Genomic DNA, 57,671 nt, shown 5'->3' with positions numbered 1-57,671 from the left:
ATCCCAAACCAATTTATATCCTTCTTCTCCATTTATAAAAAATGCCTCATTCTCAAAGCTGATAGTTCCTGCCACTGTATCAAACGAAGTCAAATATGTTACTTTTTTATCTTCCTCCACATACTCGACATTTTTTATCGACATGTTTTGCATTTCAATTCCCTCATAAATAGTGGAATTTCTCTTCAGAAAATCTTCCTTACTGATATATCCAGATGACTCCAAATCAATCATTGCATACATTTCTTCGTATTCTTGTTTTGGAATATGCATCATATACTCTACTAAGGTAGTATCTGGTGTTTTACACGCATTTTTTCTTTTATATAATACTGTTGCACTCACAACTACTCCAATCAAAGTAATTGTTAACATCAACACTATAATGCCCAACATTTTTCTATATCTTTGTATTCTTTTGGTTCTATGTTTTGCCTTCATCGTTACCTCCATTTCTTATTCATATCAATGTACTACGCTTATATATTACAAGTGTAAGATTTTAAAGTAAAAAAATTTACTCCCTTTCGCTATAAATATTACACCCGTAATATTTATCAGTCAAGTTCTTATTCAAAAAGACAGAACACAGCCACCAAAAGCCATGTTCTGCCTTACGTTTGATGTTACTCTGCCGCTACAAACTCCATCTTCATAAATTCATGATCCGTCAATTCCTTTAATTTTGCAAGGACACATAATGACAATTCAACCATCTCATCATCCTCCAGATGTTTCAGAGTCTTATTGATACCATTTATGACATTTTTTCTGCCTCCCACATCTAAATCTATACCTTCTTCCATAAAAATACTGATTAAATTACTCTCTTCTACGGTAAATCTCTTATTCATCACTTACATCTCCCTCTGACTTTTCTTTTCATTTTCTTGAACATCATGTTCTTTCGATTGCCCTTCTACCTGTGACTTTTTCTCCGCAAGACGGGATTTTAAGGAAATCCTTACTGTAGGCTTCTCCTCCATTCTCTTATTTTCTTCCCTTTGGGCTTTCTCCCCAACACCATTATTCAGCACATTATCAATCATATTATAATTCTGTTCTTCTGCCTCCTCAATCTTGGCAAGCGGCTTATACTCTGTCAGTTTTTCCAGAAGCTCCGTTGCTCGTTTTATTTCCTCTGGTACAGCTCCCTCCGAAATAATGTCTGCAAGCCACGTTGTTAAATGTCCGGTATCGCCCTGTTTTATGGATTCTGCAAGCTCTGATACATTCTCGGTCATATTTCTTGTACTATCGTGATACAGTACAGTATCATAATCGTAGCAAAGTCGGTCAAGTTCTACTGCAAGCTGTTCCTCCTGTGGCAAGTCCGGCATACGCAGTTCCCACACTCTTGCTTCCATTTCTTCACTCATCACGCCATCTATCTCCATATCGGGCAATTTAGCCACCAGTTCCGTAATGACTTCCATTGCCTGCGGATTGTTTTTAATATCAGGAACATAGTCCAAAACCCCAAGGTCAATCCTCTTTCCAGATAAAACATCAATCTCGTAATCCTCGAAGGGTTCCGCCCCTCTCTCTATGATATTGATTCCAATTGCCGGAATACCATTCATCCTCTCCGATGGTATCTGCTTCCAGATTGCTATGGCTTCATCCACCGTAGGAATATTCTCATAGCATTCACCAAGATTATGAAATTCGCCACATTCCGAAACAGTTAAAGTTACTTCTACCTTCTCCTTTTCCTGCTCTCTTGCCTGTCTGACACCCTCCAAATATTCCTCCACCTGTGGCAGATAGGTTTCCAGTGTACCTGTTCGCTGTGCTGTAATAGGGTTGATGTCAACTTTTACTTCTCCGATATGAAGTCCGCCCTCATTAAAGGCATTAAACAAATCGTCCTCCCGTTCCGCCGTGGAAAGTTCCACAACCACATCAAGGTCAGAACTTTCATGCTCCAATCCCCTGCACCTGCTTCCGGTCACAGCAACATCCACAATCGTTGCATCAATGTTATACTCATCAATCTTTGCCTGCACATGGCATTTCACAGTTTCCTCGATTTCTTCCGGATTCATTTCACTAATATCATGGAATAATTCCCCGGTCTTTGCCCTAAAATCAGCCACCACACTGCTTGGTGTACTCTCCGGAATAATACGATTTGCTTCCTCTGCTTTTTCCATCAGTCCATCATAATCCATCGGTATCAGTTCATCTTCTCTTTGGATATTTCCTTTTGCACCATTGTAATCCGGCTGTGACTTCAAATCCTCTAAAATATCATGTAAGGCTTCCCTTATCGTCACATCAGGATTATCATAAATTCCTCCGTCAATCTCCTTATAATCAGCTCCCATAATGGAATAGTCATAACCGCCCTCTACTTCCTGAATGCTGATAAAACGGTCTGCAATAGAAAATGCCAGTTCTGTTTCCTGTTCACTTTCCAAAGTTTTTTTCATTTCCGCAAGCACCTGTTCCGTTTCATCGCCAAGATCAATGATTTCATCTCCATCTATTTCCGGTTCTGTCTTTTGGACATTGTGTCCAGAAGTGTCCTGCATTTCTTCCTTTTCCGGTGTCTGCTCCCGTAAAAAATCCGGTATTTCCGTATATCCAAAAGAATCCACAAAATGAGCCGTATTCTGTCCGTTCTGATGAAGCACCACTATATCGCTGACAGATAGCGAATGTCCTCTGAAATCTTCTGGGTGGTCAAGGTTGAATTTTTCAAAGATTGCCTCTAAAGTTGCCCCCTGCGTCTCTTTTTGCAGTTCAGATAATTCGCCCACATATAAAAGTGTATAATTCTCTGGTTTAATTGCATCAAAATTATCTTTTGTAATGCCCATACGCTTTAAGGATTCCGTCCCCTCAAAACGTAAGGAATCTAATTCCAGATTAGGCTTTAATTGATAAATTCCATATTTATCAGTACTAGCATATAGGAGCTGCTCTTTTCTTGCCATTTCAGGTGTAATAACAGATCCGTCCTCATAGTTAATAGATTCCACCCATGTGATACCTAATTCTTTTTCTATTTCAAATTCCAAATCAGTTCCATAAAAAGCATTATGAATTTCTGCCACATCAGTATCTGAAATAGGCTCTGAGGTCTTGAATACCGCAGTTCTATCCCCACCCATTTCTTCTATATCGACAGCCACAACTGGATACGGGTATGTATATTCTCGCTCCTGTTCGTCCATTAAGATAAGTGTAATCTTAGTCTGCTGTTTCAATGCTTTATTCCATGTTTCCTTTTCAACCCCAAAGATACCTTCATGCTCTTCTATACGCTCCCTGCTTTCTGCCAATGATTCCGTACCGTCAGTATGAAGCAAATATACATGCAAATCATGTCCAAATAATTCCAATGCTTTCTCTTGTGTTAATGGCAGCATTTCATTCCATTGATAGCCATATTCCCTCATTTCCGACAAACCAATCATCGGATCAGGCAGGGCATCAATCTCCGCCTTTGCATCAATTATGGTCAATGCCACATCCTGTTGGACATACTGCTCCCTATATGCCAGTTTCTCTGCAAGTTCCCTTGTTTTATTCATATCATCAAGTTTATAGGCATAATTTACAATCAGATTTCGCTCCTCAGACGTGAAAATATTTTTTTCTGCCTCCAACTGATTGATAAGTTGTTCTGCCTGCCCCATGACAGATAAATTGGTATCAATGGGTTGTTCCACTCTTTCCTTTACATCAATAAGCTCGTCTGTATCCATGTTATAGCGGACATCAATATGATATTCCTCCGCTTCTTCCGTCTGCTCGTCAGCAAGTTCGGTAGTCCATGCTCCTTTGCTTTCAAGATAAGATGATATATTCGATTTATCCTCTTCATTCATGGTAGAAAGAGCGGATATAAGTTCTGCACTGTCCATTCCACGGACACTGACAAGATTGTATTCTGAAAAATCCTCGTTATGTACCAGCAGAATGCTTTCCTTTCCATGTTCCTGCTCCATCTCCCGGTTAAGCTGAAGCTCCTGCATTGCCCCCTCAATGCCTGTAATCAGTTCTGAAGCTGTCTTTCGGATTGTATCAAGGGAAGATTTCAGCTCTTTCATATTCCTACCGCTGCTCCAGCCTGCGATATATCCAAAGGAATAATCGGATGTATCTATACCGAAATGCTGGCACACTGTAAAAGCCACACTCTCCGCTTCCACTTCCTTTGTATTCCTGTCCTTTACCGGAATATCCATGCTCTGATTAACTTCTTTATCATGCAGCATGGAATGAGCCACCTCATGCACCATTGTTTTCAAAGTCTGGCTTTCGCTCATATTTTCCTGAACAGCAATCCGTTTTTCTGCTGTACTGAAATACCCTTTGGAATCGCCGGGAATATCTTCAAATGCAATCGGAACAGGAGAAATATTCATAAGCGCCTGGACAAAATCCTCATATCCCTCCACCGTAGATAACAGCTCATTCACTTCCAGTTCCGGAATAGGCTTGCCATCCGTCTGCGATACATCAAAAACAGATACCGCACGAAAGGCAGGAATGGTAACCTCTGTTTCCTCTTTCTGCGGCATACCGTTTTCATCAAACATCATTTCTCCCGTTACAGGGTCTAACTTATCACGTTCCTCTTTGATTTTATAAGGAGCTGGTGCAAGAATACGGATTGCCTTTTCTCCTTTATTGACGTGCCGCTCAAAGTTCTTCTGCCACGCCTGATAGCCTGCCACCAGCGTAGCTTCCGGCTTCTGCATGGCAATCAGCAGCGTATTGTTAAAACTGTAATTATGAAATTTTGACATGGTGCTGAGATAGCTTTTATATTTTTCACTTTCAAAAAGCTCTTTCAAGCCAGCTTCCAGCTTATCCGTGATCTCTTTGACTTTTTGTTTTTCACTCATGTAAACTGTATTTTTATCTGCCATAATTCGATTATCCTTTCTTTTTTCCACGCAAAAAAGACAACCATCTCTGATTGTCTTTTTCGATATGCCTATTCAATTTGCATCTTTTTTAGATTGCTTTTTTATTACTCTTCTTTCTTTTCTGTATCCTTCTCTAAAATATTGTTCACTAATTTTTGGAGTTCATTGCGATTTGGCAGATACAATTCATATTTTGAAACAAATAAATTGCTGTCCATACCGTAAGTTGCATATTCTACAAGCAGTTCATCTTTGTTATGACTCAGGATAATGCCAATCGGTGGGTTATCATCTGCCATATTTTCTTCTTTTGCGAAATACCCCATATACATATTCATCTGACCGATGTCTATATGCTGGACGGAATTTTTCTTTAAATCAATCAGCACAAAGCATTTCAAAATTCTGTGGTAAAATACCAAGTCCACATGGTAATGAATATTGTTTACAGTTAAGGGATACTGCCTGCCCACAAAGGTAAATCCTTTTCCTAATTCCAACAAGAATTTTTGGAGATTATCTATTATTTTCTGCTCCAAGTCTTCCTCACTATAACGCTCTTTCTCCGGAAGTCCCAAAAATTCTAATGTGTAAGTATCCTTGATAACATCCTCTGGCTTGTCATAAGTAATTCCCTCTCTGGCAAGTGCCAGAATTCCTTCTTTATCTCTGCTTGTAGCTAATCTAAGAAACAAAGCGGAATCCATCTGTCGCCTGAGTGTTCTTACATCCCACTTTTCCTTATAACATTCTTTTTCGTAAAAACTTCTTTCTAATTCATCATCAATCTTTATCAGCTCACAAATATGCGACCATGTCAATTTGTCAGACACCGTCTGACAATTCTCATAACAAAGATAAAACTTCCGCATATTGTTGAGGTTTGGGCGGCTGTATCCTCGTCCCAATCGCAAAGTTAATTGATGCGAGAGTGTTGTTAATAATTTTGAACCGTATGCTGCTTTAACATTTCCATCCTGCTCAAACTCAACAATATATTTTCCGATTTTCCAATACGTCTCTGTAATTACACTGTTTACTTTTTCAGCTATCTCTTTTTTGGCATTTGAAACTGCTGTTTCAATCTCATCCACCAATGGCTGAAGCATATTTGTCTGCTCTAAATCATTCATAATATATCCTTTCCGAATTTGTCAGACAGTGTCTGACAAATTCAATTTCCATTTTTATGTATTACGTTGTCTCCATTTCTCTTTAGCTTTTTCCAAATCGCTCTATCACTATATTTCCCTTGAACTAATATTATATTTCATATTTGCATAAAAAGAAATATAATAATTACAAATACTCCTCCTTCCCCTTATCTCTTTGCACGGAATTTTCTATATTATTCCCCGCAGCCTTTACTTTCATAGTCTCAAGCTTTTCTTTCAAGGATACCCTCTGTGCCGGCTTATCCGCCATCGCTGCTGTGAGCCTCATTCCCTGCGGATTTCCATTCTCCACAGCATAATTATGTCGGGTATTTTCTATGGGATACGGTTTTCTGGTATCTGCCACCTGCTCAGTACCCAGTTCCGATTTATCATCTTCCATACCTATTCCGTCATCTCCCTTTTCGTCCATATTGAGCAGGGCATTTAAGGCAGAAAGGCGGTCTAACTTCTCTGAAAGCTCTGCTTCCTGTGCAAATGGCTTTGTAACCTCTACCTTCGCTGTTTCAAGCTGACGCTCCACATTCTCCAGCTTTGTGGATGCTTCTGCCAGTTCCTTTGTCATGGCTTCCAACGCATGGTTGATACGGGAAATGTTACCCAGCGGGTCAACACCAATCTCCAGATTATGACTGAGCTGTCCTTTGATGTTCATAACGAATTTATGGTTAAAGGAATCAAAGGACACCGCCATTTTAAAGCCTGCATACTCTCCAATGACTGCCGGAGCATTAACGCTCTTGATTTCTTTGCACATCTCCACAAGTGCAGTTCCGGCTTCTTTTTTATCCGTATAGACCTTATTCCCGACCCTCATAGAGAAAAACTCCTTATCTGCTGGGAGATTGGTTTTTGCAGTCTGAATATCTGCCTGCAAGCCACTGATACGCTCCTTCAGAATGGTTATCTGCTGTGGATAATGCTTTGCAATGTTGTCCTCCAGACGGTATTTCTGACTGGTGTGGTTGGCTTTCATCAGTTTCAGCTTGCTGACCTGAATATCCAAATCCATCTTTTCTTTTATATAGGGATTCCCCGTTGCCAGAGCCTTAACCTCTGCATAAGAAAGTGCTGCTTCGTCCACATCCTCACAACTTCGCACCGGAGATTTGCTTGTCATAATCTGACCGATAAATTTCTGCTTATTCTCGATAAGCTGCCATGAGTAGCTGTCAAATGTTCCCTCTGTCACATACCGGAAAATCTTAACCTTTGGATTCCTGTTGCCCTGCCGCAAAATACGCCCCTCCTGCTGTTCAATATCAGACGGACGCCACGGTACATCGAGGTGGTGCAGAGCAATCAGTCTGTCCTGCACGTTTGTCCCGGCTCCCATTTTTGCAGTAGAACCCAATAAAAAACGAACCTGTCCGCTTCTTACCTTACTGAACAGCTCCGCTTTCCTAAGCTCCGTATTTGCCTGATGTATAAAGGCGATTTCTTCTGCGGGAACACCTTTTTCCATCAGTTTATTTCTTATATCCTCATAGACATTAAATGTACCATCTCCTTTCGGTGTCGATAAATCACAGAAAATAAGCTGTGCTGATTTCTCCCCTTTGGTATCTTCCCAAATCTCAAATGCCTTATCCACACAGGTTTTTGCTTTGGAATGTTCCTCATCGGGGAGCATATCGTTGATCAGACGCTGGTCGAGTGCCAGTTTTCTTCCATCGTTGGTAATCTTGAGCATATTATCCTGATGCGGCTCTACCAGTCTGTTACGCACTGCCTCCGCCCGATCTGCCAGCGATGTTACCATCTCTTTCTGATATTCGCTGGGTTTCAGCACCACGTTCTCATATTCTGCTTCCGGCACAGGCAGCTTTAACATATCCGGTGTCTGGATATCCGCACTCTCCTTGAAAAGTGCAATCAGCTCCGGCAGATTGAAGAATTTTGCAAATCTTGTCTTTGCCCGGTATCCTGTTCCCTCCGGTGCCAGCTCAATGGCGGTCTGTGTTTCTCCAAAAGAAGCTGCCCAACTGTCAAAATGCCCTAATCCCATCTTCTGAAGCGTACCATACTGAAGATACCGCATATTGGTGTAAAGCTCCGTCATACTGTTGCTGATCGGCGTACCCGTAGCAAACGTAATGCCCTTTCCGCCAGTCAGCTCATCAAGGTACTGGCACTTAGCAAACATATCGGAGGACTTCTGTGCTTCCGTCTGTGCAATGCCCGCCACATTCCGCATTTTCGTGTATAGAAAAAGGTTCTTATAATTGTGACTTTCATCTACAAACAGCCTGTCCACACCTAACTGCTCAAAGGTTACAACATTATCTTTCCGGGAAGTATCGTTGAGTTTTTCCAGTCTTGTCATAAGGGATTTTCTGGACTTTTCCATCTGCTTAATGGTGTAACGCTCCCCGTTATCTGCTTTCGCCTGCTCTATGGCAAGCTCAATCTCATCAATCTGTCTTTCGATAATGCCTATCTGTCTTTCCTGCGACAACGGGATTTTTTCAAACTGGCTATGCCCGATAATGACAGCATCATAATCTCCGGTGGCGATTCTGGAACAGAATTTCTTCCGGTTGGCTGGCTCAAAATCTTTCTTCGTTGCCGCTAAAATATTTGCTCCGGGATATAACCGCAAAAAGTCACTCGCCCACTGTTCCGTCAAATGATTGGGAACAACGAACAGGCTCTTTTGGCATAACCCTAACCGCTTGCTTTCCATTGCTGCAGCAATCATTTCAAAAGTCTTTCCTGCTCCCACACAATGAGCAAGCAGGGTATTGTCCCCGTAAAGCTGGTGTGCCACCGCATTTAACTGGTGCGGTCTAAGGTCGATGTCCGGTGTCATGCCAGGGAATTTCAAATGGGAACCGTCATATTCTCTTGGTCTGGTAGAATTAAAGAGCTTGTTATATTTCGCCACCAAGTCCTGTCTACGTTCCTGATCTTCAAATACCCAGTTCTTAAAGGCTTCCCGGACTGCCTCCTGTTTCTGACTGGCAATCATGGTTTCCTTTTTATTCAGGACTCTCGTTTCCTTTCCGTCCTCTATCACGGTATCGTACACCCGGCTGTCCTTTAAATTCAGAGAATCCTCTAAAATCTGATAAGCATTTCTCCGGTTTGTACCATAAGTCATATTTACAAGACTGTTTCCGTAATCCGCACTTTTTCCTTTTACATTCCACTGTCCTGTCACATCGGAATACTGAATCCCCATTGTATTCCGGTTGAAGAGATGCTGCGGTGTTTCAAAAACATCACGCATGAAATCTTCAATATATTTCGGTTCAACCCATGTGGCACCGATACGCACCTCAATCTCGCTGGCATCCAGTTCTGTGGGCTGCACCTGTGTAAGTGCCTGCACATTTATGTTGTATTCCGGGTGGTTTTCGGCGTAAATCTTCGCTGTTTGCAACTTATCCCGGACATTGCCGCTTAAATACTCGTCCGCTGCTTCCCACCTGTCTGTGACCGGATTCTGAAAGATAATGCCCGTCAGTTCTTCTTTGATTGTATCAATCTCTTTTCCGGTCAGCTCCGCCATATAAGAAAGGTCAACTTTTGCTTTTTCTGATAAAGATACTGCCAGAGCTTCCGTTGCTGTATCCACGCTTGTAACCACTTCCGCTTTCTTAATGGTACGTTTCGTGAACATATCCGCTTTGCCTTTGAAATTTCCCTCGTCATCCAGCTTTTCCAGAGAACATAACAGACAATAGCTGCTGTCCTGATTAAAGGCTCTTTTGTTGGTCTGGGAATTGATTAAACCGTATTTTCTGCTGAACGTATCATAAAGGGTATTCAATTCTTTCTGCTTTTCCTTAATCACAGTATCCGGATATTCTTCCAACTGCAAATTGATAAGCTCTTGCGTACAGTTTCGGATTCCTACCATGCCTTTTATGCGTTCCTGCATGGATTCTGACATATCCACAGGCTTCATAATGGAATTTTCACGGTAATATACCTTATCTTCCACCAGTGTGTAGCTGTAATTCTTTACGTCCGGGTCTGCCGGAATGGTGGCATCTGCCAGCTCATTCGCAAGCTCGTCCGTCTCCACTGCTTCGATTTCCCCGTCAATCCGGCTGACCGCATCCATTAACTGCTCTGCAAACAGTCTTGTAGCATCCGGTTGGCAGGTGCTTTCCATGCCATAGGGACCGCTGACCATTTCCATCTTCCCAACAATCATTTCCGGGTGTTCCGCAAAGTAGGTATTCATGGCGATACCGTTTGCATCTTCTGATAAATGTACCCAATCCGGTTCTATGTCCATCACACGGTCACGCTTCTTAAAAAACAAAATATCCGAAGTGACTTCTGTCCCTGCATTTTCCTTAAATGCTGTATTCGGAAGTCTGACCGCCCCCATAAGCTCCGCTCGCTGAGCCAGATACTTTCTGACCTCCGGACTTTTTTTATCCATTGTTCCCTTACTGGTAACAAAAGCAACCACACCGCCGGGACGGACTTTATCTAATGTCTTTGCAAAGAAATAATCATGAATCAGGAAATTATTTTTATCATATTGTTTATCCGCTACCTTATACTGTCCGAATGGCACGTTGCCGACTGCTACATCAAAAAAATCATTCGGATAGTCTGTTTTTTCAAAACCGGATATTTTAATATCCGCTTTCGGATAGAGCTGTCTTGCAATCCTGCCCGTAATACCATCCAGCTCCACACCATAAAGTCGGCTTTCCTGCATCTTCTCCGGCAGCATTCCGAAGAAATTTCCGATACCCATTGCAGGCTCTAATACATTCCCCTTTTCAAATCCCATACGGTTTAATGTATCATAAATACTGCGGATAATGGCAGGACTGGTATAGTGGGCATTTAAGGTGCTTTCCCTTGCAGAAGCGTACTCCTGCGACGATAACAATTCCTTTAACTGCTGATATTCTCCCGCCCATGCAGATTTGCTTTCATCAAAGGCATCGGCAAGCCCGCCCCAGCCAACATACTGTGATAAAATCTGCTGTTCCGACCGTGTGGCGATACGGTTCTCGCTCTCCACCTTTTCCAAAGTACGGATTGCTTCTATATTTCGTCGGAATTTCTCTTTCGCACTGCCTGCTCCTAACGCATCGTCTGTAATGTGGAAATTGACCGCATTGGATTTATCAATCTTTGGTGCAGGCTGCTTCACAGGCTTTTCTATGGCAGGTTCTTCCACTGACTTTTGGACATCGTGTCCAGAAGTGTCCGGTTCCATGCTTTGCAGATAGTGTTCCGCTTCCTCTTTTGTTTCAAAGGTGGGAATTGTACCGTCCTCTTTTATATAATAATCTTCCCTGCCATGATCCCATACTGCAAAATCCTGTCCCGGCTCAAAGGCATCGCTGGTTTCCTCAACTGAGAATCGTGATTCTGTTTCCGCTACATCTTCCGTTCCTTCAATGCGTGAAAATACCTCCGCTTCGTGTCGGTCTATATCTTCCATTGCAATGAGATTCAAATAATCGTTTTCAATTTCTTCCCTGCTCGGTTTGTAATCATATTCAAAATGGACATTTTCGTTTATGAGTACGTAAAAGAACGCATTGTCCTGCATGGAATTTCCAAGCACATAGTTATTTTCTTCCGACTTCCATTCATCAATCTTTAAACACAACTGCCCGTCAATGGTAATCTGCTGTGCCGCAATCTCCTTTTCCTGCTCCATATACCGTCTTGTCTGATTGATAAATCCATTTAAGACCGCCGGATGGGAAGAAACAATCAAATCACGGTTCTCATACTTGGCATACGGTTCTATTTCTTTTGCCCATGCCTTATTGTCGGGAGAAAATCTGCCATCGTGCGTCAGGTGCATGACAGTATTGGCAAGTACATAGCTGACACGCTCGCTACCATATTTTCGGATTACTTCATCCGGTGTATCTTTCGGCAGACGATACCCGTCAAATTTTTCCGAAATCGTCCGTTCAATGGCTTCTTTACAGGCAACCTTCGTTTTCCGTTCTATTACCGCCTGTGCTTTTTCCAGCGCTTTCTGTGCTTCTTCCTCTTTGTACCGGGCATAGGCTTCTTTCCCTGCCGGAGATAAATACTTATCTTCCGCCACCAGCTTTCGGATACGCTTTTCGACTACTTTCCAAGACAGCAGCACTTTCGCATAAGGTTCGCAGATATTTCCCTTTTTTAATTCAATCCCTTTAAAGTTGTGGTCTTGCCAGCTATGGTCTGCTCCGGCAAGTGCATGAGAGCCGCCTCCAATGCCATATTCTTTTTTCAGAAATTCCGCTGCTTCTTTGCTGTCATGCTTTTCCTGAAAATAATCATAGATGCGGAAAGAACCATGTGAATATCCACTTCCCCTGCCAAGATTATGGTCTATCTCGTCCTGAGTAATAAAATCCTCCCTTTTTATTTCCACATGGTCTGCGGTTGGAAAGATTTGTTTTTCTATCAGCAGATTGTCAAGTTCCTCCCGCAGCTCCTCTTTTGGCATAACTGAACGGAAACGTAGCTTTTTCTCTCCGGTTTCAAGCTGATGAAGTGCCTGATCCATGTGGGAAGCCACAAGCTCAACTCCTTCTTTTGTAGAAAGGTATTCTATCATTCTTGCATGAGCCTCCGGATAATTTCCTGCTTTTAGCCCAAGCTCCTCCGGCAGTTCTCCCATGCCATCCCGGAAAAAGAAAAAGAGATGCCCTGCAATCCGGTCACGTTCTGCTTCGTCAGTCAGATAAGCTTCATTTGCTCCCATATAGGTACCGTTTACTACCTGTGAGCGGATTTTTGCTTCCACCTCCTGCCAGTTCATCTGAAGCACCGGACGCTCTGTCGATGTGCCATATCCGACACGCATCCCATCCTCATTGAACCATACCGCTAACTGCTTTCCGTCAAATTCAAAGCCCTTTCCGGTTGTTCCATACTCTTTCTGTAAGAAAGCAGCCATCTCCTCCGGTGTCTTTCCCTGCTGATATTTGGTGTAGATACGCTTTCTGCTGTTATCCCTGCCTCCGCCGCTCCGCAGAATATCCGCTATCTGCTCCGGCGGTATCTTTGTTTCTGACCGTATCGGTGTCACTGTTTCCGCCTGTTTCATGGCAAGATTGCCAGCCTGCTCCGTAAACATGGAAAATAAGTCAAGCTGCTGGTACATTCCCGCTGTTTCAATCCGCTCTGCGGTTTCTCCTGGAAGAAGATATACTCCGTCCTCCATATAGGAATTGACAAGAAAACGTGCTTCCTCCCATGACAGCCTGCTTTCCGCTTCACGGGTCAGATAATTGCCTTTCCATAAGGTAATACCGTCCTCATCGGCACGGTAGCCGCCCCGCATTTCCCCGATATTGAACTCGGTGTATTCTTCCATGCGGAACGAATTTCTCAGATAATCCGCCTGAATCTTTGCATCCTGCTCTATCTGAAAATACCCAGCTATTTCCGGTCTTTTATGCTTCAGGAACTCATCACTGCATAAAATACCACGCTGTAAGTCCTCCCCCTGCTCTGTTTCAGACAGCTTCGGAAAAAAAGAACCGGATAATGAATGTTCTCCACTATCCGGTTCTGGTATTTCTTCTTCCTGTATGTCATTTTCTAACTGTAAATCAGTTCCGTCAGCACGATCTCCTCCGCTGAATGTCTGATGTTGTTCATCTTCGCTACCCACTTCATCTGATCGGCTGCTTTCAGTTCCTCGTTCACTCCCTCTGCTTTCGCCATCTGTTCGCTCAGGGCTTCCATTCTCTGCTCTGCCTGCTCCTGTATCTCCAGACAGTGTGCTTTCAGCTCGCCCGCCAGTATCATGCCCTGATAAATCCCTTTCCGGTGTTCCTGTAAGAAGTTCTTCCGCATCATACCGTACTTCGTCAGCGTTCCCTCCGGTTCCTCGTTCGCTGTCAGGTTCGGAATCAGATAATCCCCGTTCTTTTCGTATGTCAGTTTCATGTGCCGCATCCTCCTTTTTGCTCTGTATTTCTATCTCCTGATTGTTTTGTAGCTCCTTTTCACTTTCACGCTTTAAAGCATTATAGTCTGTATCTGCTTCATTTGCAAGCACTTTCTCCGTATTTTCCAAAGAAGTTTGTGTGCGTCCTGCATTAGCTTTTTCATGTGCCTTCCTGCGGGCAATCTGGCGGTCATACGCTCCTATGGTTCTGCCTATCTCCATTAAAAGCGGCTTGCACATATCTGTGGTGGCTGTACCAACAACAGACAGGGTTTTCATCGTATTAAAGTCGCTGATATATTCAAATCCCTGCTCGTCTTTCCACAGTTCCATATCTGCACCGCATCGTGACAGTATGGTGTAAGCAATACTGGAAGAAAGCGTATCACGAAGCCTGACACCTACATTTAACTCGTCCAGTTCCTCTAAAAAGCTGCCCTCTTTCACATATTCGATTTCCGGCAGAAGTTCTTCATAATAATCCAAAGCAATCCGATTGGATATTTCCATTATCCGCTGTTCAAAGGAGCTGTTTTTATCCGTTTCTCCGTATGTCTTTTCAAGCTGTGCCAGGACTGTTTCTTTATGCTCCTCACGCAACTCCCACAAATTCGGATCACGTCCTATCCGCCTTGCCTTATGTACGTCGGACACATCGAAAACATATTTCAATCTTGTATAGGAATTTTCCGTATCCAGCAGGGCAATTCCCTTTGCTCCACGGTTTACCCAGCAATTCATCTTCTCATTCCATAGTTCAAGGGACGCACAGGCTGTTGCATCCGGTCGTTGTGCAAAAATAAGTATCTGTTCATTGAACGGATATTTATAAAGCCTTGCAGCGGTAGTCAGATACCTTGTCCACTCCTGCCCGTTTTTCGCTATCTCTTTTGCGGTATCCTCCGCCAGATAGGAAATCATCTGATATTTTGTTACCATAAGCATTCCTCCAAAATGACGGAGGGGATAACCCCCGCCGCCTTATTCATAAAAACCGTGTTCTTCGATACCGTTTTCCAGAATTGTGCCAATCAGCTCCTCCAATTCCATCTCCTTCAGCTCGCTGATCACAATGAGCTTTGCAAGGATATCTTTTTCCACCGGAACGACATAGCTTTCTTCATCAGGGCAAAGCTCCCGTACACAAATCTCCAGTCCGTCTGCAATTTTGCAGAGCGTACTTATATCTGCTTCCCGGATACCTGCCAGAATATCCATCAATACATCTTCCCTGACACCGCACCGCAAAGAAAGTTCTGGAATATCCATATCCTGCTCTTTCATAATGTTTAAAATTTTATCTCCGGTGCTGTAAACAACGGTCTTTTTCATTTCTGTATTCATTTTTCTGTCTCCTTTTCACTTGCTTTTTCTCGGTGGAAATTCCATCTTGAATTTGTACTGCGAACCTTTGATTTCCTTTCCGTCTTTGATATAAGAATAATCCTCAATTCCCTCCGGAATCAGGTACGCATCGTAGCTTCCCTTTTTCCCTTTTAATCCTCTCACAAGGGTCTTTTTCCCTTCAAGCAGACTTTTCATCTGTGTATCGGAAAACGTTGCTCCCATTGCCCTACCCACATTCATGCCGCATTTTTGTTTGCAGTAAGCACCGAATTTTCCTTTTACTACATCGCTGCCGCATTTCGGGCATTTTCCAAGCACTTCCTGCATCGTTCCAAACAAAGACTTCTGATCGTCACTGATACTGTGGTAGGTTTGCACCAGCTCCCGCACCATATCTTCAATGCCATCCATGAACTCCTGCATGGTGTATTCGCCTTTTTCAACCAAAGTCAGCGTATTCTCCCAATCTGCTGTAAGCTTCGGGGATTTTACCATATCCGGCAGAACAGTAATGAGCTTCATCCCGTCCTCGGTGGGAAGCATCTGCTTTTTCTCCCGTTTCACAAAACCGTCTTTGACCAGCTTTTCAATAATGTCAGCTCTGGTGGCAGGTGTGCCAAGTCCTTTGCGTTCCACCTCATCGCCCATATCCTCTGCTCCGGCACGTTCCATCGCAGAAAGCAGGCTGTCCTCGGTAAAATGTTTGGGAGGCTGCGTGAAATGCTCTGTTACCTTTGTCTGGATAACTGGAAACGTCATGCCTTCAGAAAGCTCCGGCAGTTTCTTCTCTTCCTTATCCTCATCTGTTTTTTCTACCCGGTAGGTACGTTTCAATGCTGCTTCAAATTCTTTCCACCCGTTCTGCAGAACCGTTTTTCCGGATACATGAAAGCTGTAACCACCGCAGGAAAACTCTGCTTTTACCGTTTCATACAACTGCTTTTTCCCGGTTGCACATAACAGACGATTAGCGACAAGGGATAAGATTTTCATTTCTCCCTCCGGCACAGCGGAAAGGTCTGTCTTTGTAATTTCTATGGTGGGAATAATTGCATGGTGGTCGGTCACTTTTTTACTGTTCAACACTCTTTTTATATCCGGCTCTGCTCCGGTCTGTTCCTCAAAGAGAATCGCCTGATAAACTGCCCCGATTACCGCTTTTGCAGTTTCTTCCATATCATCGGATAAATACTGGCTGTCCGTTCTCGGATAAGTGACCAGCTTTTTCTCATAAAGGCTCTGGGTGTACTCCAATGTCTGCTTTGCAGTAAAACCAAAGATACGGTTGGCATCCCGCTGAAGCGTGGTAAGGTCATAAAGTTTTGGTGGTGCAACGCTTTTATTTTCCTTTATAACGGAACGAACCACTCCACTCTGACTTTCACACGCTGCAGCAATACTTTCTGCCCTTGCCTTATCGTCAATCCGTTCTGTCATGGCATCTATCCCATCCATCAGAATATGAGCCATGTAATACTGCTCTTTTTCAAAATTCATAATCTTCACTTCACGGTCTACCAGCATGGCAAGGGTGGGCGTCTGTACTCTGCCCACCTTTAATACCTTTCCGCCATACAGTACAGTAAATAATCTCGTACCATTTAATCCCACCAGCCAGTCTGCCTGCTGTCTGCAAAGTGCAGACTGGTACAGGCTGTCATAATCGCTTCCCGGCTTTAAGTTTTCAAACCCGTCACGGATTGCACTCTCCTCCATTGATGAAATCCACAGGCGTTTCATTGGTTTCCGGCAGCCTGCCTGTTCATATACCAGACGGAAGATAAGTTCTCCCTCCCGTCCGGCATCGGTGGCACACACCACACTTTCAACTCTTGTATCGTGCATCAGATTTTTCAAGATTTTATACTGCGTTGCTGTTTCCTTTTTCACTTCATGCTGCCACTGCTCCGGTATCATGGGCAGGCTCTCATAGCTCCATTTTTTCCATGCTTCTGAATACATCTCCGGCTGTGCCAGCTCTACCAGATGTCCTACACACCATGAAACGAGAAATCCGTTTCCCTCCATGTAACCGTCTTTTCTCTCTTTCGCCCCGATCACATGGGAAATTGCCTGTGCTACGCTGGGCTTCTCTGTAACCACCAACTGCATACCTTATTCCTCCTGTTCGTCAAAGAAATCTTCTTCCGTATCTTCCTCCGATTCCTCATCTTCGTTTTCATACTCCTCGTTATCTTCCTCATCTTCATCTTCGTCCTCGATAAAGTCCTCTTTTTTCTTGCGGACAACCTTAAAATAATAAGCAGCTCCGATAACGATTAAGGCAAGACTACCAATCAGCACATACGAAATCATCGGATTCGGTGCTTCTTTCACTTCCGGCTCCGGTTCGGTTTCCTCTGTATTTCCCGTACTCTCTGCACCTTCCGTACCTTTTTCTGTTTCCGTTTCCTTTCCCTCTGTATCTGCCTGCTCTCCGTTGTTGTTTGGCAATGCACTCTCCCCATTCGGAATTGCAGATTCCAACGCAGCGGAATTTTTCGGCAAGGTTTCACTGTTATCGGAAGTTGCATTTAACAGGTCATTTTCCGTAACCTCAGTCAAAAAATATACCATTTCTTCCTCTCCGTCCCGGTCAATAATCAGATAGAAAACTTTCTCCGTGGCGGTCTGAATAGTATAAAACTCCTTGCCCTGACCGGATTTTTCCGTACTTTCTGTTTTCCCGCTTTCTGCCTCCGCAGCTTCTTTCATTGCCTGCTTTTTCTGTTCGGCAGGACTTGTCTGTGATGTGGTATTTCCGTTACTGTCTGTTTTGGTATGCTCCGTCACGGTTCCCGTAGCACTCCCCGGTTTCGTCGGGGTCGCACTCTCCGGGAGCTGCTCCGCTGGATTCCCATCACTGGTATCGGCAGGGTCTTTATAGTACGGATTTTTCGTTTTATAAACCTCAGACATATTTCCGGCATTGTCCATTGCAGAAATGGTAAAATACTCATACCCTGCGTCAAACTGCTGGAGGCGGATATTTAACGTACCGCCCGTCAGATCTGTAAACTCATATCCATTGACATATACCGCCTTTGCACCGGAATCCGTATCATGTACCTGTATGCTTAAAAGCCCGTCACTGACTGCCGCATTTAAGGTCGGCTTTACGGTATCAAAACACTTTATGGCACGGTTCTTCTCATAGGTATTGCCTTTCTGGTCTGTGACAAGCACATACACGGTACAGTTCTCGGAAATCCTTAATTTCTTTTCCTCCGTCACATCTGTCCAGCTTCCATTCTGCCCTACCTTTGCCTCTATCTTTGCGATTTCAAAATTCCCCGTATCTGCGGTATCTTTTACACTGAAAGAAACGGAAACAATGTCATTATGCCACTCCTCCGGCTGTCTGATTTTGATACTCACATTCGGTTTTTTATAGGTACAGAGCTTATAATCTGTGACGCAGACGGGACAGTTTTTGTCATACTCATACGCACCGCATTGATCTTCGCAATTACATACCGGCTCCGGTTTATCATTTCCCGATACAGTGCCATCCCCGGTGCTTTCATCGGTACTGCCTTCTGTATTCTCTTCGGTGCCGCCTTCGGTGCTTCCCTCCGTGCTGCCCTCCGTAGTTTCTTCCGTGCTTCCCTCGGTACTGTTTTCTGTATTTTCCTCCGTACTGACATCAGTTTCACTTTCGCCGGGTGTCTGCTCCGTACTTTCCTCCGGTTTGGATTCTTCGGTTTCTTTTGTTTCTTCGGCAAAAGCACTGATTGCGTAGTTCCCATTTACAGAAAACGCTACCGCAGGCATGGTAAATAGCACAGCGGACAATATCAGTGATATAACTGCCTTAGATGATAACTTCCTGTTCTTCATGGCTGTAAGCCTCCCTTTCTTCTGATTGTGCTGCTTCTTTCTGCTCTTTTTCTTTCAGCAGACGCATAATTTCTTCTTCGCTGACCTTGTTTAACAGAATCAGCCGATCCAGAGAGATTTTATTCTTTTCAATGAATTTCATCTTCTCCGCATCCTCTGCCATCTGAAGCTGTTCCGCCAAATCCCTCTCCCTCGCCTGCAATCCCGCAAGCTGTTCCCGGACTTTGGAAAGCTCCTTTACAATTCTCTCTTTCGTCATCGTTCCTCACTTCCTGTTATTTTAATTTCCTGATAATCTTCCAAACGCATAAAAATGGCTCTGCCAATAGGACGAATTGATTGAAGCGTAACTGATTGGATCTCCGCAATGAATCATGACCCCGTTTCCGCAGTAAATCCCCACATGGCTGACTGGTACGCCCGAATTGTATGTACCTGTAAAAAAGATAATATCCCCCGCCTTTGCATCTGCCGCCGACACAGGCGTACACTGGTTATAAATGCCCTGTGCTGTGGTTCGTGGCAGGTTATGGACACCGCTGTTTGTAAATACCCAGCAGACAAAACCGGAACAGTCAAAGCTGGTGGACGGACTGGAGCCTCCCCATACATAGGGATAGTCTAAATATCTCGCCGCTTCTTCCATAAGTGCCTGCACGGTTGCATCGTCATAGGAATCCGGCGGTATCACATTTCCTCCGCCGCTTCCGCTGCCCGGCGTTTCGCCATACAGCGTATCCGTGCCTGCTTCAAAATAAAAAAGAGGGTTATAATATTCCCCCTGATACAGACATTCGATATGTAAATGACTTCCGGTACTGCTTCCCGTATTCCCTGTTGTTCCGATCACATTTCCATGCGTCACGCTCTGTCCTGCCCGGACATTTAAGGTATCCATGTGGGCATATTTTGTGCAGTAGCCTTTTTCATCTTCAATCACTACATAATTTCCGTAATAGCTGTCATAAGTTGCGGTAGTTACTGTCCCGTCCATCGCCGCATATACGGTTGTTCCGGTAGGTACTGCAATATCTACGCCCCGATGTAACTGTTCCTGCCCTGTGACCGGATTGATACGCCAGCCATAATAACTGCTCACATAGTTGTACCAATATAAATCAAGGGGCTTATAAAACTGCTGTGTCAGCCCGTGGGTCTGGTTATAAAAAGCATAGATTTCTCTCTGCTCCTCATTCATGCGTCCGGCAACTACTACGTTTAAATCTTTTGCTGTCAGGGTCACTTCCAGAATGGTTACGGTATATTCCTCTTCCACTTCATACTCGTATTCCTCTTCTGTTGTTTCCCCCGTAACCGGGTCTGTTACCGTATGAGTGCCTGTTTTTGTTACCGTCCTTGTCCTCGTTTCCTCTGTAGGATTTAGTGTCAACTCATACATTTCATCAAACAGATATTCTATTTCTGCCTGTACCTCACTTGCAGTAAATTCCGTATGGACTGCCGACAGATAGCTGATCAGTGCAAATGGGTCATGCCCGATAGATGCCAGATTATAACGGTACTCATCATAATCCGGATAAGTGGTTTCTATGGCATCAATCTCTGCCTGCAATTCTTTTTCCAGTTCAGAAAAAGCTAAATCTGCCGCATCTATTTCTGCCGGAACGCTCATATAACTTCCTGCCAGCGTGGTACTGATTCCTCCGGCAAACATCGCCCCACAGGAAGATACTGCTGTCATAATCATCACAAGAAGCACCGAAAAGGCTCCTATGGCAAGCAGAAGCGAAACATTTTTTGATGCAATCTCCTGTATCTTTCTGGCTGCCGCTGTAAAAAGATTCCCGGACTTCGCCGCTGTTTCCTTTGCGGCTTTCGCTGTCTGTCCCGCCCGTCTTGCTTTTGCATATTCCCGTTTGATACGCTGCTTTTGCAGTCTTTTCTGCAACTGCTTCTGAATGGTCTTTTCCTGCATTTCCGGATTTTCTTCCAAGAACTTCTGATAACGGAAATTGACCTCTTTCTGCATCTGCTTTTTCTCCAGCTTTGCAGCTTTCGCTCTCCGTCTTTCCGTTTTCCCTTTGTAATGCCCTTTGAAAAAGCGGTAAACATCTTCCCCGCTCTGCTCTGTCTTGTGGGCAGCCTCCACACCGGAATTTTCTTTCTCCACTTCGGCAACCTTACTATGGGCAAAATTAGAAGATTCCATTCCCACCCTGCCAGCCGCTCTTTTTACCGGACTGTCCGGTTTGAATGGTTTCTCTTTTTTTACAGAAGTCAATACATACTTTGTTCTGCCCGTCTTTTCATCAAAAACACGCTCCAGAGAATACTCCGTTTTCTTTGGAATCTTCTTTCTTGCAGCTTCCGTCTTTTTTCTGGCTTTCTCCGCTTTCTTTTGCAGTCGGTCTAACTTTTTGCTTCCATGAAATTCCGGTTCTGCCTCTTCGGTAAAGGTAGTGTCCTTTGTCTGGAAATCCTGTTCAAAATCAAATTGCTTTACTCGCTCCCGGCTCTTTATCTCCCGCCTTTGATACCTGCCCTTTTTCTGTGACGAATGATAGGTGTCCCTGTGGCGGTAGTCATCGCTGGCAATTTTTCTACCCTGCTCCTCTCCGGCTTCCTCCGTAAAAGTGCTGTCCGGCTGCATAAAATCGCTTTTAGACTTCTCTCCGGCTTCTGCTCCCTCGGACTTTTGGACATTCTGTCCAGAAGCATCTGCTTTCTGATACTTCTTTGTATTTTTCGACCTCTGGACATCGTGTCCAGAAGTGGTATCTGCATCTCTCGGCTGATATGCTGCGGATTTTTTACCTTTACCCTCGTTTGCTTTCTTTGGAATTTCTCCGGTAAAGGTTTTTTTCTCCTGTGCAAATGCAGCCGGTTTCTGTTTCTTTTTCTCCGCCACTACTCATTTACCTCCTGCCTTACACTTTCCTCTGGTTTGGTATTCATAACCGCAAAGGTCTTGGTATCTACCGGATATTTATCTACGAACGGAATAACCACGTTGTCAAACAGAATCAGTCCGCACCCCGGCTCGGAATTGGTTACATGGGCAAGCTGTTTTTCTGACAATCCCAGCTTATCTGCAAGGATTGCCTGATCCTTTGCATTTTGATTCAGGAGATATACAAAATCGGAATTGCCGAGGATTCCCTCGATTTCCTCCGACTTCAAAAAATCGCCTACGTTCTGCGTCAGCCCCGTAGGAATACCGCCCCACTTACGGAAACGCTTCCAGATTTCCACCGAATAGATAGCGGTCTGCTTCTCCTTCAGCAAAAGGTGGAACTCATCACAATAATAGCGGGTGGCAATCTTACGCTCCCGGTTCTGCGATACCCTGTTCCAGACCGCATCCTGTACGATTAACATTCCAAGCTCTTTCAACTGGTTTCCCAAGTCCCTGATGTCAAAGCACATGATACGGTTCTGACTGTCTACATTCGTCCTGTGGTTAAAATAATTCTGCGAACCATGCACATATAGCACAAGGGAGTTTGCAATCCGTTCTGCCTTTTTGTTCTTATGCTCTAACAGGGCATTATACAAATCCTCAAGGATAGGCATATTCTCCGGTACGGGATTTTCAAAATAAGCATCGTAAATATGACGGATACATTCGTCAATGATACCTTTCTCATCATTTTCCAGACCGTTCTTTCCTCCGGCAATCAAGTCACACAGAGTAATGATAAAATCGGATTTCAGCTTTAAGGCTTCCTTATCCCCTTTATGGGAAAGCTGAATGTCCATCGGATTTAAATAATCTTTGGAATTGGTTGCCAGCCTTACCACCTGTCCGTGCAATGCTCCCACAAGGGCAAAATACTCGCCCTCCGGATCGCAGACCACAATATCGTCCTTTGTCATCAGGAAACAGGAAAGAATCTCACGCTTTGCACTAAAAGACTTACCACTTCCCGGTGTACCAAGAATCACACCGTTTGGTGTACGAAGCCGTTTCCGGTCTGCCATAATCATGTTGTTGGAAAGGGCATTTAAACCATAATAAATAGCCGGAGCTGGCATAAATAATTCCTGCGTACAGAACGGTACTAAGATAGCGGTACTCTTTGTTGTCAAATCCCGTTCAATTCCCGTATCGTTGCACCCGATTGGTGCCGATGCCATCAGTCCCTGCTCCTGTAAATACTGCATACATCTGAGGTTGCAGTTCGCCTGTTGGATAATGCCGGATACCCTCTGCGTGATATTTTCCAGTTCCCGCTTGTTTCTGCCATAGCAGGTCAGAAGAAATGTCATCTTTACCATTTTCTGATTGCTGCTGTTTAAATCGTCCAAAAGGTCAAGGGTATCTTTTTCATAAGTGATAATGTCCGTTGGAAGAATGTCCATGTCATAACCTGACCTTACCGCCTTTTTCTGCTCTTCAATCTTCATCTTCTGAATATTCGTCAAAGCACCTTTTAGCATCTTAATCGCCTTGACCGGATCCATTGTCTGCATATGCATGGTAATAGTCAGGTTCGCATCCAGATCAAGAAGCTTTTTCAACAACTCATCATCAAACTTCGGGGCAATAATATCCAGATAATGCACACTGCCATACATTTTTCCCGCCTTAAAACGACTCGGATAGCGAAAATCAAATCCCGGCGGAGCGATGTAATCTTTCACACTTTTTCCCGACTCCGCCAGTTCCTTAAAAGAAAAACGGAAAGGCTCCATAGTATCCTGGTTAAAATACTCATGCAGGATACGCAGACGTTCCTTTCCGTCAAGGCTCTTAGCGTGTGTGCCCAGATTAGTCAAATTTTTAATCACATCTGCTTCAATGCTGACAAGTTTTGCCCTTGCCTCCTTAAAGCCTTTACTCTCAATTCCAAAAATCAGATACTTTGATTTGATAATACCGTTATTTCCCTTTGCAGCCTGTTTCTTTAACATCTGCGTGTATTCCTCACGAATATCATCAAAATCATCTGCCTGCAATGGAATGTCAAACTGGTCAATTAAGGTCTGCTCGTTAACCTGTCGGTTGAACAGGAACAGCTCAAATTTAATAGACGGGTCAAAATAATTGATAAGCCTGCTGTATTCCTCCAGTATTTCCCCCTTATCCTCGATTTCCAGCAGGTCATAATTTATATCGTAAAACTCCACCATTTTCGTATAAAAGCCAGAAGTGACCTGACAGATACCGTCCCGGTACATCTTCTGAAAGGTAATGGTCTTCTGTGCTGTGGTGGGCTTTTCTGCGTTTTTATTCGTTCCGGCAAGCATGTGTTTTAACTCCGCAAGCCTTCTCCGCTCCACAAAGGTCAGCCCCGGCTTCGTTTTTCCTTTTTTCTTATGTCTGTCCGGCTTTTCTGCCGCCTGCTTTTTCTTCAAGTTTACGCACCTCCTCTTTTATACGCTCTGTTTCTTCTAATCTTCTGTAAATATTTTCTGATTTGTAGGGACGAATCCCCGGTGTGAGGAATTTCTGCCTTATCATAAAATACAGAATCTTCTCTGCCGGAAATCCGTCCTTCTCATACATTGCCAGAAAGAAAAAAGGCAGCATGACCGCTACCATCAAAAGTGCCGATGCCTGTGTGCCGATAAACCCTTTTGTAAAAATGTAAAAGGGAATCCCTACCGCACCTGCACCGCTGAAGCAAATAAGCTGGCGTTTCGTCAGATTTAACGCTACTTTTGTCTTTATGCCGCTTAAATTCTTTGGCACTGCTACGGATATTGCCATAACATCACAGCCGGAGCTGATACTGCAAGCCCCGGCTGTTCCCTCCTTTCTTTGAAATGTGTTCTAATGAGCATTCCAGATTGATTTCGCAAGGGAACCTGTCTTGAACAGGCTGAAACACAGAACAACGGTATAAGCTGCCACCGACCACAGTGCTGTGTGCAGATTGTCCGCAACCGCAATGCCGGATACCAGCACCGCATAGATTGCCACGCATACCATAATGAAAAATCCCTGAAACGCCAGTGAACACAGTCCCTTGATATAATTGTTGCCGATACCGCCCCATTCCCGGTTACTGAATGTGGCAAAGGGAACCGGAGCTACTGAAATATAAAGGTAGATTTCAATCATTCTCCCGAAAAGCATGACGGTAATAAGCAGGGAGATGATTTTCATACATAAGCTGACAATCATAGTTTCGATACCAAGCCCGATCAGCTCGCCGATGCCCATTGTATCAATCTGACTGTCAAACATGGTTTTTAGGGTATCCGTCACATCAATGGTAGTGGAACCCGAAACAATACCGCCTGCTCTGGTCACGATATGGTTTCCCACATCAAAAATCGCCATTGTGATGTCAAAGGTGTAGCTGAGAAGCAGCACAGCGATACAGGCTTTGATAAGGTAACGGAAAAAGAACTCGCTTCCTACTTCATGCATATTGTTCTTATCCATGACCATTGTAATCAGCTCATAGCAGAGTATCGCACTGATGATCATGCCCGCTATGGGTATCATCACATTTTCCGAAAGGTTCTCTATCATAGAAAACACTCCGCTGTTCCATGAACTGGGTGTCCTGCCGACTTCCCCTGCGATTGTTCCGACCTTATCATTCACATCTGTAAACATCGTAGTAAGGTTGTCCATGACCCACCCTTGCAGTATTTCCTTTATAAATTCAGTTATCTTGTCGAGAATCGCTCCCATGACTTAGGAAAACAGGCTTGTAAGCTGCGGAATTACCGTCTGTGCCACAATTACAATACCGCCCCCCGCCATGAGCTGCTTGACCCCTTGTGATTTTGCTTATGTGTGATAAAGAAGTAATAGAAGTGTAAAAAATTTTGCCGTTCCTATCCGGCACATGAGGTATGTCGGATAGGTCGGGCGGTTAGGTGTCGGGCAGTTCTACCTTGCCGACAAAAGAATAATAGATTTCGATTTCCTGTCTGCGTAACTTGCCCCGGCGTTTCCCGTCAAGGGCAACGCTTTCATGGACAACGATTTTCTCCACAAACTCCCGCAGCAGAGTAGGGGTAAGTTCTTCAATGGTAGTGTGCCTGCGTACCACATTCATAAACTTTTCAGCGTTTGCGGTGGCTTCCTGCGCTTTGGAAAGTTCTTCCCGCAGTCTGGCGGCACGTTCTTTCAGTTCTTTCTGCTCGGCTTCATAGTCTGCCGACAGCTCTGTGAAACGCTCGTCCGATATGCGCCCGGTTACGCTGTCCTCATACAGCCGCTTGAAGATAGCAGATAACTCGGCTATGCGTTTCTCGGCGGCTTCCAGCTCCTTTTTCTTGGCGGCGTTCCTGCGTCTGTCCCCGTCCTCATTCTGCTCGATTAAAAGCTTCATAAACCGGGCTTCATGCTTTGCCGCATAGCTGGTAACTTTCCGCAGATTGGAGAGTACGCCAGCGGTCAAGAGGTCAGTGCGGATAAAGTGCGCTGTGCAGTCGGCGGTGCGTTTCTTGTAGCTTCCGCAGATATAACAGTCCTGCTTGCGCTTGTCCGTCTGGTATCGCTGCTGGTACATGACGCTGCCGCAGTCGGCACAAAAGAGTATGCCGGAGAACAAGCCCACTTCGTCATAACGGTTGGGGCGTTTGCGCTGCTTGCGTAACTCCTGCACCCGTTCCCACGTTTCCCGGTCAATGATAGGCTCATGGTGGTTCTCAAAAACCGCCTGCTTTTCCGGGGGATTTTCTATGCTGTGTTTCAGCTTGTAGGACGGCTTCTCGGTCTTAAAGTTTACCAGACAGCCCGTATATTCCCGGTTTTCCAGCAGATGAACCACGGTATTGGTCGCCCACTTGCACTCATAGCCGGGGTGGTAGCGGCGGGTGCTGCCCGTCCTGCGGTATTCCAGCGTCCCCGGCGTGGGGATTTGCTGCTCGGTCAGCATACGGGCTATCTTGGTCGGACCGTTCCCGGCAAGGCAAAGGCTGTAAATCTGCCGTACCACCGGGGCGGCTTCCTCGTCAATGATAAAGTTTTCGTCCTCGTCCATGAGGTAGCCATAGACGGGCTTGCTTGTGATGGGCTTTCCGCTCATGCCCTTAGAGCGTTTTACTGCCTTGATTTTCTTGCTCGTATCTCTCACCAGCCATTCGTTAAAAATGTTCCGCAGCGGGGCAAAATCATTTTCCCCCTGTGCGCTGTCCACTCCGTCATTGATAGCGATGAAGCGGACACCTTTCTGTGGGAAAATCATTTCTGTGTACATTCCCACCTGTAAGTAGTTTCGCCCTAACCTCGACATATCCTTGACGATAACTGTCCCGACTTTCCCTGCTTCAATGTCTGCAAGCATGGCTTGAAATCCGGGTCTTTGAAAGTTCGCACCGGAATAACCGTCGTCGGTGTACCAGCGCAGATTAGAAAATCCATTCTGTTTGGCATAGGTTTCCAAAATCCTCTTTTGGTTGGAAATGGAATTGCTCTCGCCTTGCAGCTCGTCCTCATGGGACAGTCTTGGGTAAAGGGCGGTAATGAGTTGCTGGGTGGTCTGTCTTAACATAAATTCCTCCGTTTCCGACAGCCAGCCCCACTATTCCGTACCTTGATTGTACCACATGGGGCGGCTGTCTGTATAGCGGCAAAAGCGTCAAATCTGCTTCTTTACGGTCGGTAAAAATGACGGTTTTTCAATCAGGCTTATCACAGGTCAAATATCCGGCGGCGGCTTCTGCTTCCAGCACTTTCATCATCTTGTCAGCGGCGGTGTCGGTCGCCCCCTCCTTGAAAAAGCCAGACACCACAAGGATTGTGTTGCCTATCCTCGTTTCGGTCACGCAGTCCGGGCGGCGGGCAGGGCGTTTGTTTCTCTGGGTGTCGGTCATAGGCAAATCTCCTTTCCGGCAAGCAGCCGTTTCAGCTGTTCCATTTTTCCCTGTGCGGCGGCTTTCCTCAAATTCTCCCCGGTAAAGCAGAGAGGGGAACACATTTCAAGCAGGCGGTCATAAATCCGGGCGTGGGCGGTGTCCTCCGGGTGCTGCAATTCCTCCAGCGTGAGGTTGGTCGTCACAATCAGCGGCTTCCTGCTCCGGTAGCGGCTGTCAATCACATTGTAGACCTGTTCCAGACCGTATTCTGTGCCACGCTCCATTCCAAAATCGTCAATGATGAGCAGGGGGAAGCTGCAAAGGCGGGAAATATATTCGTTCCTGCCCGCAAAGCTGGCGGCAAGGTCGTTTAATATTGCTGCAAAGTTTGTCATGCACACCGGGACTTCCTGCTCCATGAGGGCGTTTGCAATACACCCGGCAAAATAGCTTTTCCCAGTGCCTACCCTGCCCCACAAGAGCAGCCCGTAGTTCCCGTCCTTTATCTGTTCCCAGCGTGCCACATATCCGGCGGCGTTCTTCATCTGCGGGCAGCTGCCGTTATCGTTGGCAAATGTCCAGTCCTGCATGGTCTTGTCTGTAAAGCCCTGCCGTTTCAGCCGTTCCACCGTTTCAAGGTGGCTGCGCCGCTTCTCGGCGGCTTCCCGTTCCTTACGGGCTGCCCGCTGGCAGTCGCACTCTGACGGGTGGCGGTCACGCCCGAAAAAGGTCTTGCCCTCCGGGAAATAGGCTTCTTTGGGTTTCCGGCATTTGCCGCAGTATAAAAGCCCGTCCTCCCCGGTGTAATCCTCCGGCTCGGCTGTGGTGTCGGTCATAGGCAGTATGGTGTTGTGGATTGTATCGGTCATAGGCTTTCTCCCTCCTTGAATGAATAGTCCGGTATGCCTTTCTTTGGCTTCTCTTTGGCAGCGTCCTCCTGCGCCCACTTGTAAATGGTGGCTGCATGGCTCTGGTACTGCTTCCCGGTGGAAGCGATGTGGCAGGAAAGGCGGTCAAGGTAATACTCCCACTTGCCGGGGAAGTCCTGTTCCAGCTCCAAAAGTTCTGTGTCAGAAAGAAATACATTTTTATATCTGCCATAAGCGGCGGGGGGCTGCCCCTCACTCGCTCCTTTTGTTTGGCTCTCTATTAGGTTGTTTATATTAGTTTGGTTAGGGGACGGTTTTCCGACCGTCATAAGGTCAGTTTTCCGGCTGTCAGTTGGTCGGTTTCCCGCCCTTATGAGGGGCGGTTTTCCGTCCGTCAGTTGGTCGGAAAACTGTACCACTGGGATAGGCGGCACTTTCACATACAGACGGTTGGCGGCAGAAAAGCCCGTCCGTCTGCGTTCCAGCAGCCCGGCAGCGTCCAGTTCGTTCAGTGCGCCCTTTATGGTGGTGCAGCCTTTATCCAGCATTTCCGCTATCTCTGCTATGGGGTAGACAATGTATGTCCGTCCCTCGCTGTCCTGCCAGCCGTTCTTCTGCGAAAGGGTGGAACGGTCTAACAGCAGCGCATATAACTCTCTTGCGGTGTGGGATAGGTCTGTTTCCAGCAGGAAACGGGGGTAAGGCAGGTAAGCGGGCAGCTCCGTTCCTGCGGTCATATAATCAGCGATAGGGTTCACCTCCTTGTGGTGTCTGTCTGTGGGTTCTGTTACGCTTTTAGGGGGCGTTTTTAAGGGAAAAGGATAAATGTATCACGCACCCTTTGACACCCTCCAAAAAAGCCTTGATTTATGCGGGTTTGAAATGCCCTAAAGCGTGACATTTCTCCCTTTGTTTCCGCTTCCGTTTGGCGGCGTTTATCCGCTTCATGCGTCCGGCGCAGTCCGGGCAGTATTTCCCCCGGTTGGATTTTGGGAAGAAGAACGCCCCGCAGACAGCGCAGCGTTTCCGGCTTCCCCGGCGCAAGAGGGCGGCTTCCAGTGCTTCATCAAGGGGCAGGACAGCGGCGGTAAACCAGCGGCAGAGCAGCGAATAGCTGATACTCTGTACACACACGCAAGGCTCGCCGTCCTCCAACAGCAGGCAGTTCCCGCTGTCATAGTTGCAGCACTCATGCACAAGGCGGCGGGCTGCCCGGTACTGGCGGTAGTCCATGCGGGGGATATTACCGTTCATGGCTCTGCTCCTTTCTGCGCTGCGGCTCGCTCCGGCGTAAAATCTGGTCGATATTGCCCTTGACAGTCTGCAAGCGGCGGTACTCCTCCCGTTTTGCCCGGTAATCGTTGTAGCCGCTGTTTTTCTCTTTGATAAGGCTTTCAATCTCTGCTTGCAGGGATTTATAGCTCGGCAGCTTGGAAATGCCGTTCTCCCTGAAATAGCGGGCGGCTGCGTCTGCTATGATAAAGTCACTTTCATGCTTCTGACGGTAGGCTGCTTTTGCTTTGGCGTTTTTCTGCTGTTTCAGCCCGTCCCGGACAGGGCGGGTCTTGGAATAGGCAAGCACCTGCCGTTGCAGCTCCTTTTTCCCGTTCAGCGTCTTTTCCACCTGCTTCAACCACGCAAGGCTTTCCTGCATGGCGGCATAGGCGGCAGAACAGGCTTCGTCCAGTTCCTCCGGGGAGGAAAAGCCGTACTGCTGATAGGCGGTAACGGTAGCTGCCATTTGCTTTAGGTTGTGCTTTGCCGCCCAGCGGTCATAGCCCACGCCCTTGCCCTCGGCTCGCTTGGCTTCCCGGTCAACCATGCGCTGCAAGGTGTTGTCTGCCGGGGTGGTTTTTGCAGCTTTTTCCCCTTGTAACGGCTTTTTAACTGCGGCAGGGTATTCGGGTATGGCTTTGGTCTGTTCGGCAGCTCTGTGGGCGTTCTGCGTGAGCAGGGCAAGGACAGCAGCCTTGTCAAAATCGTCCCCCAGCTTCCGGGCTGTGATAGGCTTTGTCCTGTCCGGCGTGAGGTAGGAAAGCCGCCCCCGGCTCTCCTTGACGGTCACACCCTCCCGCAGCAAAAGGGAAGAAAACTCGTCAAAGCTGCCAGCTTGGGAAAGTGCCTGCCGTATCGTCCGGCGCAGCTTCGCCTTGTCCGTTTCAAACTTGGTGGGCTTGGTCGGCTGTCCGGCGGCTTCTCTGGCGGCGTTCTCTTTGTCAAGGGCAAGCTGCCCTTTCTTTGCCGCCCAGTATTCCCGTTCGGTTATCCGTTCCTTGCTGCCGTTCAAGAGGTCGATTTGGTAAAGCCCCTCCCGGTGGCACATTTCCATGACTTCGCTCTTGAAATATTCCATAGCGGCGTTGGTGCAGCGGTGCTTGCAGCCCTCCAGCGTGTCGGCTGGTCTGTCCATGTAGGGCAGAAGCGGGACTTCGTAAATCCGCAGGGAGTTGATGACGATATGCACATGGATATTCCCGCTGTGGTTATGCCCGTCCGGGTGGGTGCAGATTAGGGCTTGGTGTCCGGGGAAATGCTCCTTGCAGAACTGCTCGCCCAGCTCCTGCGCCCGGTCTACGGTCAAGCCGTTGTCTGTCCCGTCCCGTGGGTCAAAGCTGATGATATAGTGGTGGCTTTTCACATCTTCCCGTTTTTGGTTTTTCTCATAGCGGAGATTGGCTCGCATACAGGCAACAGCGAAATCCTCGCCCCCGCAGTTGAGGGAAGAAATGCGGTAATCCTCCCTCGGTATCAGCCGCCCGTTTTCATCAAGGGTGGCTTTCATGGTAAACTCGTCATGCTCAAATGTGAGATAGGCTTCCGCTGCGCCATAGTCGGCGTTTTTAGAGCTGATATGTTTGAATGTTGCCAACAGCGTCACCCACTTTCTGCAAGACTTCAAACTTTAGGGCAGCAAGGTCGGAAACCGCCGCCCGTACCTCCCCGGCAAGCTGCGGATAGGGACTGTGCCACTCGTTCAGCGTCCGGGCTATCTGGTTTAAGTTGCCGCCGATCCTCCCGTATTCGGCGGTCAGCTTCCCGACAGCGGCAAGCAGCTCGTCATTGATGGGGGAAACGGTTATGATGGGGCGTATGGCTGCCCCGGTTATGGCTTGCCGGATAAACTCGGCTTGGCTCATGTGGTAAGCAGAAAGCCGCTGGGCAAACTCGGCGTATTCTTCCTCGGTCATGCGTGTTTTGACTACCCGGCTGCGGTGCGGCGTGTTGTATCGTTTCATAGGTGGTTGACCTCCTTTCTGTGCGTGGTGTCCTCTCACTAATAGGAGAAAAACAGGGTGTGAAGCGGAACTGTTTTTGAAAAATCCGAAAAATATTTTGAGGGGTTTTTCAGCGGCGCAAGCCGCATAAGCAGGGTTTGGGGAAGGCACTCCCCAACAAGATTCCCGCAGGGGCAAAATGAGCGATAAGCGAATTTTGGCACCTCGGTAGAATCTTGCTCTAAGAAACTGCCGGCCTGCCGTTCACTTGCTACTGCCACTTTTTCAGAAAATCTATAACCAGCTTTTTTTATAAAAGGCTGCGGGCTGGCGTTTTTCCCTTACTCCCTACAAACCACAAAAGAGCAGAATGGACGGACTTTCCGGCAAGAACTTTTCCGGCGGCTCGGTCTTTCCCGACAATAAGGCGTTTCGGAAGCTGCGTTTTGCCCGCTGTCTGAAAAAAATGGCAGCCTTTTTTGGTTTCACTGTCTAATACGGAACTTTTGGAAATTTGCCAAAAATGGACGCAAAAAAAGCAGCAAATCTTTTTCGGATTTACTGCTTCATGTGCCGCTGCGGTGCGGCGGGATGGATATTCAGTTGAAATAAAAGAGGATGGTGGTACTTTAGTCTATCGACTCTTTACTAACTATTAGGTAATCTTGAAAGATTTTCCTTGAATTTATCTAAAGAATGTTCATTGTTTCCCGCAAAAATAAGTGGAATTGTATATTCATATGATATGCCATTTTCATAGTCCGATAATTGTATTTTTATAGTATCATCCCTCTCATCTTTAGGTGCTATATATATGAATGAATTTTTATTTATATCAGATATTTTCCCTTTTTCAGAAGAAACAGTATAACCCCAGTCTGTTAAATTTGTCTTTATTGTAACTTCTGTTTCTGTTTCTTTTCTAGTCTGCAATGCTGTTTTATCGATTTGGATATCAAAAGGAGTCGAACCTAACAATTCACTGTTTATATTTACAAGTTCTTCTCCATTTGTTTTAGAAATATTAGATTCATCTTCATAATTTTGTTGAGATTCATCTTTTGGTGTTTCTCTGTTACATCCTAATAAAAAGCATAAAATAATTAGTACTAATACAGAAAGTTGTTTTTTTTGCATTTATTTCTCCTTTCATATTATCAAAGAAAGCACTGAGAGTACTTTCAAGAAATTTTGAAATATTCTCAATGCTTTCTATTTTTTGATCATAAACTTGCCGGTAATGATACTATGTTAATTTATCTCTTTCGCGTAACCTTTGTTGCAATATACACATGCACCATTCACCCATTTGTGAGACATTTCAATCGTCTCAACTTCATAAATGCTTACTTCTCCACAAATTAAACATTGTTTGTAATTATATACATGACGTGTCGCACATTTATCCCAGTCATCATATATACCAGGCATTTCATCTTCATATCCATAGTACTGGGGAGAACCCCAACTATGAGTATGAGCGGCAAATACAGTCATTGGAGCAGCTACAATTCCAGCTACTACTGAAAGTGCTAAAATAGATTTTCAATTCATAAGTTCCTCCCTTTCCTTAAAAATACATAGCTCTTTGTTACATTGTCATTTTAACATAATAATTGGTAAAATGCAATAATTTATTTTCTATTTACGAGAAAATACTGTGCATATTATCTTATTTAGGAATAGTTAAGGCGGCTACCTAAATCTTTTTATTACTTTACCGCACATGAGCATTTGCCCCTGGGTTATCATTTCCGTATCCCTCAAGAAGATTGATAACGCCCCATACTGCCACGCCTGCTCCGATTGCGGTTACAACGGTCTTTAATCCTGTTACTGCTGATGTAAAAAATGCCATATTCAGTTACCTCGTTCTTTCCGAAAATTTATTTTTTGCAAAAAATAAGGAGCATTGCTTTCTATCCGCAAAACTCCTGTACCTCTGGACATCGTGTCCAAATGTTCCTATTCAGTTGTATCCGGGGAAATCTCCCCGCATTCAAAGGCTTCATCTACCTTTGTCTTTTCTGTGACCTTCAAGTGGTGCAGATGTTTCACATACTGTTCCATATCAAAGGCATTTTTCTTGTCATAATCGGACAGCTCTTTGTACCGCTTGTGCTTCGTTATATCGAATTTATCCGAGAAAAATGGTCTGACACCTCTAAGCTGCATAATACATTTCCCGCCATCCATGACAGCAATCTCATCTTGGCTCATCAGTTCTTTGCCACATTGTCAAGTGATGAATTCAAGAAAACGGCAGCCGCAAAGAAAAATCTTTGTGGCTGCCGTTCTAATTGGCGGCTTGAAGCAAAAAAATCCCCGGTTGTACCAGGGAAATAAAAACTTTAGTATAGCCTAAAAGAGAAAGCTAGCGCCTTGAGGCGCGGCCAAGTAGAGTGGGCTTAAAGCCTGCGTCCCGAGCCACCCGTTTTACGGGTGGCAGCGACTCCTTGTCTGTTTATCTTATACTTGTCAATTTATATTATCCAATAATGTGAATTATAATATGACAGTACGGATGCATATTATAGAAACATAACTTTGAAAGAATCAAGCATAACCTGTGGAGTGACTCTTCAACGGATAAACTATTTTCACTTCATACAGTTCCGACATATGGAATAAGGAACACCAATCGCCCTCAATACAACTTTCTTTCTATTAGTTAAAAATGCACATAATCAAAAAAGAAAATCGACTTATTTTAGACAAATTCATTGACAAGTTCTGCTTTAGGTGATAAAATAAAAGTGAAAAGTCGAAATTTATATTGTTGGGAGGTAAGACCGATGATTTGTTTTAAGGTTAAGTTGCCTAACTTAATAATGGAGCATTTTTACCGACGCTGCCAGCTTTGGAGGCTTAGAATTAAAATTGTTTCTATTTGCGCATAAGTTAGGCATGATTATTTGTCTACTTATGCGCTTTTTTATTTGAATTTTCAGTATTAGCAGAAAGGAAGTGTTATACATAGATAACATATGGCTTATCCTTTTGCTTCTATTAAGTTTTTTTATGATTTTTAAGCCGGAACTTTTATGGAAAATTGAACACTTCTTTTCTGTAAAAGGCGGTGAACCTACAGATTTATATCTTGGTTTGATGCGGGTTGCTGGAGTATTCTTTTTTATTGCATCCATCATTTGCATTATTGTTTTGGTTTTATAAGAGAAGGGGGGCTTTTAATGAAAAAGCTAACACGTAAGATTGTTGCACTTACTCTTTCCTTGGTTATGTGCATAAGTTTTTCTAACACTACTTTTGCTTATGCCGACAACGAGAATATCAGTTCTTCTGCTGAAGCAAGCAAAGTGAATTGGTGGAAGATTGGCTGGATTATCCTTTCAGATTATGTGGAAAAGCTTATCGATCTCGATGGACAGAGTGAAAAGGATAGTAGTTGGGCCTATCTTGTTTCACCTAGCATAGAATATAACACGGGTGATATGGGGCCTGAGGTTTATTTTCGTCCAGAAGTAGATAACAGCGTTGGTTCTATCCGTATGCATGGACATAGGATTATCTTTGTCGATATTTTTACACAGATTGCACTCATCTTGTCAGATGCCTCTGGTGATACGGTAAGTCAAGCAACTACTGGTACAAATCAGTATATGTTTTATACAAAGAAAGCAGGAGACAGTTCTGGTACATGGAAAGCACAGTTTGTTTCAACTGAGACATACAAATGGCAGTTGTATTATGCCCATTATTACAATGCCAATGCTCGTTCAAGTGTTCCTATGACGGAAGATGGATTTTACTTTGGGGATAATAACAGAGTTTATCAATTCTCTGTTGCAGAATCTTACAGACTTAATTCTCTTCCTCCAGAGGTTGTTGATATGACACAACTTAATGCTCAATTTATTAATCCTGCTGATGGAAAAACTGTAGATTATCTCAAAGACTTTAATGCTGGAGATCAAGTTCATTTCTCTGATATAATTATTGACATTAGTTATGATGCGACTGAGGATGCGACTACATTTTATTTTACCGAGGATACTTATGAGGAAAACATAGGATGGAAATTTGCAGGAAATCTTCTTGACCAATATTCCGCTGGTGATGTTCTGAATCTAACTTTTGATGTGTTGAATGTCGGAAACTATCAGGGCATTACTTTTGAAAGCCTCGACTACTTTGAAGCAGCTTACGCGCATAATAACGGTGCCGCTTATCCCAATATTCAAGATTACCAATAATTTGATTTTGACATAAGGACTTATAGAAGAGGGCGTGTTGCGGATAATTTTCTGCAACGCGCCCTTTTTAGTATGCTTTAGCAAAATAAAGTTATCCCTTTTACTCTGGCCAAAGGAATAACTTTATTGCCTGATAGCATTAAAAGAAAATTGTTGTATCACTTTTGATATAAATTAAAAGTATTTAGCGTCTAAATTCTACCTTGACATTTCCCCAACAAAATTGTAAATAATCTTAACCTCCTGTGTCCTCTGACCATCAATCTTCTTGATTTCTCCAATCAGAATCCGGCTAATGAGCCGGTTCAGCACCGCCTCGTCCAGTTCCTCGATGGCGGCATAGCGCCGGATTTCCTTGATAAAAGTGCGGACTTCGCTTTCTTGCGCATCGGCACGACCTTGCATCATTGCCAGGTCATGCAGGCGTTTCTGGTTGGATTCCTGCTCCTGTTCCAGCGCCGCCGTCAGCTTCACAAACCGCTGCTCGGTCAGGATGCCTTTGGCCTTATCGGTGTACAGGCTCAGGAACATCCCGTCAATTTCCTGATTTCGGGCTTCCAGCCGCAGGCGTTCCTTTTCTGTCTGGGAGGCGTCCACCAGATACCGGTGCTCCATCCGGCGGCTGAGCCGCTGGTAGAACGCATCGGCATCCTTCATAGCCTGCGCCGCCAGTTCCTGAATGTCTTTCAGCACCAGATTGTATAAATCCCTGGCCTCGATCTTGTGGCTGGAACAGACCTTGCAGCCCATGCGGTTGTAGGTCTGGCAGATATAGTACGCCTTGTCAATCGGCTCCCGCATTTCGCCGGTGAAGCGGTTCTTCCCGGTTCGGCCCACTTTCTCATACCGCACCTGCATGGACTTCCCGCAGGTGGCGCAGTAGACCAGACCGTGGAACAGATTATAAAAGGGGCAGGAATTCCCCTGAATGGTCGGCCTGCGGTCAATGAGTTCCTGCACCTGTTCCCATTCCTCCGGCGTCACAATGGCCTCATGGCAGCCCTCGATCACTTCCCACTGGTCACGGGGAATAATGTCATAGGTGTTGGAGCGGATGCCTTTCTGATGCGTCCGAAAGACCAAATGTGCGCCCTTATAGAATGGATTTCTCAGGATGTGACTGATTCTGGCTCCGCCCCAGAAATAATAGTTGGCGTCAAACTCCGTGTTGGCTTTGACATGGGTGATTGGGATTTTTTCTTCCATCAGACGTTTGGAAATCCTCATGCAGCCCAGCCCGTCAAGGGCATAGTCATAGATTTTGCGGATGATTGGCGCTGTCTCAGGGTCAATGATGAGATGCCCCTTGTCCTCCGGGTCACGCATCAGGCCGAAGGGCGGCGTCCCTCCGCAGAACTTCCCCTGCCGGGAGCGGGTGGTGATGCCTGCCAGCACCTTTTTAGAAATATCCCGGCTGTACATATCGTTCAGGATATTCTTAAAGGGCGTAATGTCCATCTCCTGACGGGTCAGGCTGTCCACGCCGTCCGTGATGGCGATATAGCGTACATTGTGTTTGGGGAAAAAGATTTCGATATAGCTGCCAGCTTCAATATAGTTCCTACCAAGCCTGGATAGGTCTTTGGTGATGACGCAGCCGATCTTCCCCGCCTCAATGTCAGCGATCATGCGCTGGAAGGCAGGGCGGTTGAAATTGCGGCCCGTATAGCCGTCATCCACATAATATTCATACTGGAACATTCCATGCTTTTCAGCAAAGTCCCGAAGCATGATTTTCTGGTTGCTGATGCTCATACTCTCGTTGTCGCCGCCGTCATCCAGAGAGATGCGGCAGTAGAGAGCGGTGATTTTCTCATAGACTTGTTTTTTCCTGCTCATAGCGTTCTCCTTCTATGAACAGGGACACGATACCATTATAGTACCATGTCCCTGCCCCTGAATCAACCGTTTTTACGCAGCGTTTTCGGCCATTTCCCGCTGCTGACGCCATTCCTCGAAGTGTTCGCAGGTCTGACGCTCAATCAGCTGCTCAAAGGCTTCCCGCATGGACTTCTCCCCGGAGAACTCCCGCACCACCACAAAACGGACTTTATTTTTCTGCTGTTTGCTTTTTTCCATAGGCTACCTCCATAGAGTAGCAGGCCAGACGGCAGCACTGGCAACGAAGTCCGGCAACGAACCTCTGAAAACCTGTAAACTACCGTCTGACCTGCAAATCTTACTTTATCAATTTTCTTGAAAAATCTCGTTGTTTTCGTTGCCGGAGATAGAGATAGATATTAGAAAATACCTTATTTACAGGCTTTTTCCGTATCCAGACCGGAGAATCCCCGGCAACAAACCCGGCAACCAAGTGGCAACCATCCCGGCAACAGACCGCTAATTTTATGCGATCCACTCCTTCGGCAGTTCCAGCTGGCAGCATTCTTCCTCGGTCAGCTCCACAAATCCATCTTCGTTGCCGGGCAGTTCGTTGCCGGAAACGTCCCGTTCCCAGCCCCTCTGCCTGCCATATCCGGTGAACATCCGGGGATTGGAGAATGGTTTCCAGCCCGTCACCACCGTGTTCATGATCTCGTTGATATTGTGCAGCTGCCACCGCTTCGGCTCATCGTAGGTGTGGCCCAGCGCCTCCTTGAACAGCTGTTTGGAGCAGACCATGCTGCCGGTGTAGTGTTCCAGAAAGCCCTGTATCTGTCCGGCCTCGGTGTCCTCCGGCATGAAATCCTTCTGCACCTCCACCAGCTGGCGCTGGATGGACTTGCTGAACTTCATAGAGTAGTGGCCGCTGCGGTAAATCGTCATGGCCTCCGCCCAGACCTGTAAAAGATAGGCTCTGGAGGCGTCCTCGTCCTCCAAAATGTGAACCTCTGCATTCTCCGGGTAAATCATGATCGGCAAAAAGCGCCGATTTCCGGCCCGGTCAAGGGGCAGGAAGTCCAGTGTGTTGGACGAACCGCCGAACACACACTGCCGCAGCCGGTCTTTGGGCTGGGCCTCGTAGGGCGTCCGGTAGGTTTCCTTCTGGCGGCTGATAAAGGAGCGGATTTCTTCAATGCTTTTGGCGCTGCTGGTAGCCAGCATCTCCGACATTTCGATAATCCAGTGTCCTTGCAGCTTCAGATACACCCTGTCATCGTCCAGTTTTTTCAGGTCGTCACTGAACCACTCGTCCCGGATCGCCAGCAAGCGGAAGAAGCTGGACTTGCCAGCCCCCTGACCGCCCACCAGACAGAGCATTTCCTCATATTTGGAGCCGGGGCGGAATACCCGCCGGATAGCCCCCAGCAAAAAGTGTTTCAGCATTTCCTCCACATAGTCGCTCTCGTCCGCACCTAAGAAATGATGGAGACAGGAGCGGATGCGGGGCGTCCCGTCCCAGACAAGGCCGTTTAGCACGTCCTGTATGGGATGGTAGCAGTTCTCATTCGCCACGATGGAGAGCGCCGCCGTCATCTTTTTCTCACTGGTCAGGCCATAGGTCTGCTCAAAATAGAGAAGCAGATATTTCACGTCCGTATCCGTCAGGGCACTGGTATTCCTGCGCCAGCCTAAATCCTGTACAATGTCCACCCGGTCAGTCAAAAGGTTCAGGCGGATCGCCCCACGCAGGAGAGGGTCATGGCAGAACACCGTCCGGCAGTTGCCGATGGTGTTGGCGGGCTGGCCCTTCTCGGTGACGGACAGGCTTTCCCGCACCTCATCAACGCTCCGCTCCGGCGCTAAGGCTTCGGCTGCGCTCATGGCGGCCTGCCGGGTGGCTAGCGGTAAACTCTGATATTCGCTGCTCAATCTTCCTCACCTCTTTTCCATACTCAGCGACCACGGAAGCACGTTCCTCCATGCTGCCGGACAAGAGAATATCCAGCAGATATTCCGTGTACGGTTTCTTTTGCAGGGCCTCCACGAACAGCGGATTCCACGCTTCATCCGGCGTCTGCGGGGCGTATTCCTTCTCCCAGCGTTCCAGCAGATGCAGGTAATTGCACAGCACCCGGAAACATTTCTGCTCCGCCTGCCGGTAACGCAGTTCCTCGCTGATTTTTCGCTTGACCGGCCTCCTGCGGGGCGGGTCATGGCCTTTGGCGTCATAGTGGACAGAGAAATCCTCCGCCAGCTTCAGCGCCGCCTCCTTACTGCTCAGACTAAACAGACGGGCGGTAAAATCAATCACATCCCCATCTGCCTGACAGCCAAAGCAGTGGAACCGATGGTCAATCTTCATACTGGGATGTTTGTCATCATGGAAGGGACAGCAGGCCATGCCATTCCTGCCAACCTGCACCCCGTAATATTCCGCAGCCTGCCTTGTGGTGACAGACTCCTTCACCGCTTCAAATATATTCGATTTTCTCACCTCCAGGCAGAGAAAAAAGCACCCGTTTCCGCAGAAAATCAGGTGCCTCATAACTCCATATCGTGTTTCTTTTTCGGAGCAATCCGCCCCTCACGTTCCCAGCGTTCCCGGTTATCTCGGTCAGCGTTCAGCCTGCCTTTCGCCAGCTTCTCCCGGATGGATTCTCTGGCCTTCTCCTTAATCTGCTCCTTACCGGCCTTCTTGACCTCCGGCTGCATGAGAGTTTTCTGGATTTTTGCCAGGGCGTTCTGCATGACCCGTTTGATTTTGGTAATCACTCCATCCAGACGGGCGGCAGCGTAGTCACGCTCCTTCTTCGGGGCCTTGCGCTCCGGCGAAAGCACCCATTTTTTCGATTCTTCCACCAGACGAATATCTTCCTTGTGTGTCTCCTGCCGGACGGTATCGGTCACCACCTCCACCGCCTTGTCATAGGCCGCATCGGAAACATCATCTAACAGCGTCTCCACGTCCTCGATTTTGAGCGTCAGTTCTTCCAGCTTCTGCTCCTGCGCCGCAAGCTGCTCCTTCTGCTTCATCAGGATATAATCCTGTTTTTCCAGATAGTCCCGCCCGCCGTAGGACGGCTCCTGATCCAGATGCAGCCCATGCCGTCTGGCGATGTCAAACAGGATCGTCCGGCAGACCGCATCAAAGGTCTGCTTGCGGTTGTTGTTCCGGCCTTTGGGCTTCTCCGGGTTGGGGAGAGGGATGCCAAGTTCTTCCAGCGCCTTTTCCTGCTGGGGGCACAGTTCCCCATAGTGGTTCTCACAGTCAAAGACGTGCCGCTCATGGATGTGGGGCGTCCCCTCGTCCAGATGGAGCGCCCAGTCCAGGATGTGGATATGGGAACCGAAGCGGCGCTCAAATTCCTGATAAAACTCATTGACGATGGAAAAGAGCGTATCCGGCGAGACGGATTCTCCCATCGTGCCGATCTGGTAGATACTTTCCTCCGGGCAGGTCTTGTTGTTTTTCAGCAAGTCCTCCACAGTGCGGTTGCGCTCGGTGTGCCGGGTTTTCTCATTCCGGGCGTTCTGAGCTTCCACATAGCCGCCGTAATGCTCGTAGTAATACATCCGCTCGATTTCCTCAAAGCTGAAATCCGGCTGCTCCGGGTTCTCCCGGAACTCATGGGTGGTAAAGCCCCGGTAGCAGTCCCAGTAGACATTTTGCCTTGCCCGTTCTGCGTCAATGTGTTCGCTGTTCTCCACATCGAACCGGCGGTCATTGTGGCGGGGATTATAGGTGCCATGCTTGCCGGAGCGTCCATTGTGTCGTGTCAGTTTCAAACAGATTTCCTCCTTCCTGCGAAGATGTTCTGGGGCCGGGGAAGGGGCGGCGAAGCCGCAAATCCTGCGAATTTTGCGTCAGGTAATACCCAATACAAGTTGACGCAGGCATCAACTTTCCCTGGGCAAGGCGTTTCACCCTTGACCCGATGGGGCGGCTGCCCTCAACCTGCCAAGGCACTTCGTCCTTGACCCGATAATGGCTGCCGCCCTTAACCTGCCAATGGGCGTTGCCCCTTGACCCCAGCAGTGCGCTGCCGCCCCTGCACCCCGCCACAAAGGGCTGGCCGCCCTCTGTACTTCCGCACCGGCGAAGCTGGCTTCCACCGCAGGAACGGTGTTTGCCAGTTTCACCGGCTCCGTATCCACACATTTGCGCCCATAGGCGGGGAGTGGATACGGAATACGCCTGCGGGGATTGCCGGTCAAAACATCGGGTGCAGACCCGTCATTTTTCCCGTAAACACCCCGATTTTAGGCGATTTTTTCTTCCGTTACCACCACCTGAAAGCCATGCTCCTTTGCGTACTCCCTTGCGGCGGCTTTCCGTTCTTCGCTGTACGGAGGCACCAGCCGGATCGACAGCCGGGACTTGTCCAGCACATAGGTCACGCTGCCCTCCGGCGTGCTGCGCTCCAACCGGCACAACAGTGGGTACTTCCGGCTGAAATCAGCCAGCCTGCGCTTCAAGCTGGCGTTGAAGGTGTAGACGCTGGCAAGGTTCTCCGCCTCGTTCCAGTTGATGATGGTTTCTTTCTCATACTTAGACAGCTTCTTCATACAGATCCTCCTCATAATCGGTGTAAGATTTCAGCACACGCAGGTTGCGCTTGAGACGGCGGTACTCGTCCATCTCCATGCGCAGATGGTGATAAAAATCCTCGTACCAGCTTTCGTTCATCTCCGTCTCCACCTTCCGGGCCAGCCCCAGCATCCGGCGTTTGGCCTCCGGGTCAACCGTCAGAGCCGTCAGCCATTTCAGCCGTGTCACCGTATTGTGGTGGCTGAGACAGCCGTAAGCGTAGAGAATCTTCTTTTCTTTCATACTCAGTGTCATAATGATTTCCTCCATTTCTTTGCTGCGGAGCCATGCGCCCCGCATGATAAACTTGTTTCCTGTCCGCCGGTCTGCCTGCAAGCCGCTCCTGCCCGGAATTTCTCCCGGCGTATCGGCCTCTTTGGTGTGCTCGATTTCTGTCCTGGCGTCACTTCCCCGGAGGCCATACCCCTTGCAGCCGGTCATTCGATTTTCAAGGTTCTGTGCCTGTCTGCAAGAACCAGTTTACCGAAAAAAGAGGCCCTTTCCCGTATATCCAAAACGTCGGAAAAACGCTCGAAATCCGCATATTTCCACGCTTATGGAATCGTGCTATAATGGGTGTAATCACTGAAAAAGATAACGAGAGAGGGGGCTTTGGATGTACGCAAAGCTGACAATCCCGGAGCGGCTCAAAGACCTGCGGGTGGTGGACAAGCACCTGACGCTGGAACAACTGGCGGAGCAGACCGGCCTGTCTAAATCCGCGCTGGGAAAATACGAAACCGATGACTACAAGGACATCAGCCCGTTTGCGATTGCAACGCTGGCGGACTTTTACGGCGTGTCCACCGACTATCTGATGGGGCTGACGGAAAATAAAAATCACCCAAACACAGAACTTCAATCTCTGCATCTGAGTGATGATATGGTGGAACTTTTGAGCAGCGGCAAAATCAACAACCGGCTTCTCTGCGAACTGGCTGCCCACCCGAATTTCCGGCGGCTGATGATAGATATGGAAATCTGCATCGACCAGATCGCCAATATGCGGGTGGAGCAGATGAATCTGGTGTTGGAGGCCACCCGGCAGACCGTCATGAGCAAGTATGCGCCCGGAGAAGATGACCTCTATATGCGGACGCTGGAACTGGGGCAGGTGCAGGAAAGCGATTTTTACAGCCATGTCATGCACGATGATCTGGACAGCATCGTCCGGGACATCCGGGAAGCACACCGCAAGGACAAGACCACCGCCGACCCGCAGCCCACGCTGGATGACGTCAAGGAAAAGTTTGAACAGGCGCTCGAACAGGGCAGCCAAGAGGAAGTGGTAATCCACGAATTTTGCGACAGAATGCAGATACCCTTCGAGAAGATTTCCTCAGAGGACTTCTCTGCATTTTTGCGGATACTGAGCCTGTCCAAAATGCTCAAAAATCCCAACAACATGAGAGGAAAGGCCAAGCCGCAGCCGTACTATGCGCCCAAGCGGAAGAAACGCAGATAACAGGAAAGCCGCCCAATCTGTACCGTTGGACGGCTTTCGACCCGTTTGTGGGCGGAATAAAATATGTGGTTATACATCCGTTAGCTGACCGTTTTCATCAGCTTTTTCATAAACTTCCAGAGACGGATGCCATCTTTGAGGCCCAGCCGGTAAAAGAAGCACTCGCTTTCTGCACCAGAATCGAAAATAGAATCACAGTAGTGTCTTACAGCGTCCTTCTGTTCCTCAGACAATGCGCTGATTGCTTTTTCATACTCGTTTTCCAAGCGAAGGCAGTCCTCTTTTTTCTCCGTGCCGGTTTCTGCCTCCCGCCACTTAGCAAACTGGCTCTGCATCCGCTCCTGAATCATCAAATCAACCAATTTTTCTATATCTGTACCCATAAGCGCCCCTCCTTATGCTGGGCGGATATAATTCCGGTATGTTTCCAGGACGGAATCTGACACACCGCTTTTATATACTTTGCGGATGTCGGAGATTTCCTCTTGCTTCAGCAGTTTCAGCCATTTCAGCAGCTCAGCCCTGCCGTTGGCAAAGTTACAATAACGCCCATCGGCGTATTCGATACGGTATCTCATAGACAGGCACCTCCTTAAACAAAAATCATCTCAGAGAGGATGATTTCCTCTGCTCGGCTGCGAATGCTGTTCATGCCCCCGACCCACGCAAGCTGGTCACGGGCTTTCAGTTCCTCGGTGACACCCTCCGCCTCCTGCATCTGCGAGACGATACACGCCAGCCGGTCAGCGGCCTGTTCGTTCAGGTCAGCAAGATATGTCCAGAGTTTTCCCGACAGAAGCAGGGCATTGTACTGGCCGGGCCGGTGTTCTTGCAGAAACGCTTTGTGCATCCGGCCCCACCGCCCAATGGGGCGGCTTTCCTCCGGTAGCTCCAGATCGGGGATGTAGTAGTCTCCCACCAGCGTGTAGCTGATTCCGTTTTGATGGATTTTCTTTGGTAAATGCTCCATGTTCGACCTCCTGTATTCAGTTATTTCAGAATCCAGTTGATCGTGTCCCTGTTCATGATAAATTCAAGGCAACTGAACTCTTCACGAACAAGTATGGCATATCCTTTCCGGTCTTTTGGTAATTCAGACCGTAGGACTGGCTCGTCCCCCTCGTATCCGAGGTGTTGTACAGGTCAATGGTTTCTTTCCCCAATACCTCTGCTAATTCCTTTAGGGTGGTCTTTTCCTTTCCTCCGAGAAACAGCGTAGTGTCGCAGTTGCCCTCTATGGTATCGGCATTGTCCCTGTAAATCGCTTTGAGCTGTGATTTTGACTGCAAAATAATAGAAGCTGATATTTCCCTGCTTCGGATCGTAGCAATCAGCTTCTCAAACTGTGGAATCTGCCCGATGTTCGCAAACTCATCAAGGAGCATACGCACATGAACCGGGAGCCTTCCGTTATAAACATCGTCTGCCTTGTCGCAAAGCAAATTAAAGAGCTGGGAATACATGATAGACACCACAAAGTTAAACGTAGCATCTGTATCAGAAATAATAACGAACAACGCTGTTTTTTCCTCTCCCAGCGTGTCAAGCTCCAGTTCATCATATTCCATCAGGTCACGCAGCTCTTTTATATCAAATGGTGCTAACCTCGCACCGCAGCTAATCAGAATCGACTTCGCTGTTTTTCCTGCCGCAAGCTTATATTTCTTATACTGCCTTACAGCAAAATGGTTCGGGTCTTTTTCCTCCAGCTCCTCAAAGAGCAGATCAACAGCATTTTTGAAGTTTTCATCGTCCTCTCTTGCTTCACTTGCATCAATCATATCAATCAGCATGGCGAAATTCTGTTCTTCCTCCGGTGCTTCGTACCAGATGTATGCAATCAATGCTGTATAATAGAGTTTTTCTGCTTTGACCCAAAAGTCCTCACCGGATTGCTGCCCCTCTCCTTTTGTGTTGACTATGATTGTGTTGACGAGTTTCAAAATGTCCTTTTCGCTCCGCAGATAAGCAAATGGATTATAATGCATGGATTTTGCAAAGTTTATGGTGTTGAGGACTTTAATCTTATACTTGCCCCGCTTCAGCATCTTCCCACATTCCACTAAGATTGTGCCTTTCGGGTCAGTGACGCAATAGGACGAGTGCATCTGCATCAGGTTCGGCTTCACGAAAAATCTTGTTTTACCGGAGCCGGAACCGCCAATCACAAGAATATTTTTATTTCTTGCATACTTCGGTTCTTTCGGTCTGCCGGACATCATCAGACGCTCCGTAGCGGTCAGAAGAATATTATTTTCAAATACAGAATCCATATATGGCTCTATATCTTTGGCATTCCCCCACCGTGCAGAACCGTATTCCACACCCTGCCGGAATTTCTTGGCATTCTTCGCCTTATAATAAACAATGAATTTTAAGGCAACGCCTCCGGCGATTCCAATCAGCAAATCACTCAGAAAAAAACTGGGGAACGGATTGGAAAACATCCTGTCCATTTGGCTCATTACTACCATCATCTTGTCAGACGCATTACTGCCCTCTGCCACTCTCCATAAAAATGCTGCCTTATTACAGAAGTACCCGGCAAGCACATAGGGAAGATTCAGCAGTATCAGCTTTTTAACATCTGCACTTTTTGCTTTTTCCTTCAGCTTTTTGGGGACAGCATTTAAATCTTTGGTAATGCCTGCTATGATATTAGTCATAGGCTCTGCCCCCTGTCCTTATTCTTTTCCCGGCTCCGTTCTTTGTTCTGATCCTTTGATACCACATCCCGGAAATGCTTTAATTTCTGCCTTACAGAAGTCCTACTGTTCTTTTTCTCATTTCCATAAACAAATTCCTTAAATGCCTGTGCCACAGCATCGGCATCCCTGCCCTTGAAAAATACCAGATACTTCGGTGGCTCGGTGGTCTTATCCTTTTTCACAGCAAAATCAACATTGTATTTACGAGCTACCCGCTCAAAGGATTTGATATTGCCATCTGTGATTTCAATGGATGAAGCACCTGCACCCTCGCCCACCAGTTCCTTAACCGACACTTTCCCATGCGTTTTCTGTGCCTGTTTTCTGCAATGATTCAGATACATTCTCATGGCAGATTTCAGGATATTGGCATCCAGCTTTGCAGCCTTAATCACAAGGGCGATTGTTTTCTGCGTTACTTCTTCCTGCATCTGTACCTCCTTCTTTCCTTTTTACTGCTGTTCCTTCAGGGCGGAACAAGCAGCCGATGTAGTAAATATTTCATGTTCTCTCCTTTCCGCTTCTGGACATCGTGTCCAAAAATTCTGATTTACAGGCAGCCTGCTCTGATACAGTCCTCGTACTCCCTTAATGCTTCCTCTGTATCTGCATCCACAGATAACTGGATACGAACAAAATCATGCAGCGTTCCCGCTAAAAGAAAATCCTTATAAAGCCGCCCAAAATCCTCAACAAACTTCTTTATCAAATGTTCCGGATCATCTCCAGCATGATATTGTACATAAATCTGACTTCTGCCTGTGTTTCCCAGCATATCCGTCAACTGATACGTCAGCTCTCCTGTCTGCTTGACCGAAATCTGAATCAGATTGTAATTCTTTCTCAATTTAAAATAGCTACTATGATACTCCGACGTTATTGTGATGTTTGGATTTTCTTCCAGTTCCATCACAACATCTGCCAGTTTTCCCAATAACGCTGCGGCTGCTTTTTTCTGAAATTCTCTCTTTTTCATTTCATCTGACCTCCATCCGGCTTCTGGACATCGTGTCCAAAAGCAATAAAAAAGGGCAGCTACAAATCTTTCGACTCATAACTGCCCTGACGCTGTTTTCTGTTTTTCCATGCCCTATTCCTTATATCGAATGACAGGGCACTGTTTTTGTTTATTTCCTATTTTTCTCCGCTCCAAGGCAAACACCATATCTCCGGTTCGCTCAAAAAAGCCGATGTCCTTTTTCCAGCTCATTCCACATTTGCAATGCTGCAAACCAATAAACTGCTGTTTCATTCTCCTGCCGCATACCGGACACCGCTTATTACTGCTTCCCTTTTTCTTTTTCGGCACATCCTCCTTTTTCTCCTTCGGCGGCTTTTCTTCCGGTATCCCATTTTCCGCAATACGAAGCTCATATCGTGGCAATTTTAAAAGATATGCTCGGTAAACCTCTTCATACGGAACCCAGATTGCAAGAGATTTCAGTTTTTCATAAATCCGGTCAATAATCTGCTTTGCTACCTCCTCATTTGGTATCTCTCCATTTTCCTTATAGAAAATGCAGGTTTCCCGAAACATCCAGTCTGCTATTTTCATCTTCTGCTTCTGTTTTAAATCCTTATAGGTCTTATTCGGCTGTTTCTGCTGTTTATATGCCAGTGAATGATGATTTGGTTTCATACAATCCCTCTTTCGGACAAATTCTGTTCAAAGCCATTATAACAAAATTTATGCCTGTATCAAATATTTCCGGTACATTTATTTCAACAGCATAACCGTACACATCTGTGCATGGAACAGACCATTCTCCACCGTAACATTATCAAGCAGCAATGCCTGAAACAACACATTCCTCACATTTTCAAGACTGACGATTTTCTGTTCATTCTCCGGCAGATGTACAAACTCCACACCGTCCTCCACAGCAGATTTTCTTGCGGCTTCACAATGAGTAAAAAGTCCCAGAATATACTTATTTGACATGGCAAAAGCATAGGTTTTCTGTCCATCATATACAATCTGGTACTTCTCCGCTGCTCCTTCCGGCAGACTGAAAACGCACTGCACTATTTCTAAACAAACCTTACCTGCATAGTCCGGTTTCAGTTTATTTTTATAGCGTTGTATTTTCCACTGGATTTCACTACGCTCCACAGGGGAATGGGTACGCTTAAACTGAATTTTCCGGCACAACATATCCAAATCCATATACACGTTATTTCCTACAAGATGCTCCGTATATCCTCTATATTCCCCCAACCGCAACAAATACGAAAGCACCTCATTCAGCTTTTCCTCTGATTCTATGAACTGAAACGGTTTTTCTCCAAATTCCAGATATTCAAACTGTAATGGGCAGCTCCCTTTCTCTATCTCCCGTTCCATAACTCTTTTTACATCTCGTAATGATTCCATTTTGCTCCTTTCCGCTTCTGGACATCGTGTCCAAAAGCAATAAAAAAAGGGCAGCTACAAATCTTTCAATTCATAACTGCCCTGACGCTGTTTTATTTCAGTTCTATTTCTGCCATTTTTGCAAATACTGCTTTTTGCTCTAAAAGCTCTTTCTGTTTTTCCTCCGGCAGACATTTGAAGATTTCCTCATATCCCATTTCCAGCATCGGCGTTCCCTTTGCGAAGAGATAGAGCCGGGTATCAAGCCATTCCTGCCATAAGTCCTCAAACATACTCTCACTGTCTGTATAGGTTATAACATCATTAAATCCATACTCCGGTGTGTAATATTGCAGCTTCACAAAACCGTACCGTCCTACATCCAATACCAAAATGCTTTCCAGCTCATACAGTTCTGCATAGGCTGCGGCAACCTTTTTGCACCGTTCCCGTTCTATGTCTGTAATGTAACTTTTCTCCACAGTTGCAAACCTCCTGTTTCGAGGCATCGTGCTGCCTCTTATTCAATCTTCCGTGTTTCTATTTCAAAAACACTTCCGTCCCTTGTTTTTATTGTAAAAATATTTGCGGCATCAGAGGTATCTATATCCTCAATCCCTAAAGCCACATCATTTTCATCTAATACTTCGTATAGCTGATCCTTAAACTCATTATGTTCCATAACTTTTTACTCTCCTTGTATGTTTTATGGTGCGTACACGCACCATATTATTATATGTTTCATGCACTTAGAATACAAGTGTGGAAAGGAGCTTTCAGTATGATTAAATACGATCCGCTTTGGCGTACGCTAAAGGAAAAAGGAATCAGCCAGTACCAGCTTATCAAAGATTATGGCATTGATAAAGCACAGCTTCAGCGGCTTCGGCAGAACCTTGTTGTAAAAACGCTTATTTTAAACAGGCTTTGCCAGATACTTAACTGCCGGATTGAAGAGATTATGGAATACGTCCCGGATGATAATTAAAGGTGTTGTTCTGATTGATGAACAATGCCTTTTTCATTTTCGCTTTTCATCTGCACCTTTGGACATCGTGTCCAGAAGTATCACTGATTATCTTTATTATCTCCATCAGCACCATAACCATTCTCAGAATTACAACCACACCGCCAATCAGACCACCTACAATACAGTTCAGTGCCAGTATTCCTATACTTCCTGCAATTCCGAAATTTTTTGGTATGAGAATCATACACATTTTTCTGATCCCATAAGGACAGCCGACCAGTACCCAATACAGGAAAAAATCAAATCCTTCTGCTTTTCTGCAAATCGGATAACAGGTTATCATCCAAACTGCCAGCAACGATACCGGAAGCACAATTTTAACCAATATTCTTTTCATTCCAGCCACCTCCGTACATATCATGCTGTACCTCCTGCTGATAATAATGATTCATCGTTGAGGGTGCATTATAAAGAGCTGTTACCATATATGCCTTGATATTTGCAATTTTCGTAGTTGTTTCCTGCATACATCCTATCACATATTCCAAATGGGAGCTATTCAGTTTGAGGAACTTTGATTTTACAAGCTCATATGGATAATCATTTCCACCGATTTTAACAGTCTTATGCTTCACACATACAATCTCGCAGATTACCTCATACAATTCCTCATACAGCCCTTTGTCCTGCCATCTGCCATATTTCATGTGATGTTCGTACTCAATATTCTCTTTGATGATTTCCATGTAAGCATTGACATCTTCCATCACATCAATCTCCCCTTCCAACTCACTGCCGGATTGATTGATAGGATTGATATAATTCCTATCAATATTACTCTGGTTAGTATGATTATAGTTAGTATAATTAGGGTCTGCTTTTTGAACTTCCGCAAGTTCAGATATTGTACTTCTTGAAGTAAAATTTTTAGACTTCTGGAAGTCTGCTTTTTGAACCTCTTGAAGTTCAGTTTCTGAACTTCTGGAAGTATAACTTTTAGAACTCTTGAGGTTCAAATCCTGAACTTCTGTGGAAACATCAGCATTTGCAGGCGTTTCTTCTTCTGCTTCTCCTATTGTGGCAAAATTCTTTACATAAATAATATCCGGTTTTCCAAGTCCCCTGCGTTTCTTTTCGATCAATCCTATCCCATTATCACTGTCCAACTCTTTCATAATCTTAACACAGGTTGCTTTTGCACATCCCAAATCCTCCATGACATTATCAAGAGTATAAATGATATAGGCTCTGTTTTCTTCATCCAACCAGCCATTTTTCATAGACAGTGACATACGGTCAAGCATCAGACCGTACAGGAGCTTGGCATCGCTGCTAAGCCCCTTGAAACGCTCGTCTTTAATCAGCAACCGAGGAACACGATAAAAGGAAAACTGTTCTGCTTCAATCCCATAGTAATAATCAAACTGTATCTGTTTACCCATTTTACCGCACCCCCTTTACTGTTTCTTCTGCCATTCCTCCAATAATTGCAGGATAATCCCCTCAATCTCTTCGCTGGAGTATTCCTCTGAAAAAAACTGGCTGATTTTTTCAGACTTGATTGTAACTTTCCTCTCTTTCGGCTTTTCCTCGGTCAGTATCAGACGCACCATCGGCAGCGTCAGTTCGCCGCTTTTCCCATATTCCTTCAGCTTGGCAGACTGTACTGTGGAAATATTTGCTCCGCTTTCCTCAAGGATTACCAGCACCCACTGTTGTGCATCTTCCGACAGAAAGGAAATGTCAACACCCTGTACCAGACCGATTTTCTTTCTGTCAACCAACTCTAGCAGCTCATCGGACAGCCTTGCAAGCCAGATATACCGTTGCACCGTCTTTCCGCTTTCTCCGGCAGCTTCTCCTACCTCGTCAAGCGTATTTCCGTTTCCTTTTCTGCCCTGATGCTTCATAGCCTCGTATTTCATGGCATAAGCTTTCGCCTTCTCACTTGGCAGAATGTCCTCACGCTGAATGTTGGAATCCACCATGATAATCGTAGCTTCATCGTCTGTATAATTGCGGACTATCACAGGCATATCCTCTTTTCCTGCCCGTTCTGAACCTCGTTTTCTGCGGTGTCCGGCTATGATTTCATAGCCACCCTCTGCCCTCGGTCTTGCAATTCCCGGTACGAGCACCCCATACTTACTGATGCTTTCCGTTGTTTCTTCCATTTTTTCATCGTCCAGTACACGGAACGGATGATTTCTAAACTCATGCAAATCCGTGAGCTTGGCTCTGATAATCTGCTCTTCGCTCCCTGTCTTTTCTTCTGCATTTCCAAATAAATCATCATAACTGCTTAATTTTACCTTTGCGGCACTTCCTGCTTTACTCATTCCCAAGCACCTCCTCCGTCAAAGACTGATAAGCAGCGGCTACTTTGCCTTTCGGATCATGTTCGTAGATACTGACACCCTCTGCGGAAATCTCTGCCGCACGGACGGAAATGGGAATACTGTTTTCAAATATCCGCACCTTGCTACCGTAATTCTCCACCAGTAATGCAGTAATGTCCTTTGCATAATTGGTTCGAGCATCCACCATTGTCAGCAGAATCCCCTCAATCATCAGCTTCGGGTTAATCTGTCTCCTGACCTTTCCTATGGTCTTAATAAGCTGCTGCAACCCTTTTGCCGGAAGATATGCCGCCTGCACTGGAATCAGAATACTGTCCGCACAGGCAAAAGCGTTTATAGTAATCATGCCGAGAGAGGGCATACAGTCAATCAGAATATAATCATAATTATCCTTTACCAGCTCTATGTAGGAACGCATCACAAGCTCTCTGCTCATCACATTTACAAGTGATACTTCCAGACCGGAAAGCTCAATGTTTCCCGGCATCAGGTCAATTCCCTCTTTGTGTTTCAGGATACCATAATCCGCTTCCATATCTTCATCATTGATGATATTGCCAAGTGCTGTTGCAAGTGTTTCCTCTAGCTTGTCCGGCTCTGTGAAGCCAAGACTGTCTGTCAGACTGCCCTGTGCATCGGCATCAATCAGCAGGACTTTCTTGCCCTGTTTTGCCAATCCTATGCCTAAATTACTGGTTGTGGTGGTCTTGCCCACACCACCTTTTTGGTTTGCGATTGCGATTATTTTACACATGATAGATTCTCCTTTGTTTTCTGCTATTTTTCTGCTACGTTTCTTTTCTTTACTTCTACATACGCCCTGTAAAATTTCTTCGTTCCCTTATTCGGATACATCTCGGAAAACTCCGTTACTTCCACTTTCGGATTCCTCTGCAAAATCTTTCCGAACCACTTAATATCATTCTTTGTTCCCATCAATCTGACTTTTAACATTAGTCTGTTCCTCCCAATAAGGCATACAGCTTATGGTTGTATGTGGCATATTCCGGATACCGAATCTGAATTGCCTGCCAGAAATATGGTGCATAAGCACAGCAGAATATTTCCTCCACCGTGTACTGCCTGCACTCGTCCACCTGTTCTTCTGCATCTTCATAATCGGAAACACTTGGTGTTCCATTGCAATACAGATTGAATGCCATTCTGATCACTCTCACACTTCCACTGGTCTGCCAGCCTTCGTGTAAACACTCTGTTATTACGCATCCTGTTTTGAAATCATAAATTCTGTAAACATTTCTTCTGGTATCATCGCTGATCCCAAGACAATAGCAGAGTGCCTTGTGGTAAACATCCTGATACCGGACTTCCTTTAACTTCTCGTAGTAGAATTTCTCATGTGCATCGCTGATAAAAATAATCTTTTCTTCCTTTTTGGTTTCTGCTCCTAACGCTGTACTTGTCATAATAGAACCCTCCTTGTGTTATTTTGATTTTGTTTTGACCATAACAACAGAAAAAGGACACTCTCCGTTTTATTGGAAAATGTCCTTTTAATAGCATTCAACTATTAAGTTTTGAAAGGTTCTGATTTCTAAAACATCCCTTTTCAGTCCATATTAGTCCACCGAATGACACAAATTTGATGTCAATTTGATGTCAAACACTCGATAAACTCATAAAAGTCTATGGATTTTCTGATTCTTAGTACAACTTCGCACCTGCCGGAATCCGGTCATTCACCATGAGAAGATTTAATCCCTCATGTCCATCTTCCTCGTGTACTGCTGAAATCAGCATACCCTCGGAATCAATGCCCATCATCTTTCTCGGAGGCAAATTTACGATTGCAATCGCTGTCTTGCCAATCAGATCTTCTGGCTCGTAATACTCGTGAATACCGCTTAAAATCGTGCGTTTCCGGTCTGTTCCGTCATCCAGAGTGAACTTTAAAAGCTTCTTTGACTTCGGTACTGCTTCACATTCCAGAATCTTTACTGCACGGAAATCAGCCTTTGCAAAGGTATCGAAATCAATCATTTCTTCAAACAATGGTTCGATTTTTACGTTGGAGAAATCAATCTTTTCTGCAACCTTTTCCTCTGCCACAGCAGCATTTTCTACTGCCTTTTCAGCCTTCCCTTCGCCCTTCTTAGCGTCTAAGGACTTCATTGTCGGGAACAGTAATACATCGCGGATGGCCGGGCTGTTGGTGAACAGCATGACCAGACGGTCGATACCGTAACCGATACCGCCTGTCGGAGGCATACCGATCTCCAGTGCGTTCATGAAGTCTTCATCGGTGGTGTTTGCCTCGTCATCACCTGCTGCCAGTGCAGCCTCCTGTGCTTTGAAACGCTCTCTCTGGTCGATCGGGTCGTTTAACTCGGAGTATGCGTTACACATCTCACGTCCGTAGATGTACATCTCGAAACGCTCTACATACTCTGGTTTATCCGGCTTTCTCTTGGTCAGCGGTGAGATTTCTACTGGATGATCCATGATAAAGGTCGGCTGGATCAAGTTTTCTTCTACGAACTCTTCGAAGAAGAGGTTGATGATATCGCCGCGCACATGACGGTCTTCGTAGTGAACACCCTTCTCGTCTGCCAGCTTCTTAGCCTCTTCGGTGGTCTGGATCTCGTCGAAGTCAACTCCTGCATATTTCTTGATCGCATCTACCATAGTCAGACGCTCGAACGGCTTGCCTAAATCAATCTCAACGTCTGCATACGGAATGGTGGTGGTTCCCATAACCTCATTTGCGATATGACGGAACATATTCTCGGTTAAGTCCATCATACCGTAGTAATCAGTATATGCCTGGTACAGCTCCATGAGGGTGAACTCCGGGTTGTGGCGGGGATCAAGACCCTCGTTACGGAATACACGGCCGATCTCGTATACACGTTCCATGCCGCCTACGATCAGTCTCTTTAAGTACAGCTCCAGGGAAATACGAAGCTTTACATCCTCATCCAGTGCGTTGTAATGGGTCTCAAACGGTCTTGCAGCAGCGCCGCCTGCGTTTGCCACCAGCATCGGGGTTTCTACCTCTAAGAAGCCCTGTCCGTCTAAGTAACGGCGGATGCAGCTGATGATGCGGGAACGCATCACGAAGGTTTTCTTCACGTCCTCGTTCATGATCAGGTCTGTATAGCGCTGACGGTAACGCACGTCCGTGTTGGTCAGACCGTGATACTTCTCCGGAAGGATCTGCAGGCTCTTGGAGAGCAGCACCATGGAGGTTGCGTGAATTGAGATCTCACCCATCTTGGTGGTGAAGACGATACCTTTAATGCCCACGATATCACCGATATCCATACGCTTGAAGTCTTTGTATGCTTCTTCACCCAGGTCATCACGCGCAACGTAGCACTGGATGTTGCCCTTTAAATCCTGAACATTGCAGAAGGATGCTTTACCCATGACACGCTTGGACATCATACGTCCTGCGACGGATACTTCTTTGCCTTCCCATTCTGCATAGTCTGCTTTTACGTCCTCGCTGTGTGCGGTTACGTCATACTTTGTGATCTGGAACGGATCCTTGCCTGCTGCCTGAAGCTCTGCCAGTTTTTCACGGCGAACCTTCAGAAGCTGGTTGAGATCCGGCTCCTTCGCATTCTGCTGCTTTGCGTTCTGCTGCTCTGCCATCTTTTCCCTTACTCCTTCGTTCTTCTATAATAAATGCTGCTCTTATGATACTCTCTGGATCTCCAGAACCTTGTACTGAAGTACACCAGCCTGGGTTTCTACGTCTACAACATCTCCTACGCTCTTACCGATTAAAGCCGCGCCTACCGGAGACTCGTTAGAAATCTTATTCTGCAGGCTGTTGGCCTCGGTAGAACCAACAATCTTAAACTCCATCTCCTCGTCGAAGTCTACATCGTAAACCTTTACCTGGCAGCCGATGCTTACCTTGTCTAAGTCGATCTCATCTTCATCTACAACCTCTGCGTTCTTTAACAGCTTTTCCAGCTCCTCGATACGCAGTTCAATGTCTCTCTGCTCGTCCTTTGCTGCATCGTACTCAGCGTTCTCGGACAGGTCGCCCTGCTCACGCGCCTCTTTGATCTTCTGCGCGATTTCCTGTCTGCGGTGGATCTTTAAATCCTGTAACTCATCCTCATACTTTTTTAAACCAGCATAGGTTAAAATGTGTTTCTTGCTATCTGCCATGACACTCATTTCCTTCCTTATTTACACTGCCTGCTCCTGTAAGCAGGGCAATATTTTACACCTGAAACCACGGTCTGAACCCAAACCCGGGACCTGTGGTCATACATTCTGAATATTATACTTGAAAGCACTTTTCTTGTCAAGCGCTGAAACAGCCCGCACACACTGGTTTTTCCCGCTGTATACGGCAAATTTTTCTTCCGGGAAAGTACATCCCGATTACTGAAGCATTCTATGCTGCCGCAGCAGCTCCACCAGCTCCGCCTCCGTCTCCAGCATATTGCAGTCTCTGCGAATGGCAGAAGAATGTGGAAGTCCGGCGGTGTACCAGGCGATGTGCTTGCGCATCTCTTTCATGCCGATGTACTCGCCCTTTAAGGCTACGTGCATCCGGGTGTGGCGCAGGATCATCTCGCCCACCTCCACCGGTCCCGGCGGCGGAAGCACTTCCCCGGTTTCCAGGTAATGATTAATCCGCTCAAAGATCCATGGGTTTCCCCTGGCTCCGCGGCCTACCATCAGTCCGTCACAGCCGGTTTCTTCCAACATCCGCTTTGCGTCCTGGGGTTCAAAAATGTCTCCATTTCCGATAACCGGAATCTTCACAGCTTCCTTCACCTGACGGATAATATCCCAGTCCGCCTTGCCGGAATAGTACTGCTCCCGGGTCCGTCCATGCACCGCCACAGCGGCCACGCCGCAGCTTTCCGCGATTTTTGCGATCTCTACCGCATTCACATGGTCATCGTCAAAGCCTTTGCGGAACTTGACAGTGACTGGCTTGTGTACCTTTCGCACCAGCGCCGATAAAAGCTCCTCCACCAGCTTCGGATTCTTCATAAGGGCGGAACCCTCGCCGTTTCCTACAATTTTGGGAACCGGACATCCCATATTCAGGTCGATGATATCATAAGGACCGTCCTCTACCTGATGGGCAATGTCACTGACGATCTCAGGATCAGAGCCGAACAGCTGTAAAGATACTGGCCGCTCGCCCTCGCCGATAGCCATAAGATCCTTCGTGTTGCGGTTCTTATAAAGAATGGCCTTGGCGCTCACCATCTCCGTGACCAGAAGGCCGCAGCCCTGCTCCCGGCACAGC

Annotated in this window: 50 protein-coding genes and 4 pseudogenes (2 of these 54 cut by a window edge); 3 read left to right on the top strand and 51 right to left on the bottom strand. The window is 46.2% G+C overall.

All coding sequences use genetic code 11. The features are described 5' to 3' along the window. The 25 genes and pseudogenes from DWY84_RS07135 to DWY84_RS07010 form a co-directional block, all read right to left on the bottom strand. Positions 1 to 441: the 5' portion of a penicillin-binding transpeptidase domain-containing protein gene (locus DWY84_RS07135; protein WP_002596365.1), read on the bottom strand. Its footprint begins 1,674 nt before the window's first position; 441 of the gene's 2,115 nt are visible here — the first part of the coding sequence; the start codon lies at positions 439 to 441; its stop codon lies off the left edge, out of view. 185 nt (positions 442 to 626) lie between these two features. Then, positions 627 to 854: a transposon-transfer assisting family protein gene (locus DWY84_RS07130; RefSeq protein ID WP_002596364.1), complete on the bottom strand. Its 228-nt coding sequence runs from the start codon at positions 852 to 854 to the stop codon at positions 627 to 629. 3 nt (positions 855 to 857) lie between these two features. Then, the gene (locus DWY84_RS07125; protein ID WP_330654662.1) at positions 858 to 4,862 is read right to left on the bottom strand and encodes a YodL domain-containing protein; all 4,005 of its coding nucleotides are present in this window, start codon (positions 4,860 to 4,862) and stop codon (positions 858 to 860) included. 128 nt (positions 4,863 to 4,990) lie between these two features. Next, positions 4,991 to 6,019 (bottom strand): PDDEXK nuclease domain-containing protein, encoded by a 1,029-nt coding sequence (locus tag DWY84_RS07120; RefSeq protein WP_002596362.1) that lies wholly within the window; start codon positions 6,017 to 6,019, stop codon positions 4,991 to 4,993. Between the two features lie 166 nt (positions 6,020 to 6,185). Next, positions 6,186 to 12,494, bottom strand: a complete 6,309-nt coding sequence (locus DWY84_RS07115; RefSeq protein ID WP_243024786.1) for a DUF3849 domain-containing protein — start codon at positions 12,492 to 12,494, stop codon at positions 6,186 to 6,188. Between the two features lie 1,100 nt (positions 12,495 to 13,594). Further along, the gene (locus DWY84_RS17740; protein WP_227143085.1) at positions 13,595 to 13,945 is read right to left on the bottom strand and encodes a TnpV protein; all 351 of its coding nucleotides are present in this window, start codon (positions 13,943 to 13,945) and stop codon (positions 13,595 to 13,597) included. Between the two features lie 982 nt (positions 13,946 to 14,927). Then, the gene (locus DWY84_RS07110) at positions 14,928 to 15,290 is read right to left on the bottom strand and encodes a helix-turn-helix transcriptional regulator (RefSeq protein ID WP_002596360.1); all 363 of its coding nucleotides are present in this window, start codon (positions 15,288 to 15,290) and stop codon (positions 14,928 to 14,930) included. Positions 15,291 to 15,305: 15 nt separating this feature from the next. Further along, entirely contained in the window at positions 15,306 to 17,405 is a 2,100-nt protein-coding gene (locus tag DWY84_RS07105; protein ID WP_014081130.1) for a type IA DNA topoisomerase, read from the bottom strand. 3 nt (positions 17,406 to 17,408) lie between these two features. Continuing rightward, positions 17,409 to 19,133: a CD1107 family mobile element protein gene (locus DWY84_RS07100; protein ID WP_002596358.1), complete on the bottom strand. Its 1,725-nt coding sequence runs from the start codon at positions 19,131 to 19,133 to the stop codon at positions 17,409 to 17,411. Continuing rightward, positions 19,108 to 19,392 carry a hypothetical protein gene (locus DWY84_RS07095; protein WP_002596357.1) on the bottom strand — a complete coding sequence of 95 codons (285 nt, stop codon included), beginning with the start codon at positions 19,390 to 19,392 and terminating at the stop codon, positions 19,108 to 19,110. Before DWY84_RS07095 ends, DWY84_RS07100 begins: the two co-directional genes overlap by 26 nt. 21 nt (positions 19,393 to 19,413) lie before the next feature. Beyond that, entirely contained in the window at positions 19,414 to 22,002 is a 2,589-nt protein-coding gene (locus tag DWY84_RS07090) for a CD1108 family mobile element protein (protein ID WP_002596356.1), read from the bottom strand. Continuing rightward, positions 22,002 to 24,452 carry a VirB4-like conjugal transfer ATPase, CD1110 family gene (locus tag DWY84_RS07085; protein ID WP_002596355.1) on the bottom strand — a complete coding sequence of 817 codons (2,451 nt, stop codon included), beginning with the start codon at positions 24,450 to 24,452 and terminating at the stop codon, positions 22,002 to 22,004. The genes DWY84_RS07090 and DWY84_RS07085 overlap by 1 nt, the downstream gene beginning before the upstream one ends. Further along, complete coding sequence (locus DWY84_RS07080) at positions 24,412 to 24,807, bottom strand: PrgI family protein (protein WP_002596354.1); 396 nt, start codon at positions 24,805 to 24,807, stop codon at positions 24,412 to 24,414. The genes DWY84_RS07085 and DWY84_RS07080 overlap by 41 nt, the downstream gene beginning before the upstream one ends. A 63-nt stretch (positions 24,808 to 24,870) precedes the next feature. Next, positions 24,871 to 25,743, bottom strand: a complete 873-nt coding sequence (locus DWY84_RS07075) for a VirB6/TrbL-like conjugal transfer protein, CD1112 family (RefSeq protein ID WP_038259682.1) — start codon at positions 25,741 to 25,743, stop codon at positions 24,871 to 24,873. 3 nt (positions 25,744 to 25,746) lie between these two features. Further along, positions 25,747 to 25,842 (bottom strand): annotated as a pseudogene (locus tag DWY84_RS07070) (Maff2 family protein); the annotation flags it as partial. A gap of 85 nt (positions 25,843 to 25,927) precedes the next feature. Further along, positions 25,928 to 27,553, bottom strand: a complete 1,626-nt coding sequence (locus DWY84_RS07065) for a recombinase family protein (protein ID WP_002594230.1) — start codon at positions 27,551 to 27,553, stop codon at positions 25,928 to 25,930. A gap of 127 nt (positions 27,554 to 27,680) precedes the next feature. Continuing rightward, positions 27,681 to 27,875: a transposon-encoded TnpW family protein gene (locus DWY84_RS07060; RefSeq protein WP_002594231.1), complete on the bottom strand. Its 195-nt coding sequence runs from the start codon at positions 27,873 to 27,875 to the stop codon at positions 27,681 to 27,683. Beyond that, positions 27,872 to 28,726, bottom strand: a complete 855-nt coding sequence (locus DWY84_RS07055; protein ID WP_002594232.1) for an ATP-binding protein — start codon at positions 28,724 to 28,726, stop codon at positions 27,872 to 27,874. The genes DWY84_RS07060 and DWY84_RS07055 overlap by 4 nt, the downstream gene beginning before the upstream one ends. Beyond that, positions 28,723 to 29,463, bottom strand: a complete 741-nt coding sequence (locus DWY84_RS07050) for a replication initiator protein A (RefSeq protein WP_002594233.1) — start codon at positions 29,461 to 29,463, stop codon at positions 28,723 to 28,725. Before DWY84_RS07050 ends, DWY84_RS07055 begins: the two co-directional genes overlap by 4 nt. Positions 29,464 to 29,593: 130 nt before the next feature. Continuing rightward, positions 29,594 to 29,980 carry a cysteine-rich VLP domain-containing protein gene (locus tag DWY84_RS07045; RefSeq protein ID WP_002594234.1) on the bottom strand — a complete coding sequence of 129 codons (387 nt, stop codon included), beginning with the start codon at positions 29,978 to 29,980 and terminating at the stop codon, positions 29,594 to 29,596. Continuing rightward, positions 29,970 to 31,595 (bottom strand): relaxase/mobilization nuclease domain-containing protein, encoded by a 1,626-nt coding sequence (locus DWY84_RS07040; protein ID WP_002594235.1) that lies wholly within the window; start codon positions 31,593 to 31,595, stop codon positions 29,970 to 29,972. Before DWY84_RS07040 ends, DWY84_RS07045 begins: the two co-directional genes overlap by 11 nt. Continuing rightward, a complete protein-coding gene (locus DWY84_RS07035; protein ID WP_002594236.1) occupies positions 31,567 to 31,962 on the bottom strand; it encodes a plasmid mobilization relaxosome protein MobC in 396 nt (131 codons plus the stop codon). Before DWY84_RS07035 ends, DWY84_RS07040 begins: the two co-directional genes overlap by 29 nt. Positions 31,963 to 32,589: 627 nt before the next feature. Beyond that, positions 32,590 to 33,078 (bottom strand): hypothetical protein, encoded by a 489-nt coding sequence (locus tag DWY84_RS07025; protein ID WP_002569239.1) that lies wholly within the window; start codon positions 33,076 to 33,078, stop codon positions 32,590 to 32,592. A 592-nt stretch (positions 33,079 to 33,670) separates the two neighbouring features. Beyond that, positions 33,671 to 33,799, bottom strand: a pseudogene (locus DWY84_RS07015) (Maff2 family protein); the annotation flags it as partial. 107 nt (positions 33,800 to 33,906) lie between these two features. After that, positions 33,907 to 34,179 (bottom strand): annotated as a pseudogene (locus DWY84_RS07010) (type IV secretory system conjugative DNA transfer family protein); the annotation flags it as partial. Positions 34,180 to 35,132: 953 nt separating this feature from the next. On the opposite strand from DWY84_RS07010, the gene DWY84_RS07000 reads away from it, so the two are divergent. Continuing rightward, entirely contained in the window at positions 35,133 to 36,155 is a 1,023-nt protein-coding gene (locus tag DWY84_RS07000) for a hypothetical protein (RefSeq protein WP_055221986.1), read from the top strand. A gap of 198 nt (positions 36,156 to 36,353) precedes the next feature. Here DWY84_RS07000 and DWY84_RS06995 read toward each other — a convergent pair whose 3' ends face one another. From DWY84_RS06995 to DWY84_RS17735, 7 genes are all read right to left on the bottom strand, one after another. Continuing rightward, positions 36,354 to 37,994: a recombinase family protein gene (locus DWY84_RS06995; protein ID WP_055221983.1), complete on the bottom strand. Its 1,641-nt coding sequence runs from the start codon at positions 37,992 to 37,994 to the stop codon at positions 36,354 to 36,356. A gap of 72 nt (positions 37,995 to 38,066) precedes the next feature. Beyond that, on the bottom strand, positions 38,067 to 38,234 hold the full coding sequence (locus DWY84_RS17380; protein WP_171027916.1) for a hypothetical protein: 168 nt from the start codon (positions 38,232 to 38,234) through the stop codon (positions 38,067 to 38,069). 267 nt (positions 38,235 to 38,501) lie between these two features. Next, positions 38,502 to 39,860 carry a virulence-associated E family protein gene (locus tag DWY84_RS06985; protein WP_055221981.1) on the bottom strand — a complete coding sequence of 453 codons (1,359 nt, stop codon included), beginning with the start codon at positions 39,858 to 39,860 and terminating at the stop codon, positions 38,502 to 38,504. Further along, the gene (locus DWY84_RS06980) at positions 39,820 to 40,524 is read right to left on the bottom strand and encodes a CHC2 zinc finger domain-containing protein (RefSeq protein ID WP_055266766.1); all 705 of its coding nucleotides are present in this window, start codon (positions 40,522 to 40,524) and stop codon (positions 39,820 to 39,822) included. Before DWY84_RS06980 ends, DWY84_RS06985 begins: the two co-directional genes overlap by 41 nt. Continuing rightward, a complete protein-coding gene (locus DWY84_RS06975; protein ID WP_118219129.1) occupies positions 40,521 to 41,765 on the bottom strand; it encodes a serine/arginine repetitive matrix protein 2 in 1,245 nt (414 codons plus the stop codon). Before DWY84_RS06975 ends, DWY84_RS06980 begins: the two co-directional genes overlap by 4 nt. 474 nt (positions 41,766 to 42,239) lie before the next feature. Beyond that, positions 42,240 to 42,545: a hypothetical protein gene (locus DWY84_RS06970; RefSeq protein WP_055222220.1), complete on the bottom strand. Its 306-nt coding sequence runs from the start codon at positions 42,543 to 42,545 to the stop codon at positions 42,240 to 42,242. Further along, a complete protein-coding gene (locus DWY84_RS17735; protein ID WP_226906287.1) occupies positions 42,529 to 43,008 on the bottom strand; it encodes a hypothetical protein in 480 nt (159 codons plus the stop codon). Before DWY84_RS17735 ends, DWY84_RS06970 begins: the two co-directional genes overlap by 17 nt. 175 nt (positions 43,009 to 43,183) lie before the next feature. On the opposite strand from DWY84_RS17735, the gene DWY84_RS06960 reads away from it, so the two are divergent. Next, complete coding sequence (locus DWY84_RS06960; RefSeq protein WP_055266762.1) at positions 43,184 to 44,032, top strand: helix-turn-helix transcriptional regulator; 849 nt, start codon at positions 43,184 to 43,186, stop codon at positions 44,030 to 44,032. 80 nt (positions 44,033 to 44,112) lie between these two features. Here DWY84_RS06960 and DWY84_RS17730 read toward each other — a convergent pair whose 3' ends face one another. The 10 genes and pseudogenes from DWY84_RS17730 to DWY84_RS17375 all read right to left on the bottom strand — a co-directional run bounded on the left by DWY84_RS17730 (position 44,113) and on the right by DWY84_RS17375 (position 49,775). Next, positions 44,113 to 44,415 carry a hypothetical protein gene (locus DWY84_RS17730; protein ID WP_055219875.1) on the bottom strand — a complete coding sequence of 101 codons (303 nt, stop codon included), beginning with the start codon at positions 44,413 to 44,415 and terminating at the stop codon, positions 44,113 to 44,115. Positions 44,416 to 44,427: 12 nt separating this feature from the next. After that, on the bottom strand, positions 44,428 to 44,610 hold the full coding sequence (locus tag DWY84_RS06950; RefSeq protein WP_055219873.1) for a hypothetical protein: 183 nt from the start codon (positions 44,608 to 44,610) through the stop codon (positions 44,428 to 44,430). 14 nt (positions 44,611 to 44,624) lie between these two features. Further along, positions 44,625 to 45,002 (bottom strand): TnpV protein, encoded by a 378-nt coding sequence (locus tag DWY84_RS06945; RefSeq protein ID WP_055219871.1) that lies wholly within the window; start codon positions 45,000 to 45,002, stop codon positions 44,625 to 44,627. Between the two features lie 103 nt (positions 45,003 to 45,105). After that, positions 45,106 to 46,698, bottom strand: a pseudogene (locus DWY84_RS06940) (type IV secretory system conjugative DNA transfer family protein); the annotation flags it as partial. Continuing rightward, on the bottom strand, positions 46,695 to 47,171 hold the full coding sequence (locus DWY84_RS06935; RefSeq protein WP_002596311.1) for a PcfB family protein: 477 nt from the start codon (positions 47,169 to 47,171) through the stop codon (positions 46,695 to 46,697). The pseudogene DWY84_RS06940 and the gene DWY84_RS06935, both read right to left, overlap by 4 nt. Positions 47,172 to 47,290: 119 nt before the next feature. Further along, entirely contained in the window at positions 47,291 to 47,716 is a 426-nt protein-coding gene (locus DWY84_RS06930) for a hypothetical protein (protein ID WP_002596310.1), read from the bottom strand. 114 nt (positions 47,717 to 47,830) lie between these two features. Then, on the bottom strand, positions 47,831 to 48,379 hold the full coding sequence (locus tag DWY84_RS06925; protein WP_002596309.1) for a hypothetical protein: 549 nt from the start codon (positions 48,377 to 48,379) through the stop codon (positions 47,831 to 47,833). Between the two features lie 78 nt (positions 48,380 to 48,457). Beyond that, entirely contained in the window at positions 48,458 to 49,114 is a 657-nt protein-coding gene (locus DWY84_RS06920) for a hypothetical protein (protein ID WP_002596308.1), read from the bottom strand. Between the two features lie 92 nt (positions 49,115 to 49,206). Next, positions 49,207 to 49,575, bottom strand: coding sequence for a hypothetical protein (locus tag DWY84_RS06915; protein ID WP_014081156.1), 369 nt, complete (start codon positions 49,573 to 49,575; stop codon positions 49,207 to 49,209). A gap of 38 nt (positions 49,576 to 49,613) precedes the next feature. Beyond that, the gene (locus DWY84_RS17375) at positions 49,614 to 49,775 is read right to left on the bottom strand and encodes a hypothetical protein (protein WP_002596306.1); all 162 of its coding nucleotides are present in this window, start codon (positions 49,773 to 49,775) and stop codon (positions 49,614 to 49,616) included. A 99-nt stretch (positions 49,776 to 49,874) separates the two neighbouring features. Here DWY84_RS17375 and DWY84_RS06910 point away from each other — a divergent pair, with 99 nt between their 5' ends. Further along, complete coding sequence (locus DWY84_RS06910; RefSeq protein ID WP_002596305.1) at positions 49,875 to 50,081, top strand: helix-turn-helix transcriptional regulator; 207 nt, start codon at positions 49,875 to 49,877, stop codon at positions 50,079 to 50,081. A 46-nt stretch (positions 50,082 to 50,127) separates the two neighbouring features. Here DWY84_RS06910 and DWY84_RS06905 read toward each other — a convergent pair whose 3' ends face one another. The 9 genes from DWY84_RS06905 to dusB form a co-directional block, all read right to left on the bottom strand. Beyond that, positions 50,128 to 50,460 carry a DUF6050 family protein gene (locus DWY84_RS06905; protein WP_038259775.1) on the bottom strand — a complete coding sequence of 111 codons (333 nt, stop codon included), beginning with the start codon at positions 50,458 to 50,460 and terminating at the stop codon, positions 50,128 to 50,130. After that, complete coding sequence (locus DWY84_RS06900; RefSeq protein WP_014081158.1) at positions 50,441 to 51,505, bottom strand: DUF6017 domain-containing protein; 1,065 nt, start codon at positions 51,503 to 51,505, stop codon at positions 50,441 to 50,443. Before DWY84_RS06900 ends, DWY84_RS06905 begins: the two co-directional genes overlap by 20 nt. Before the next feature lie 15 nt (positions 51,506 to 51,520). Further along, a complete protein-coding gene (locus DWY84_RS06895) occupies positions 51,521 to 52,402 on the bottom strand; it encodes a ParB/RepB/Spo0J family partition protein (RefSeq protein ID WP_002596302.1) in 882 nt (293 codons plus the stop codon). Then, positions 52,395 to 53,177 (bottom strand): AAA family ATPase, encoded by a 783-nt coding sequence (locus DWY84_RS06890; protein WP_002596301.1) that lies wholly within the window; start codon positions 53,175 to 53,177, stop codon positions 52,395 to 52,397. The genes DWY84_RS06895 and DWY84_RS06890 overlap by 8 nt, the downstream gene beginning before the upstream one ends. A 23-nt stretch (positions 53,178 to 53,200) precedes the next feature. Beyond that, positions 53,201 to 53,377 carry a hypothetical protein gene (locus tag DWY84_RS17370; RefSeq protein ID WP_002596300.1) on the bottom strand — a complete coding sequence of 59 codons (177 nt, stop codon included), beginning with the start codon at positions 53,375 to 53,377 and terminating at the stop codon, positions 53,201 to 53,203. Continuing rightward, complete coding sequence (locus tag DWY84_RS06885) at positions 53,377 to 53,850, bottom strand: DUF6075 family protein (protein WP_002596299.1); 474 nt, start codon at positions 53,848 to 53,850, stop codon at positions 53,377 to 53,379. Before DWY84_RS06885 ends, DWY84_RS17370 begins: the two co-directional genes overlap by 1 nt. Positions 53,851 to 54,088: 238 nt before the next feature. After that, positions 54,089 to 56,041, bottom strand: a complete 1,953-nt coding sequence (gene lysS, locus DWY84_RS06880) for a lysine--tRNA ligase (RefSeq protein ID WP_118531980.1) — start codon at positions 56,039 to 56,041, stop codon at positions 54,089 to 54,091. 42 nt (positions 56,042 to 56,083) lie between these two features. Next, positions 56,084 to 56,569: a transcription elongation factor GreA gene (gene greA, locus DWY84_RS06875; RefSeq protein ID WP_118531978.1), complete on the bottom strand. Its 486-nt coding sequence runs from the start codon at positions 56,567 to 56,569 to the stop codon at positions 56,084 to 56,086. A gap of 219 nt (positions 56,570 to 56,788) precedes the next feature. Beyond that, a protein-coding gene (dusB, locus tag DWY84_RS06870; RefSeq protein ID WP_118531976.1) for a tRNA dihydrouridine synthase DusB crosses the window boundary here: on the bottom strand, positions 56,789 to 57,671 show its 3' portion. 86 nt of this gene lie beyond the right edge of the window; 883 of the gene's 969 nt are visible here — the last part of the coding sequence; the start codon falls outside the window, past its right edge; its stop codon occupies positions 56,789 to 56,791.

The organism is Clostridium sp. AF27-2AA (assembly GCF_003478505.1).
Taxonomy (GTDB): Bacteria; Bacillota; Clostridia; order Lachnospirales; family Lachnospiraceae; genus Brotaphodocola.
Note: the sequence above shows the minus strand (reverse complement) of the source record. Positions and strands in the feature narration are given on the sequence as shown.

Bases quoted from the DNA above. Each gene is read 5' to 3' on its own strand.
- DWY84_RS07130 (WP_002596364.1), bottom strand. From the start codon at position 854: ATGAATAAGAGATTTACCGTAGAAGAGAGTAATTTAATCAGTATTTTT.
- DWY84_RS07125 (WP_330654662.1), bottom strand. From the start codon at position 4,862: ATGAGTGAAAAACAAAAAGTCAAAGAGATCACGGATAAGCTGGAAGCT.
- DWY84_RS07120 (WP_002596362.1), bottom strand. From the start codon at position 6,019: ATGAATGATTTAGAGCAGACAAATATGCTTCAGCCATTGGTGGATGAG.
- DWY84_RS07115 (WP_243024786.1), bottom strand. From the start codon at position 12,494: ATGCCAAAAGAGGAGCTGCGGGAGGAACTTGACAATCTGCTGATAGAA.
- DWY84_RS17740 (WP_227143085.1), bottom strand. From the start codon at position 13,945: ATGAAACTGACATACGAAAAGAACGGGGATTATCTGATTCCGAACCTG.
- DWY84_RS07110 (WP_002596360.1), bottom strand. From the start codon at position 15,290: ATGAATACAGAAATGAAAAAGACCGTTGTTTACAGCACCGGAGATAAA.
- DWY84_RS07105 (WP_014081130.1), bottom strand. From the start codon at position 17,405: ATGCAGTTGGTGGTTACAGAGAAGCCCAGCGTAGCACAGGCAATTTCC.
- DWY84_RS07100 (WP_002596358.1), bottom strand. From the start codon at position 19,133: ATGAAGAACAGGAAGTTATCATCTAAGGCAGTTATATCACTGATATTG.
- DWY84_RS07095 (WP_002596357.1), bottom strand. From the start codon at position 19,392: ATGACGAAAGAGAGAATTGTAAAGGAGCTTTCCAAAGTCCGGGAACAG.
- DWY84_RS07080 (WP_002596354.1), bottom strand. From the start codon at position 24,807: ATGGCAATATCCGTAGCAGTGCCAAAGAATTTAAGCGGCATAAAGACA.
- DWY84_RS07075 (WP_038259682.1), bottom strand. From the start codon at position 25,743: ATGGGAGCGATTCTCGACAAGATAACTGAATTTATAAAGGAAATACTG.
- DWY84_RS07065 (WP_002594230.1), bottom strand. From the start codon at position 27,553: ATGTTAAGACAGACCACCCAGCAACTCATTACCGCCCTTTACCCAAGA.
- DWY84_RS07060 (WP_002594231.1), bottom strand. From the start codon at position 27,875: ATGACCGACACCCAGAGAAACAAACGCCCTGCCCGCCGCCCGGACTGC.
- DWY84_RS07055 (WP_002594232.1), bottom strand. From the start codon at position 28,726: ATGACCGATACAATCCACAACACCATACTGCCTATGACCGACACCACA.
- DWY84_RS07050 (WP_002594233.1), bottom strand. From the start codon at position 29,463: ATGACCGCAGGAACGGAGCTGCCCGCTTACCTGCCTTACCCCCGTTTC.
- DWY84_RS07045 (WP_002594234.1), bottom strand. From the start codon at position 29,980: ATGAACGGTAATATCCCCCGCATGGACTACCGCCAGTACCGGGCAGCC.
- DWY84_RS07035 (WP_002594236.1), bottom strand. From the start codon at position 31,962: ATGAAACGATACAACACGCCGCACCGCAGCCGGGTAGTCAAAACACGC.
- DWY84_RS07025 (WP_002569239.1), bottom strand. From the start codon at position 33,078: ATGCAAAAAAAACAACTTTCTGTATTAGTACTAATTATTTTATGCTTT.
- DWY84_RS07000 (WP_055221986.1), top strand. From the start codon at position 35,133: ATGAAAAAGCTAACACGTAAGATTGTTGCACTTACTCTTTCCTTGGTT.
- DWY84_RS06995 (WP_055221983.1), bottom strand. From the start codon at position 37,994: ATGAGCAGGAAAAAACAAGTCTATGAGAAAATCACCGCTCTCTACTGC.
- DWY84_RS17380 (WP_171027916.1), bottom strand. From the start codon at position 38,234: ATGGAAAAAAGCAAACAGCAGAAAAATAAAGTCCGTTTTGTGGTGGTG.
- DWY84_RS06985 (WP_055221981.1), bottom strand. From the start codon at position 39,860: ATGAGCGCAGCCGAAGCCTTAGCGCCGGAGCGGAGCGTTGATGAGGTG.
- DWY84_RS06980 (WP_055266766.1), bottom strand. From the start codon at position 40,524: ATGAGGCACCTGATTTTCTGCGGAAACGGGTGCTTTTTTCTCTGCCTG.
- DWY84_RS06970 (WP_055222220.1), bottom strand. From the start codon at position 42,545: ATGAAGAAGCTGTCTAAGTATGAGAAAGAAACCATCATCAACTGGAAC.
- DWY84_RS17735 (WP_226906287.1), bottom strand. From the start codon at position 43,008: ATGACCGGCTGCAAGGGGTATGGCCTCCGGGGAAGTGACGCCAGGACA.
- DWY84_RS06960 (WP_055266762.1), top strand. From the start codon at position 43,184: ATGTACGCAAAGCTGACAATCCCGGAGCGGCTCAAAGACCTGCGGGTG.
- DWY84_RS17730 (WP_055219875.1), bottom strand. From the start codon at position 44,415: ATGGGTACAGATATAGAAAAATTGGTTGATTTGATGATTCAGGAGCGG.
- DWY84_RS06950 (WP_055219873.1), bottom strand. From the start codon at position 44,610: ATGAGATACCGTATCGAATACGCCGATGGGCGTTATTGTAACTTTGCC.
- DWY84_RS06945 (WP_055219871.1), bottom strand. From the start codon at position 45,002: ATGGAGCATTTACCAAAGAAAATCCATCAAAACGGAATCAGCTACACG.
- DWY84_RS06935 (WP_002596311.1), bottom strand. From the start codon at position 47,171: ATGCAGGAAGAAGTAACGCAGAAAACAATCGCCCTTGTGATTAAGGCT.
- DWY84_RS06930 (WP_002596310.1), bottom strand. From the start codon at position 47,716: ATGAAAAAGAGAGAATTTCAGAAAAAAGCAGCCGCAGCGTTATTGGGA.
- DWY84_RS06925 (WP_002596309.1), bottom strand. From the start codon at position 48,379: ATGAAACCAAATCATCATTCACTGGCATATAAACAGCAGAAACAGCCG.
- DWY84_RS06920 (WP_002596308.1), bottom strand. From the start codon at position 49,114: ATGGAATCATTACGAGATGTAAAAAGAGTTATGGAACGGGAGATAGAG.
- DWY84_RS17375 (WP_002596306.1), bottom strand. From the start codon at position 49,775: ATGGAACATAATGAGTTTAAGGATCAGCTATACGAAGTATTAGATGAA.
- DWY84_RS06910 (WP_002596305.1), top strand. From the start codon at position 49,875: ATGATTAAATACGATCCGCTTTGGCGTACGCTAAAGGAAAAAGGAATC.
- DWY84_RS06905 (WP_038259775.1), bottom strand. From the start codon at position 50,460: ATGAAAAGAATATTGGTTAAAATTGTGCTTCCGGTATCGTTGCTGGCA.
- DWY84_RS06900 (WP_014081158.1), bottom strand. From the start codon at position 51,505: ATGGGTAAACAGATACAGTTTGATTATTACTATGGGATTGAAGCAGAA.
- DWY84_RS06895 (WP_002596302.1), bottom strand. From the start codon at position 52,402: ATGAGTAAAGCAGGAAGTGCCGCAAAGGTAAAATTAAGCAGTTATGAT.
- DWY84_RS06890 (WP_002596301.1), bottom strand. From the start codon at position 53,177: ATGTGTAAAATAATCGCAATCGCAAACCAAAAAGGTGGTGTGGGCAAG.
- DWY84_RS17370 (WP_002596300.1), bottom strand. From the start codon at position 53,377: ATGTTAAAAGTCAGATTGATGGGAACAAAGAATGATATTAAGTGGTTC.
- DWY84_RS06885 (WP_002596299.1), bottom strand. From the start codon at position 53,850: ATGACAAGTACAGCGTTAGGAGCAGAAACCAAAAAGGAAGAAAAGATT.
- lysS (WP_118531980.1), bottom strand. From the start codon at position 56,041: ATGGCAGAGCAGCAGAACGCAAAGCAGCAGAATGCGAAGGAGCCGGAT.
- greA (WP_118531978.1), bottom strand. From the start codon at position 56,569: ATGGCAGATAGCAAGAAACACATTTTAACCTATGCTGGTTTAAAAAAG.